Genomic DNA, 57671 nt, shown 5'->3' with positions numbered 1-57671 from the left:
CGATGCGCCAGGAGCAGACGGCCACCGCCGACGCCTCCACGGGGGACTACCTCTACTGGTCGTTCCCCGCGGACTCCGGCGAGCGCCCCACCGTCCGGGCGAAGGTGAGCCTTCCGGAGAGCGCCACCCGGCACGGCGCGTCGACCTGGCAGGTCGACGTCTACGACGGGCTCCGCCGCCGGCAGGCCTGCATGTACGGCCACCAGACCAGGAAGGCGGCACCGGACGCGGGCACCGTCGAGCTGTCCTGCGTCCTGCGTACGGTCCGCGCCTGGTCCGAGCCGTGGGCGTCCGACCCGCTGCCCGGCACCTACTACGTGCGTCTGACGGTGGTCGGCCTGGCCGAGGAGGACCTCGGTCTTCCCGTACACGTCGAGACCGAGGTCGCCTCCGACGGCCAGGGCGGCGCCCATGACGTGGGCGGCTCCCTCGCCGAACCCCTGGTGCCGGGCATCTCCGTCACCTCCGCACAGGGCGGCGTCCCGGCCGCCGGCGAGCCGGAGGACGGCTGGTCCTCCGGATGGTGGACCGACCGCTGGCTGTGGACCGTCGGCGGAGGTGTACTCGCGGCGCTGGCCGCGGTGTTCGGTCACGGGCTCACCCGCGGCGGCGGACGTCCTTCGCGGGTCCCGCCGGGGGTCTGATCGCGCAGCGCCGGATCCGAGGGCCGCAGGCGACACCGCCTGCGGCCCTCGGGCACACCAGGATCCCGCTCGAACCCATGGCCGACTGCCGTTAGGCTCTGCAACTCACGTACTGCGCACGGCAGATGACGGGAGACCCTCATGTCCACGGAAACCGGTGCGGCCCTCGACGCCCAGCCGCGCGGCCACCGGATCGTCCAGGGGCCGAGGGGCCTCCCTCTGCTCGGGAGCCTGCCTCAGTTCGGCAAGGACCCCCTGGCCTTCTTCGAGCGGCTGCGCGGATACGGGGACATGGTCCGCTGGCGCTTCGGCCGCAACGACTGCGTCTTCGTCGCCGATCCCGGGTGCGTCGGGGAACTGCTCACCGAGACGGAACGCACCTTCGACCAGCCGCTGCTGGGCATCGCCTTCCGTACGGTCATGGGCAACGGCGTCGTCGTCGCGCGCGGCACCGACTGGCGGCGCAAGCGGTCGCTGGTCCAGCCCTCGGTGCGGCCCAAGCAGGTGAAGTCGTACGCCTCCACGATGGCGGCGTGCGCGGTGGAGCTGGCCGACACCTGGTCGGGCGGTGAACGCGTCGACATCAAGCGGGAGATGGCGGCGCTGACGCAGAGGATCGCGGTCCGCACCATCTTCGGGGTGGACACCCCGGCCGACGCTGAGTCGATGGGCCGCGCGATGGACATCGCCCAGCAGGAGATCGGCAAGGAGTTCAGCGGCCTCGGCGCCGTCCTGCCCGACTGGGTGCCCACACCCGGGCGGGCCAGGATCAGGAAGGCCGCGGCGGTGATCGACGCCGAGGTGGCCCGCGTGGTGGCCCGGCACCGCGACGGGGACGGGGAGCGACCCGACCTGCTCAGCCGGCTGCTGACCGCGGTGGACGAGACCGGGGCCCACCTCTCCGACCAGGAGATCCGCGACGAGACCGTCACGCTCTACATCGGCGGCCACGAGACGACCAGTTCCACGCTGGTGTGGGCCTGGTACCTCCTCTCCCGCACTCCGCACGCCCTGGCGGCGCTCACCGAGGAGCTGGACCGGGTCCTCGGCGACCGGGAGCCGGGGATCGACGACTACGCCCGGCTGCCGTACGCCCAGGCGGTGGTGAAGGAGACGCTCCGGCTGTATCCGACGATCTGGCTGGTCACCGGGATCGCCAAGGAGGGGGCCCGGATCGGCGGCGTGCCGATGCCGGAAGGCACGCGGGTGTGGAGCAGCCAGTGGGCCACGCACCGGGACGAACGGTGGTTCCCGGAGCCCGAGGCGTTCCGCCCGGAGCGCTGGGACGCGAAGGCCGGGGACGACATCCCGGAGTACGCCTGGTTCCCGTTCGGCGGCGGGCCCCGGGTCTGCCTCGGTACGCGCTTCGCGATGGTGGAGTCGGTGCTGATCCTCGCCGTCCTGGCGCGCCGGTTCCGGCTGGAGGTGGACCCGGGCCCCGTCGCTCCCGTGCCGACGCTGACCCTGCAGCCCGACCGGGAGGTCATGGCGACCGTACGGGCGCGCTGAACGCGCCGACGGGTGAAGCCGGCCGGGAACACTTGACCTCAGGTTTACTTGAGGTCCTAGCGTGCCACGCATACCGACCGACTTTCCCGGAGGCACCGCATGGACATGGAAGTCACCGCGTGGCATTCACTGCACAGCACCGTGAACGCGCAGCAGGACCGCAGACCCCTCTCCCGCGCCACGCTGCGCCGCATCGGACGTTTCGCCCGGCCGCACCGGGACAGGATTCTCCGCTTCCTGCTCCTCAGCGTGGTCACCGCTCTGCTGGCGGTGGCCACACCGGTGCTCGCCGGACGGGTCGTCGACGCGATCGTGCGGGGCGAGGAGGGCGGGACGGTCACCCGGCTCGCCCTGCTGATCGCCCTGATCGCCGTCGCCGAGGCGGGGCTCGGGCTTCTCACCCGGTGGCTCTCGGCCACCCTCGGCGAGGGGCTGATCCTCGATCTGCGTACCGCCGTCTTCGACCATGTGCAGCGCATGCCCGTCGCCTTCTTCACCCGCACCAGGACCGGTGCGCTGGTCAGCCGGCTCAACAACGACGTGATCGGCGCCCAGCGGGCGTTCAGCAACACGCTCTCCGGCGTCGTCTCCAATCTCGTCACCCTGCTGCTGACCCTGGCCGTGATGCTCACGATCTCCTGGCAGATCACCCTGCTCGCCCTGGTACTGCTGCCGGTGTTCGTCGTCCCCGCCCGCCGGATGGGTTCGCGCATGGCCGGTCTCCAGCGGGAGGCCGCCGGCCACAACGCCACCATGGGAACCCAGATGACCGAGCGCTTCTCGGCGCCGGGCGCGACCCTCATCAAGCTCTTCGGACGGCCTGCCGAGGAGTCCGCCGAATTCGCCGCCCGCGCGGGCCGGGTGCGTGACATCGGCATCCGCACGGCGATGCTCCAGTCCACCTTCATCACGGCGCTCACCCTGGTCTCGGCGCTGGCCCTCGCACTGGTCTACGGGCTCGGCGGCTACTACGCGCTGCGCGGCAGCCTGGAGCCCGGGGCGATCGTCGCGCTGGCCCTGCTCCTCACCCGGCTCTACGCCCCCCTCACGGCACTGGCAGGGGCCCGGGTCGAGGTGATGAGCGCCCTGGTCAGCTTCGAGCGGGTCTTCGAGATCCTCGACCTGAAGCCGTTGATCACCGAGAAGCCCGACGCCCGCCGGGTGCCGGACGGGCCGGTCTCCGTGGAGTTCGACGGGGTCTCCTTCGGCTACCCCACCGCCGACAAGGTCTCCCTCGCCTCGCTCGAAGAGGTCGCCACGCTGGACTCCGGGGGCGGCGCACAGGTGCTGCACGACGTCTCCTTCACAGCCGGTCCGGGCCGGATGGTCGCACTCGTGGGCTCCTCCGGAGCCGGGAAGTCGACGATCGCGCAGCTCCTCCCCCGGCTTTACGACGCCGACGCGGGCGCCGTGCGGCTGAACGGGGTGGACGTACGCGATCTGACGGCCGACTCGATCCGGGAGACGCTCGGCATGGTCACCCAGGACGGGCACCTCTTCCACGAGTCGGTGCGCGCCAATCTGCTGCTCGCCCGGCCGGAGGCCACCGAGGAGGAGATCTGGGACGCATTGCGGCGCTCCCGCCTGGACGGCCTGGTGGCGTCGCTGCCCGAGGGACTGGACACCGTCGTCGGCGAGCGTGGCTACCGCCTCTCCGGAGGCGAACGCCAGCGGCTCACCATCGCCAGGCTGCTGCTGGCCCGTCAGCGGGTGGTGATCCTCGACGAGGCGACCGCCCACCTGGACTCCACCTCGGAGGCGGCCGTCCAGGAGGCACTGGCCGAGGCGCTGGAGGGCCGTACGGCCGTGGTCATCGCGCACCGGCTGTCGACGGTGCGGGCAGCGGATCTGATCCTGGTCGTCGAGGAAGGCCGGGTCGTCGAACGCGGCACGCACGAGGAACTGCTGGCCGCCGGCGGGCGGTACGAGGAGCTGCACCGCACGCAGTTCGAACGGCCGGGGGCCACGGAGGACCACGCCGTGCGCTGACGGGAGTCCGGACACGGACCCGCCGGTCGCCCCCCTGCGTTGCGTGCTCGCGGCGCCCGCTCGTAACGTTGCCGGTGTCCGTCGAGCCGACCGACCAGGCCGGTGGCCTGCGCGGTCGGCGTCGACAGGCCCGGCCGCCCGGGGACCGGCCGGACCTGAAACGTCTCCCCCACCGCTGAGAACCGGGTAAGAATGAGTCAGTCACACCCCGCCAAGGGCGCATGGCACCGGCCGATGGTCGCCCGCCACACCGGTGAGGAACACCGCACGGCCACCACGCTCGAGCTGTTCTTCGACCTGTGCTTCGTCGCCGCTGTAGCCCAGGCCTCGCTGGCCTTCGAGCACGAACTCGCCGAAGGCCACTTCGGCGACGGGGTCCTCGGCTACGCCATGGTGTTCTTCGCCATCTGGTGGGCGTGGATGAACTTCACCTGGTTCGCCTCCGCCTACGACACCGACGACGTCCCGTACCGGCTGCTGACACTCGTTCAGATCACCGGTGCGCTCATCCTGGCGGCCGGTGCGGCCGACGCCCTCCAGAACAACGACTTCGCCGTCATCACATGGGGCTACGTGGTCATGCGGCTGGCCATGGTCACCCAGTGGCTGCGGGCCGCCCGCTCGGACACCGAACGGCGGCGGTCCTGTGTGCGCTACGCGGTCGGCATCCTGATCGTGCAGGTCGGCTGGGTCGGCCGCCTGGCGCTGCCGGAGGACTGGGGTCTGCCGTCGTTCGCCGTCCTGGTCCTGGCCGAGATCGCCGTCCCCGTGTGGGCCGAGAAGGCGGCCATGACCACCTGGCACCCTCATCACATCGCCGAGCGGTACGGTCTGTTCACCCTCATCGTGCTCGGCGAGACCATCACCGCGGCCACCCTCGCCGTCCGGACCGCCCTCGACGACGAGGCGGCGCTCGGTGACATCGCGACCCTGGTCGTCGGCGGCGTCGTGACCGTGTTCGCCCTGTGGTGGCTCTACTTCTCCCAGAACGCCCCCCGGAAGCTCACCGGCCTCCGGTCCGCGATCCTCTGGGGTTACGGCCACTACGCCGTCTTCGCCTCGGCCGCCGCGGTCGGCGCCGGTCTCGCGGTCAACGTCGCCCACGCCACCGGCCACGGCCACCTCTCCGACCACGCCGCCGCGGCCACCTTCACCATCCCCGTGGCCGTCTTCGTGACCCTGGTGTGGCTGCTGCACCACCGCGCGGACGAACTCCGCAGCCGTAACGACCTCATCCACCCGGTGGCCGTCCTCGCCGTACTGGCCATGACGTTCACCCCGCTCCCGGTGCTCACCACCGGTCTCCTGGCCGCCGCGCTGGTCGCCGCGACGCTGATGGTGGCGGCGCGTGCGCGCGGCGGGGCGGGTCTCGCGAGCGAGGGATCCTAGGAAGAGCACGGCCCGCACGCGGGCCGAGGTTCCCCGACGCCTGTCAGCCGCCGCGGCAGGTGCCGCGGCGGCTGACGGGGGCGGAAGGTGTCCCGGCTCAGATCACTCTTCCAGCCACTTCTTCCAGGTGGCCGGGTGCTTCTCGATCCAGCGGGCTGCCGCCTCGTCGGGGGTCAGGCGTTCGGAGGCGATCAGTTCGGAGACCTCGTTCTGGTCCTTCTCCGACCACGTGAACTTCTTCAGGAAGGCGGCGGCGTCCCCGCCACGCTTCGAGAAGTCCGCGTTGAGGTACTTCTGGAGCGGTGTCGTCGGGTAGGCGCAGTCGATGTCCGCGGGGTCCTTGGCCGCGCAGGCGTCGGAGTACTCCGGGAGCTCGACCTCGACCATCGGCACCTCGTTGAACAGCCACTGCGGCTGGTACCAGTAGCTGAGGAAGGGCTTCTTCTCCTTGGCGAACTGCTGCATCTGCGTGATCTGCGCGGCCTCGGAGCCGGCGAAGACGACCTTGTAGTCCAGGCCGAGGTTCTTCACCAGCGCCTTGTCGTTGGTGACGTAGGACGGTGAACCGTCCATCAGCTGGCCCTTGTCGCCGCTCTCCGCGGTGCGCAGCTCGTCGGCGTACTTGTCGAGGTTCTTCCAGTCCGTGACGTCAGGGTGCTCGTCCGCCCAGTACTTGGGGACGTACCAGCCGATGTGGCCCGTGACTCCGAGGTCTCCCCCGGAGACGATGGTCTTCTTGTCCTTGACGTACAGCTGTTCCTGGTCGGGGTGGCCCCAGTCCTCCAGGATGGCGTCCACCCGGCCCTGGCTGAGGGCGTCCCAGGCGGGGACCTCGTCGGTCTGGACGAGGTCGACGCGGTAGCCGAGTTCGTCCTCCAGGATCTTCTGCGCGACGGCGACGTTGGCCTGCGCGCCGACCCAGGACTGGACGGAGAGGGTCACCGTCTTGATGTCGGCGGGGGCCGCGAACGGTGAGGCCTGCTTGGTCATGTCGGCCGCTCCGCAGCCGGTGACGGCCAGCAGCGCGCCGGCGGAGGCGACGATCGCGGATGTACGGAGGCGGGCGCGGGTACGGGTGCGAGCCATGTCAGCTCTCCTTCCGCTGGCGGCGGGCGGTGGGCTGGGTGACGCGGTCCAGCATCAGCCCCAGGCAGACGATGGCGGCGCCCGCGACGAGGCCGGTGGCCAGGTCGCCCTGGGCGAGGCCGAACACGACCTCGTAGCCGAGTGCTCCGGAGCCGACGAGACCGCCGATGATGACGACCGCGAGGACCAGGACGACGCCCTGGTTGACGGCCAGCAGCAGGGCGGGCCTGGCCAGCGGGATCTGGACCTGGCGCAGTTGCTGGCCGCTGGTGGCGCCGAGCGAGCGGGCGCACTCCATCGCGGCGGGGTCGACGCCCCGCAGTCCCTGGGTGGTGATGCGGACGACGGCGGGGAGCGCGTAGACGACGGCCGCCGCGGCGGCGGGGGCGCGGCCGACGCCGAAGAGGGCGACGACCGGGATGAGGTAGACGAACTGCGGCATCGTCTGGAAGACGTCCAGGACGGGTCGCAGCAGCGTTTCGAGGCGCCTGCTGCGCGCGGCGCCGACGGCGATGCCGAAGCCCAGGACCAGGGTGACGGCGACGGCGGCGATGACCTGGCTGAGGGTGTCCATCGACAGGTCCCACACGCCGAGGACCCCGATGGCGGCCATGGCCAGCACGGCGGTGAGTGCGGTCCGCCAGGTGCCGATGGTCCAGGCGAGGGCGGCGACGATCAGCAGTACGCCCCACCAGGGCAGGCCCTGCAGTCCGCTGCGGAGCGGGTTGAGGATCCAGTTGGTGAAGTGCGCGGCCCAGTCGGCGGTGCCGCCGATGACGGGGATGCCGGTGTAGAGGTGGTCGACCATCCAGTCCTTGGCCGTGTTGACCGGTTCCGCGATGGCGACGATGCCGCCTTCGGGCCAGATGCGGCCACCCGTGAAGCGGCCCACGACGGCTACGGCGGCGGCGGCGAGGGCGGCGAGCCCCCAGCCGCGTGCCCCGCGCAGCGCCTGTGGACCGGTGGGTTCCGTACCGATCTTCCGGCCGGCCGCCTCGGTCGTGCGGTCCAGCACGACGGCCAGCAGCACGATGGGGATGCCCGCCGCGAGCGCGGCGCCGACGTCGACGGAGGAGAGCGCCTGGTAGACGCGGTCGCCGAGGCCGCCGGCTCCGATCACGGAAGCGATGACGGCCATGGACAGCGCCATCATGATGGTCTGGTTGAGGCCGAGGAGCAGTTCCTTGCGGGCCAGCGGCAGGCGCGCGCTGAGCAGGCGCTGCCTGCCGGTCGCGCCGAGCGAGGCGACGGCCTCCATGACGCCCGCGTCGGCGCCGCGCAGTCCGAGTGCGGTGAGCCGGGCCATCGGCGGAGCCGCGTAGACGACGGTCGCGAGGACCGCGCCGGGCACGCCGATGCCGAAGACCAGCACGACGGGCAGCAGATAGGCGAAGGCGGGCAGCACCTGCATGGTGTCCAGGACGGGGCGCAGGACACGGAACGTACGGTCCGAGAGGCCGGCGGCGAGTCCCAGGAGGAGCCCCAGCACCACGGAGGTCAGGACCGCGACGGTCATCAGGGCGAGGGTCTGCATGGTCGGCACCCACATGCCGAGCAGCCCGCAGACGAGGAAGGAGGCGCCGGCGGTCAGCGCGAGGCGCCATCCCGCCGTACGCCAGGCGACGAGCGCGGCGACGGCGGTGACGCCGGCCCAGCCGAGTGCGAGCAGTGCCAGGTAGACCCCGCGCACCGACAGGACGACGGCGTTGCTGATGTGGCCGAAGAAGTAGAGGAACAGCGGGTGGCTGTCACGGTTGCCGATGATCCAGTCGTTGACCTCGCCGAGCGGACCGCTCAGGTCGACGGTCAGGGCGCCGGGCCAGAGTCCGCCGCCCCAGCGGGCGTGCGCGAAGGGTACGGCGACGGCGGCGATCACCAGCAGCAGGAGGATCTTGCCGAGGGCGGGCCTGGCGCGCAGGGCGGCGAGGGGGCCGCTCCCCGGGGGTCCGGACGCGGTACGGGTGGTGGCTTGGGCGGTGGCCATCAGACAGCCACCTCGCGGGGCTCCGAACCCGCGACCACGTCGAGCAGGCACGCGTGGTCGACGACTCCGAGCAGCCTGCCGCCCTCCATGACGCGGGCTACCGGGTCGCCGGAGCGGGCGACGGCCTCGATGGCTTCGGAGACGGTGGCGCCCGGCCGGACGGCGGGACCGGTGTCGCCCTCGCCGGCGGTCGGCGGGCGCATGGCGGTGCTGACGGTGAGGACCTGTTCGCGCGGGACGTCCCGGACGAATTCGCGTACGTAGTCGTCGGCGGGCGAGCCGACGATCTCCTCGGGGGTACCGAGCTGGACGATGCCGCCGTCGCGCATCAGCGCGATGCGGGTACCCAGGCGGAGCGCCTCGCTGAGGTCGTGCGTGATGAAGACCATCGTGCGGCCCTCCTCGCGGTGCAGCCGGACGACCTCGTCCTGCATCTCGCGCCGGATCAGCGGGTCGAGCGCGCTGAACGGTTCGTCGAAGAGGAGGACGGACGGGTCGACGGCGAGTGCGCGGGCGAGGCCGACGCGCTGCTGCTGACCGCCGGAGAGCTGGGCGGGGCGGCGGTCCTCGAGGCCCGCGAGGCCGACCTTCTCGACCAGTCCGGCGGCCTTGGCCCGGCGTTCGGCCTTGCCGAGGCCCTGGATCTCCAGCCCGTAGGCGACGTTGTCGAGGACGGTGCGGTGCGGGAGCAGTCCGAAGTGCTGGAAGACCATCGCGGCGCGGTGGCGGCGCAGTTCGCGCAGCCGGGTGGTGTCCATGGCCAGGACGTCCTCGCCGTCGATGGCGAGGGAACCGCTGGTGGGCTCGATGAGCCTGGTCAGACAGCGTACGAGGGTGGACTTGCCGGAGCCCGACAGGCCCATGACGACGAAGACCTCGCCCTTCCGGACGTCGAAGGAGACGTCGCGCACGGCGGCGGTGCAGCCGGTGCGCTCGCGCAGTTCGGCGGGGGGCAGAGCGGCGTACTCACTGCCGGGGATGCGGTCGGCCTTGGGACCGAAGACCTTCCAGAGGTCCTTGACGCTGAACACAGGGGTACTGGCTTCGGTCATCGGACATCGCCTCCGGTGGTCGGGGTCGCTCGGATCAGCTCGGCGCACTTCTCGCCCACCATCAGCACGCCGATCATGGGGTTCACCGCGGGCATGGCGGGGAAGACGGACGCGTCGGCGATCCGGATGCCCTCCAGGCCCTGGATCCGCAACTGGGGGTCGACGACGGCCGCCGGGTCGCCCTCGGCGCCGATCCGGCAGGTGCCGGCCGGGTGGTAGACGGTGTGCGCGACCTTGCGGGCGTATTCGCTGATGTCCTCGTCGGACGTGACCTCCGGACCCGGGCACACCTCGCGCTTGAGCCAGTGGGCCAGCGGTTCGGTCTTCGCTATCTCGCGGGCGAGCTTGATGCCGTCGACCAGGGTGCGGCCGTCGTAGTCGTCCTCGTCGGTGAAGTAGCGGAAGTCCAGGGCCGGTTTGACCTCGGGGTCGGCGCTGGTGAGGTAGAGGCGGCCGCGGCTGCGCGGCTTGGGGATGTTCGGGGTCATCGACACACCGTGCTCGGGCCTCTCGTAGCCGAGGCGCTCCGGGTTGTCGGTGAAGGGGATCTGGTAGAAGTGGAACATCAGGTCGGGGCCCCGGGACCCGGGGTCGCGCCGCACGAACAGGCCCGCGTCGGAGTCCATGGCGGAGTTCTCCGGGATGGGCCCGTCGGTCTCCCAGACGATGACCGACTCGGGGTGGTCGAGCAGGTTCTCGCCGACTCCCGGTGCGTCGTGGAGGACGGGGATACCGAGCGCGGTGAGGTCCTTCGCCGGGCCGATCCCGGAGTGCATCAGCAGCCGGGGCGTGTCCACCGCGCCCGCGCAGACGATGACTTCACGGGCGGCGCGCAGCAGCCTCTCCTCGCCGTCCTTGGTGCGTACGTGCACTCCGGTGGCCCGGTTGCCGTCGAACTCCAGGCGGTACGCCCATGTCTCCAGCAGGATCGAGAGGTTGGGGCGGTCACCGGCCTCGATGTGCGGGTGGAGGTAGGCGACGGATGCGGAGGAACGCTTGTTGTTCTCCGGGTGGTAGGCCAGGTCGAAGAAGCCGGCGCCCTCGTGGAAGGGCTTCTTGTTGAAGCTGTCCACGCGCGGGACACCGGCCGCCGCCTGAGCGGCGTCGACGAAGTCGCGGGCGATGGCGTTCCGGTCCTTCTCGTCGACGGGCACGATGTTGTTGCGCAGCCGGGCGAAGTAGGGGTCCATCGCGGCGGCGTCCCAGCCGTCGGCACCGGCCTCGGCCCACTCGTCCCAGTCTCCGGGCAGCGGCTTGAAGCTGATCAGCGTGTTGTGCGAGGAGCAGCCGCCGAGGACGCGGGCGCGGCTGTGCCGTATGTGGGAGTTGCCGCGGGGCTGTTCGGTGGTGGGGTAGTCGTAGTCGAGGTCGCCGCCGAGAAGGCCGAGCCAGCGGCGGAGGGTGAGGACGTCCTCGCGGTCGATGTCGGTGGGGCCGCCCTCGATGACGGTGACCGTGACGTCGGGGTCCTCGGTGAGGCGGGAGGCTATGACCGAGCCGGCGGTGCCGCCTCCGACGATCACGTAGTCGACAGGTTCGGGGCGTGCGGTGCTGGGGGACGGGGGCATCGGTTGCTCCTTCTGCAAGGTGCTGGCGTGTGCGTGGTGCTGCGAACAGCGGGGCGGGGAGAGGACCGGCCTGTTCAGCCGGCGAACCAGCGCTGCGGACGCGGGTTGAGGTTCTGGTAGATGTGCTTGGACTCGCGGTACTCGGCGAGGCCCGTGGGGCCGAGCTCCCGGCCTGTGCCGGACTTGCCGAAGCCGCCCCACTCGGCCTGCGGGAGGTAGGGGTGGTAGTCGTTGATCCAGACGGTGCCGTGGCGCAGCCGGCCGGCGACGCGCCGGGCGCGGCCCGCGTCGGTGGTCCACACGGCGCCCGCGAGGCCGTAGTCGGTGTCGTTGGCCAGAGTGACGGCCTCTTCCTCGGTGCGGAAGGTCTCGACGGTGAGGATCGGGCCGAAGGTCTCCTCGCGGACCACCTTCATCTCTCGGTGGCAGCCGTCCAGGACGGTCGGCCGGTAGAAGTAGCCGCTCGCGGGCCGGATGTCGGAGGGTTCGGGGCGCGCTCCGCCGGAGCGGACGACCGCGCCCTCCTCGCGGGCTGACGCCACGTACGCCTCGGTCTTGGCGAGTTGCTGCGCGGAGACCAGGGGGCCGCACTCGACGCCGTCGACGGTGCCCCGGCCGAGCCGGATCGCGTCGGCGCGGCGGGCGAGTTCGGTGACGAAGCGGTCGCGGACTGATTCCTCGATGATGAGGCGGGCTCCGGCTGAGCAGACCTGGCCGCTGTGGAAGAACGCGGCGTTGAGCGCCTGGTCGACGGTGGTGTCGAAGCCTTCGTCGGTGGCGCAGGCGTCGGCGAACACGACGTTGGGGTTCTTGCCGCCGAGCTCCAGGGCTACCTTCTTGACCGTGGGCGCGGCGGCCTGGGCGACCTTCGTACCGCTGGCGAGCCCTCCGGTGAAGGAGACCAGGTCGACGTCCGGGTGTTCGGAGAGCCGGGCGCCGACGGGGTCGCCCGCGCCGGTGACGAGGTTGGCGGTGCCGTCGGGCAGTCCGGCCTCGGCGAGCAGGCGGATCAGGTGGACGGTGGAGAGCGGGGTGACCTCGCTGGGCTTGAGCACGAAGGTGTTGCCGGCGGCGAGGGCCGGGGCGATCTTCCAGCTGGCCTGGAGCAGCGGGTAGTTCCACGGTGCGATCAGCGCGCAGACGCCGACCGGTTCGTGCACGACGACGCTGTGGACGTCGGGGTCACCGGCGTCGACGACCCGGCCGCCGCTCTCGTTCATGACGAGGTCGGCGAAGTAGCGGAAGGCGTTGGTGACGTCGTCGACGTCGACGCGGCCCTCCTCCAGGGTCTTGCCGGTGTCGCGGCTCTCGGTGATCGCGATCTCCTCGCGGTCCCGCTGGAGGAGCCCGGCGACCCGGCGCAGCAGCTCGGCGCGCTCGGCGACGGGCCGGTGGGGCCAGGGGCCGTCGTCGAAGGCGCGGCGGGCGGCGGCCACGGCGGCGTCGGTGTCCTCGGCGCCGGCCTCGGAGACGAGAGCCAGGACGGTGGCGTCCGCGGGGTCGAGGATCTCGCGCGTCGCGCCGGATCGGGCGGCCCGCCAGGTGCCGTCGATGTGGAGGGTCTCCAGGGCGGCCGTGGGGCGGTCCGACGAGGTGGGAGCCGACATGTAGCGATCTGCCTTCCGTGCCTGATTGCTCCGCACCGGTCCGGCCGAGCACTTGTGCGCCGGTGGACCGGGGTGCGGCACCAGCAGCCTGGGACCCTCCCCGGTCCGGCGAGATGTATGCCGAGATATTCACTCTGAGTGATGCGACTCACTTGCGGCGTCCGTCGGCCGGTGACAGGGCGGTGACGGGAGGACGGCCGCCCGGGCCGGTCCCTGCCGGAGGGACAACCCGAAGGTCGCAGACTGCGCACACCGTCACACGGACCGTGATCGCGACGAGCCCCGGTCGGCGGCGTCGGTCGATTACCGGCCGGCTACACCGGGTCGGACCGCTCCCCCGCCCCGTCGGCGGCCCCGGCCGCCTCCGACAGGGCCGCGGTGGCCGGGGTCAGCAGGCGCGCGAGGAAGGACCGGGTACGGGCGTGACGGGGCGCGCCGATCACCCGCTCCGGGGTCCCCTCCTCCACGATGACCCCGCCGTCCATGAAGACGACGCGGTCCGCGACCTCCTTGGCGAAACTCATCTCATGGGTGACGACGAGCATCGTCATCCCCTCGTCGGCGAGTGAGCGCATGACGGCCAGGACGTCTCCCACCAGTTCCGGGTCGAGAGCGGAGGTGGGCTCGTCGAAGAGCATCAGTTCCGGATCCATGGCCAGAGCCCGCGCGATGGCCACCCGCTGCTGCTGACCGCCGGACAACTGCGCCGGATAGGCGGACTCCTTGTCGGTCAGGCCCACCCGGGCCAGCCGTTCGCGAGCGATCCTCGCGGCCTCCGCCTTGTCGCGCCCGAGTACCCGCCGCTGGGGGAGCGTCAGGTTCTCCAGTGCCGTGAGGTGCGGGAACAGGTTGAACGACTGGAAGACCATGCCGATCCGCCGGCGCACCTTGTCGATGTCCACATCCGGGTCGGTGACTTCCGCGCCGGCCACCGTGACCGTCCCCGACGTGGGCTCCTCCAACAGGTTCACGCACCGCAGCAGCGTGGACTTGCCCGAACCGGACGGGCCGATGACACACACCACCTCGCCCCGGGCGACCGAGAAGTCGATGCCCGCGAGTACTTCCAGCGTGCCGAACGACTTGCGCAGACCCCGCACGTCGATCGCCGGCCCGCTCACCGCTGCCGCGCCGTCTGCCGTCGATACCGCCTTCACCGCGGTCACCTCGCCTTCGCCGTACGCGCTTCGAGCCGCCGGACCAGGTGGCCGAGCGGCAGAGTGATGATCAGGTAGCACAGGCCGGCGATGAGGATCGGCGTCAGGCTGCGGTTCTGGTTCAGGGCGTCCCGGCCGAACTTGGCCAGTTCGTACTGGGAGAGAGACAGGCCCAGCAAGTACACCAGGGACGAGTCCTTCGTCAGCAGGATCAGTTCATTGGTGAGCGGCGGCAGAACGATGCGCAGAGCCTGCGGGATGATGATGGACACCATGGCCCGGGTCTGCGACATCCCCAGCGATCGCGCCGCCTCCATCTGCCCCTTGGGTACCGCCTGGATTCCCGCCCGTATCGTCTCCGCCATGTAGGCCGCACCGACCAGGCCGAGCGCCAGCATGACGGTCACGTACTGGTTGAGCGCCACCTGGAAGGCGAGCGGTACGCCGAATCCGAGCGCGATGAAGACCAGCAGGGCGGGAACTCCGCGGAAGAACTCGATGTACGCGATGGCCAGCCAGCGGTACGGCGGGACGCGCGACAGCCTCATCAGGGCGAGCAGAAGCCCCGCGGCCAGTCCGAACCCGAAGCCGAGCAGGGTGTAGACCACGGTGTTGAGCAGGGCGGTGGTGATGATGTCGGGGAACTGCGCCTTGGCGACATCGACATCGAAGAACGCCCGTCGGATCTCACCCCAGTCGGCGGCCAGGGCGACGACGAGCAGCACGGCGGCGAGGACAGCGTATTGAGCACCCCGGATGGTGCGGGCGCGCTGCCTGCGGGATATGGACATCGGTGGTGGTTTCCTCACTTCTTGGGGGCGGCGGGGAACCACTTCTTGTAGATCCGGTCGTAGCTGCCGTCGGATTTGGCGCCGGCGATCACCGCGTCGATCTCCTCGCGCAGGGCGTCGTTCCCGGTGCGCACCCCGATGCCGTACTCCTCCCCCGTGTCGAACTCGGCGGTGACCTGGGTGTCCGGGTTCTTCCGCACGTATTCGAAGAGCACGCCGTTGTCGTTCACCGCGGCATCGACCTGTCCGGTCTTCACGGCCGTGAGCAGCAGGGCCAGGTCCTCGAACTGCACGGTCGTCACGCCCTGGGCGTTCTTCTGCGCGTACGTCTCTCCCGTGGTGCCCTGCTGGACGCCGAGCTTCTTTCCCTTGAGGCTCGCCAGCGAGGTGAAGGGGGACCCCTTCTTGGCGATCAGAGCCTGGGTGGCGTCGAAATAGCCGACGGAGAAGTCCAGGTTCTTCGCGCGCACCGGGGTGATCGTCATGCCCGCCGCGGCCAGATCGCACTTGCGGGCGTTGAGGTCCTCGCCGCTCTGGATGCCTTCGAAGGGCGTGTCCACGATCTCCTGGGTGACCTCGAGCTTCTTGGCCACCAGATCCACGAGGTCCACGTCGAAGCCGACGACGGCGTCGCCCTTGCGGATCTGGAAGGGTTCGTACGGCAGGTGTGTGCAGGTGGTGAGCTTGCCGGACTGCACCAGTTCCACTTCCGTTCCGTCGGACGCGGAGGGCTTGGTGCTGGTGCAGCCTGTGAGCACGGCGACGGCGGTGAGGGTGGCGGTGACCACAACAGGCAGTGCGGAGCGAGCGGACACGACGTCTCCAGAGTTCGGCCGGTCAACGACCCCACTTCTTCAGTGAGTTGCATCGATCTTGCCATCGGACGGGCCGGATTTCGCCTGTTGGGCTCGGGTTTCCGTGGCCTGCCGGCGCACCGGAGGCCCGGTGCGTCCGCACCGGGCCTCTGGTGGCACTGCCTATCCCCGCCGGGGGGTGGTCAGGCGACGGACACCGTCCCCGTCCCCTCCCCCGTCGCCCCGGACTCCTCGACGACCACGCGGTACGGGCGCTCCGTTCCCTCCGCCGTGACCCGCACACCGGTGCCGTCCCGTACGACCCGGAACGACGCCGCCGTGGCGCCGGACAGGTCCGGCACGGTGACCGTGCTCCCGCCGGTTCCGGAGCCGAAGACCCGCAGGGTCAGGCCTTCGAGCCAGTCCCCGTCCGGGCGCTGGTCGTCGGCGCCCCACGGGAGTACGGCGCCGTCCCTCACCAGCAGGGGCAGGCTGTCGAAGCCGTGCGTCTCGTGCCGCCACCCGGGGCCGGTCACCCGCTCACCGGTGAGCAGCGAGGTCCAGGTGCCCTCGGGGACGTAGTACTCGACCTCGCCGTCCTCCGTGAAGACCGGGGCGACCAGCAGGTCCGGGCCGAGCATGTACTGCCGGTCCAGGGTGCGGGAGGCGGGGTCGCCGGGGAACTCCGCCAGCATCGGCCGCATCATCGGGACACCCGTACGGTGCGCCTCCGCGGCTGCTTGGTAGAGGTAGGGCATGAGCCGGTGCTTGAGCAGGGTGAACTTCCGTGTCACGTCGACGGCTTCCTCGCCGAACGCCCACGGCACCCGGTAGGAGACATTGCCGTGGAGCCGGCTGTGCGAGGACAGCAGGCCGAAGGCGAGCCAGCGCTTGAAGACCGCCGGGTCGGGGGTCCCCTCGAAGCCGCCGATGTCGTGGCTCCAGAAGCCGAATCCGGACAGCGACAGGGAGAGACCGCCCCGCAAAGACTCCGCCATCGCCGTGAACGAGGCGAAGCAGTCGCCACCCCAGTGCACCGGGAACTGCTGCCCGCCCGCCGTCGCCGACCGGGCGAAGAGCACCGCCTCCCCCGTTCCGCGCTCCTCCTCCAGGAGTTCGAACACGGTGCGGTTGTAGATCTGCGCGTAGTAGTTGTGCATCCGCTCCGGGTCGGAGCCGTCGTGCCAGACGACGTCCGTGGGGACGCGCTCGCCGAAGTCCGTCTTGAAGCAGTCGACACCCTGGTCGAGCAGCAGACGCAGTTTGTCGTTGTACCAGGCGCGGGCGGCCGGGTTGGTGAAGTCGACCAGTGCCATGCCGGGCTGCCACAGGTCCCACTGCCAGATGTCGCCGTCGGCCCGCCGCACCAGATAGCCCTGTTCGGCGCCCTCCGCGAACAGGGCCGACTTCTGGGCGATGTAGGGGTTGATCCACATGCTGACGCGTAGCCCGCGCTCCTTCAGGCGGGCCAGCATCCCCTCCGGGTCGGGGAAGACCTCGGGGTCCCAGAGGAAGTCCGACCACTGGTACTCGCGCATCCAGAAGCAGTCGAAGTGGAAGACGCTCAGTGGGATTCCGCGCTCGGCCATGCCGTCGACGAAGGAGGTGACGGTCTCCTCGTCGTAGGACGTGCAGAAGGACGTGGTCAGCCAGAGGCCGAACGACCATGCCGGTGGCAGCGCGGGTCTGCCCGTCAGGGCCGTGTAGCGGGACAGGACGTCCTTCGGGGTGGGGCCGGCGACGACGTAGTACTCCAGCGACTGGTCCTCGACGCTGAACTGCACCTGCCCGACGGACTCCGAGCCGATCTCGAACGAGACCTTCCCGGGGTGATTGACGAAGACGCCGTAGCCACGGGAGGAGAGGTAGAACGGGATGTTCTTGTAAGCGAGTTCACTGCTGGTGCCGCCGTCCGCCTGCCAGATGTCGACGGTCTGGCCGTTCTTGACGTACGGGGTGAAGCGCTCGCCGAGGCCGTAGACGTTCTCGCCTACCTCCAGGGCGAGTTGGGCGATCATGTGGTGGATGCCGTCCGGTGTGGTCGCGAAGGCGGTCCCCTTGGGGTCCACTCCGGTGAGGCGTCGCCCGTCGCCGTCGAGGAAGGTGATCCCCCAGGGTCCGTCACCGTCCATGCGCAACGTCAGCGGACCGCTGGTGAGTTCGGTGACCGCGCCGTCCCGGTGGGTGCGTGCGGCGGACGCCGTGGTGTCGTCGGTCAGGAGGGCGAAGTCCGGTCCGCGCCGGGCCTTGCCGGCGTGATGGGTGGCGCGTACGCCGATGACACCCTCCGCCGGCGAGAAGCATTCGACCGTGATCAGCGGAGTGTTGAGCGTGTCTCCGCGTGCGGCGACCCGCTTGACGGACGCGTACGCGGTGAACCGGTCGGGTTCGACCCGTAGATCACGGATCTCGGTGGCGTACGAGGCGCGGACGCCCTCACGCATCAGCCAGAAGCCGTCGGTGAACCTCATGCGGTCTCCTCGGCGTGGATGACGTCGATGCGGGCGAGACGCACGGGCCCGGTGAGGTCGATACACAGCTCGCGCACCACCCCACGGAGGTCGGCCTCGACCTCGATGGCCCGGTAGTCGTAGGGGCCGCCGGTGTCCGGGAACTGGAGCGCGATGCCGAGCCCGCCCCCGGACACGTCGACGCGTCCTTCCCCCGAGACCAGGAGCCTCAGTCCGCTCACGCCCTCACCGAAGTCGCACGCCCGGTAGATGAGCCGCCCCGCCTCGCTGCCGGAGGCGGGCACGACGGCGTCGCCCTCCGTCTTCGCGCGGTCGACGATCTCCGTGCCGCGCTGCCAGTCGTAGTCCGCGGCCTCCAGACCGCGCGCCGCCACCGGGCGGGGGCCCTGCGCCTCACCGTCCACAGTCAACGTGGCGGTGAGCCGGATGTCGGCGCTCGACGCGCCCGCGAGGATCTCGTACGCGCCTGGCTCGACGGTCCACCGGCCGTGCGCCACGCTCCAGTTGCCCAGCTCCTCCAAGGGCACGTCGAAGTCGACCCGTTCCCCCGCGCCCGGCGCGAGGTGCAGCCTGCGGTGACCGACCAGCTTGCGCAGGGGCAGGTCCGTCCCCCCCGGCCCGGACGCGCGGACATAGACCTGGGCCACCTCGTCGGCTGCGCGTCCACCGTCGTTGGTGACGGTCAGCGACACGCGCAGCCGCTCACCGTCGGCTTCCGCCCGGAGCGCGGAGTAGGTGAAGCCGGCGTAGCCGAGGCCGTGTCCGAAGGGGTAGAGCGGGGTGCCGTCGAAGTAGAGGTACGTCTGGCGGGAGCCGATGATGTCGTAGTCGAGCAGTCCGGGCAGGTCGTCGTCGCTCGCGTACCAGGTCTGCGGGAGCCGTCCTGCCGGGGACACGTCGCCGGCGAGGACGCGGGCGAGCGCGGTGCCCGCGGCCTGGCCACCGTGCGCAGTCCAGAGCAGGGCCGGAAGCTCCTCGGCCGCGTCGCCGACCGCGTACGGGTAGGCGGAGGCCAGCACGAGGACCGTACGCGGATTGGCGGCGTGCGCGGCACGCCACAGCCGGTCCTGCTGGGCGGGCAGGGCGAGCGTCGTGCGGTCCTCGGTCTCGCGGCCGTTGATGTGGGGGTCGTTGCCCGCGACGACGATGACGGTGTCGGCCGCCGCGGCGGCCCGTGCCACGGCGTCGGCGCCGTGCTCGACGGTCTCCCGCTCGAAGACCGTGGCGGCGTCCCGCGAAATCTTCTCGCCGGACTCGGCAACCTTCGCTCCGCCGGCGGCGACAGACACGTACCCACCGGTCCCGATGTGCAGAAGGCGGTGCCCGCCGTCGTGCCCCTCCACCGCTTCCAGGCGGAACGTCTCCTGGACGACCCAGCCGCCCGGCTCGTCCGCGGACGCCCTGACGTACCCGTCGTCGGCGACGGAGAGGTACAGCCCTTCGTCGGTGCGCAGGGTGAGAACGCCGTCGCCCCAGTCGACGAGGGCCAGTTCGGTCGCCTCCTCGCCGCAGGTCAGCGGGGGCAGGTCGGTACGTCCGGCGAGGAGGGCCGGGTCGAGGGCGCCTTCGGAACCCCGCGCTTCCCCTTCCGCCGAGCCTTCGGCCGCGGGCACCTGGAGCCAGCCCTCGGAGCACTTCAGCCGGATCCGGTCCACGCCCTCGGCGAAGAGGACGTTCTCGGCGCCGTACCGCTCGCGGATCCCGTCGAGCGGCGACGAGCGGTGCATGAGCGTGCCGCTGTACCAGTCCAGCTTGCACGCGTCCGCGAGCAGCCCGACCACCGCGACGGTCCGGCCCTGCTCCGGCTCCAGGGGCAGCAGGCCGTCGTTCTTGAGCAGGACGACGGCCTGTTCCGCGGCTTCCAGGGCGAGCGCCCGGTGCTCCTCGGTGTCCAGGGCGTCCACCTTCGCGTACGGATCGAGCTCCGGGTCGAACTCGCCGAGCGCGAAGCGCATGGTGAGCAGCCGGCGGACCGCCGTGTCGATGTCGCTCTCGTCGATAAGGCCCTTGGCGAGCGCGCCGCGGATGCGGCCGGTCATGACGGTGGAGTCCGTGCCGTGGTCGGTGAAGCTGTCGACGCCCGCCTTCAGGGAGGCCGCGGTGGCCTCCTCGTGGGTGTCGAAGTAGTGCTCGGAGTCGACCAGGTTGGAGGGCGCGCCCGCGTCCGAGCAGACGACGAGCGGCTGCTCGGTCCAGCGTCGCAGGTGCTGACCGAGGAGCGGCGAGACGTGGTTGGGGCGGCCGTTGACGAGGTTGTAGGCCGGCATGACCCCGGCCACGGCCCCGGCGCGCACGGCGTCGCGGAAGGCGCGCAGGTCGTACTCGTGCAGGACGCGCGGGCGGACCGAGGAGGAGGCCGTGTCGCGGTCGGTCTCGTTGTTGTGCGCGAGCCAGTGCTTGAGCACGGGGGCGGTACGCCAGTAGCGGGGGTCGTCACCGCGCAGCCCCCGGGTGTAGGCGACGGCGATGGCGGAGGTCAGTGCCGGGTCCTCGGAGTACCCCTCCTCGCCGCGGCCCCACAGCGGGTGGCGCAGCAGATTGACCGTCGGCGCCCAGACGTTGAGTCCGACGCGGTCGTCCTGGGCGCGCTTGGTACGCACCTCGTCGCCGACGGCTTCGCCGATCCGGCGGACCAGGTCGTCGTTCCAGGTGGCGCCGAGACCGACGGCCTGCGGGAAGACGGTGGCGGGCCCCATCCAGGCGACCCCGTGCAGGGCCTCCTGCCCGGTACGGAACGGGCCGAGGCCCAGCCGCTCCACCGCGGGGGCGAACTGGTGCAGCATCGCGATCCGCTCGTCGAGCGTGAGCCGTCCGAGCAGGTCGTCGGTGCGGCGGGAGAAGGACAGCTGCGGGTCGCGGAAGGGAAACGGATGGTCCGTCACGTGCGGGTCCCCTTGGAGAGGTGGGAGGTTTTCGGTCTCTGCGGGCGTCGATGGGTCCTTCGACGCGAGGAGAAGATCTTTCGAAGCGCTTCGATGCTCTGCGGCCGACCCCGCAGGTGTCAAGGGTGTCGCCGCAATGAAGAGCTCCTCCGGGCACACCGGAGCCGCGCGTCGCCGGGAAACGGTTCGGAAACACGTCGGAGGAATATCGAAACGAACTCTTGTGCGGCCGTGACCCTTCACTTAATCTCGCTGCAACATCGAAGCGCTTCGACGAGGCAGTCCGTTGACCGCTTCAGCTCAGCCGGTGCAATGCCACCGGCTCGGCCGGTAACGCCCCCTACCTCAGACACAGGGCCGAGCGGCAACCGCCGCCGCGGGCCGTCCTGTTGCACCACGAAGGGTTGACCCCATGACGCCGAACTCCCCCTCCGCTCCCAGCCGGAGACGATTCCTCGCCTCCTCCGTGGTTGTCGCGGCAGCCGTGGGCGGCGGGATGCCGCTCCTCGCCGCCTGCGGCGGCGGTTCCGGCGGTTCGAAGAACGAGGGCACCACCACGGGCAAGAAGCTGAAGGACCTGCTTCCCGCCTATGTGCCGTCGAAGGCGGTCACCCCGGACATCCCCGGCAAGAACGGCTCCGCGGTCGGATTCACCACCGCGCTCCCGGCCGACCAGCTGGCGGTGTCGGTGCCGAAGAAGCTCGGCAAGGGCAGCGAGCTCACGATCATGGCACCGCTGTGGGGCACCTCGCCGGGTGAGGGCAATCCGTACTGGACGGCCATGGACGAGGCCGTCGGCGTCAAGGTCAAGTGGCAGAACCAGGACGGCAACGTCTACGGGCAGAAGCTCGGCGCCGTGCTCGCCTCCAGCAGCATCCCCGACGCCGTCGTCGTCCCCGGCTGGGAGCTGGGCGGCAAGATACCGAGCGCCATCGCCAACAAGTTCGCCGACCTCGGCCCGTATCTCTCGGGTGACAAGGTCAAGGCCTACCCGAACCTCGCCGCCATCCCGACCGGCGCCTGGCAGCGCGGGGTCTTCGCCGAGAAGCTCCGCGGCCTGCCCATGCCGGCCGAGGCGACCCCGAACATCACCCCCTTCTACCGCGCGGACATCTTCGAGGAGAAGGGCTACGAGGTCCCGACCACCACGCAGGAGTTCTACGACCTCTGCAAGGAGATCAACGCCCCGAAGAGCAAGGTGTGGGCGTGCAGTGACATGACATGGTCGGCGTTCGTCTTCTTCGGGGTGCTGCCGGAGAAGCCGTACTACTGGAAGCTCGTCGACGGCAAGCTGGTCAACCGCTACGAGACCGACGAGTACCTCGAGGCGCTGGAATGGTCGCGCTCGCTGTACTCGGCGGGCTTCGTGCACCCCGACGCCAAGGCCGAGACGGGGGACATGCGTACGACCTTCTCGTCGGGCAACGCCCTCATGTACAACGCGGACATCTCCGACTGGTACGCCGCCACCGCGATCCAGCGGCTGGACAAGCCGGACTTCCGCATGGGGGCGATGGACTTCTTCGCCCACGACGGCGGCGACCCGGTCATCTACGAGGCCGCACCCTCCAACATCTGGTGCTTCGTCAACAAGGACGCGGACAAGAAGACGATCGAGGACATCCTCGCCCTCGCCAACTTCACCTCCGCTCCCTACGGCACCAAGGAGCAGCGCCTGAAGGCGTACGGCCTGGAGGGCACCCACCACACCCTCAAGGACGGCGTCCTCACCAAGACGGAGAAGGGCAACAACCAGGTCTTCGCCACCTACGAGTACGTCGCCACCTCGGCCCCGTTCCGGGCCTACCCGGACCACCCCGACGTGGTGAAGGGCGTCATCGAGTGGCAGCAGCGTCAGGGCGCACACCTGAAGAAGCCGCTCTTCCACGGCATGCAGATCCAGGAGCCGACCCGCTACACCGAGCTCAACGCGCAGTTCGAGGACGTCGAGAAGGACATCGTGCGCGGCCGCAAGAAGGTCAGCGACATGCAGCAGCAGGTCTCGGACTGGAAGTCCAAGGGCGGCGACAAGCTTCGCGACTGGTACAAGAAGCTGCTCGACGAGACCGGCGAGTCGGCTTCCTGACATGTCACTGAGCACAGAGGACCGGCGCGCGCAGGAGTCACGGACGCCGCCGGTCAAGACAAGGGCGGCCGCCGACGGGCCCGTCGCCACGAAGGTGCCCCTGCGGCACCGGCTGCGCAGGGACCGCACACTGCTGCTGATGACCCTGCCGGCGATGCTGCTGCTGGCGGTCTTCGCCTATGTCCCGCTCGCGGGCAACGTCGTCGCCTTCCAGGACTACGACCCGTACGTCGCGGACAACGCGTTCCAGGCGATCGCGCAGAGCCCCTGGGTCGGGTTCGAGTGGTTCCAGCAGATGGTGAACGACCGGCTGTTCTGGTCGGCGCTGCGGAACACGCTGGCGATCTTCCTCCTGCAGCTGACCCTGTTCTTCCCGGTGCCGATCCTGCTCGCGCTGTTCATCAACAGCTTCGTGCGGCCCCGGGTCCGGGCGGTGGCCCAGGCCATCCTCTATCTGCCGCACTTCTTCTCCTGGGTCCTGGTCGTGACCGTGTTCCAGCAGATGTTCGGCGGCGCCGGACTGATCGCACAGACGCTGCGGGAGAACGGTCACGAGGGCTTCGACCTGATGACCGACCCCGGTCTGTTCAAGTTCCTGATCACCTTCGAGATGATCTGGAAGGACGCCGGCTGGGGTGTCATCGTCTTCCTCGCCGCCCTGGCGGCGGTCAGCCCCGACCTCTACGAGGCGAGCGCCATGGACGGCGCGAACCGCTGGCGCCGGATGTGGCACATCACCCTGCCCGCGCTGCGCCCCGTCGTGGCCCTGCTGCTGGTGCTCCAGGTCGGCAACGCGCTGACCGTCGGCTTCGAGCAGATCCTGCTCCAGCGCACGGCGGTGGGACCGGGCGCCTCGGAGGTGCTCGACACCTACGTCTGGAACGTCGGTATCACCAACGGCGGATTCAGCTACGCGGCGGCCGTCGGGATCGTCAAGGGAATCTTCGGTCTGCTGCTGGTCCTCGGGGCCAACAAGGTCGCCCATCTCATGGGTGAGCAGGGGGTGTACAAGAAGTGAGCAGCCTGCTCTCCGGACTGACCGGCTTGGCCGGTGTGAAGCCGGGCACACGCGGCCGGCTGCGCCCGGTGTGGGAGGAGGAGCCGTCGAGGACGGGTCTCGCCTCCAAGGGCGTGGTCCTGGTCCTCATCTGTCTGGCGGTCCTCTTCCCGCTCTGGGTCGTGGTCGTCACCAGTCTGTCCTCGGTGAGGACCATCACCGAGGCCGGCGGTCTCGTGGTGATCCCGCGCGGCATCACCTTCGTCGCCTATCAGGAGCTCCTCGGCGGCGGCCAGGTCACCCGGGCCACCCTGATCAGCCTCTGTGTGACCGTGGTCGGGACGCTCTTCAGCATGACGGTGTCCGTCATGTGCGCGTACGGCCTCTCGCGTACCGGGTCCGTGCTGCACCGGCCGCTGCTGGTGTTCATGCTCGCCACGATGTTCTTCGGCGCGGGTCTCATCCCCACCTACCTGGTGGTCCAGGGGCTCGGCCTCACCGACTCCTATCTGGCGCTGATCCTGCCCAGCGCGCTGAACGTCTTCAACATCCTCGTGCTGCGCGCCTTCTTCATGAGCACGGCCCAGGAGCTCATCGAGAGCGCCCGGATCGACGGGGCCGGTGACGTACGCATCCTGTGGCAGATCGTCATGCCGCTGTCCCGCGCGGTCATCGCCGTGATCACGCTGTTCTACGCGGTCGGCTACTGGAGCGCCTGGTTCAACGCCTCGATCTACATCAGCGACCCGCAGATGCTGCCGCTGCAGAACGTGATGAACCAACTGGTCCTCAAGCAGGAGCGTCCCACCGGTCTCGCGCAGGTCATCAACACCGGCCAGCTGTCACCGCTCGCCATCCAGATGGCGGTCATGGTGCTGGCGCTGATCCCGGTCGCCTTCCTGTCGCCCTTCGTCCAGAAGCACTTCAAGGAAGGCATGCTCACCGGCGCCGTCAAGGGCTGACGTCCGTCCCCGTCCATCCATGTCACTCCCCACCGGAGGGTCTTCGTCATGCGCGCTTCGTCCGTCCCGCAGTCAGAGTCCGCACCACACCCCCGGCGCCGGACCGTCCTGGCCGGTGCCGCGGTCGCCGCTGCCGCTGCCACCGTGCTGCCGGCGGCGGGCGCCGCCGAGGCCGCCCGGCGGCCGGCGAGGACCCAGCCGCACCGCTGGCGCACCGCGGCGATCGGCGGGACCGGCTTCGTCACGGGCGTCCTCTTCCATCCGGCCGTGCGCGGTCTCGCCTACGCCCGCACCGACATCGGCGGCGCCTACCGGTGGGACGGCCGGAAGTCCCGGTGGACCGCGCTCACCGACCACATCGGCTGGGACGACTGGAACCTGATGGGCGTCGAGGCGATGGCCGTCGACCCGGCGCACCCCGACCGGCTGTACCTGGCCCTCGGGACATACACCCAGGCGTACGCCTCCCCGGGCGCCGTGCTCAGGTCCGACGACCGGGGAGCGACCTGGGCGCGTACGGATCTCACCGTGCGGCTGGGGGCCAACGAGGACGGCCGGGGCTGCGGCGAGCGGCTGCTCGTCGATCCCCGGGACAGCGGAACCCTCTGGCTCGGCACGCGCCACGACGGGCTGCTGCGCTCCACTGACCGTGGCGCCACCTGGGCCGCCGACGCCTCCTTCCCCGCCGCCCCGTCGGCGGGCGGCCAGGGCGTCACCCTGCTGGTGGCGGCCGGCCGGACCGTGTACGCGGGCTGGGGCGACGGCGGCAGCGCCCTCTACCGGACGAACAGTTCCGGCGGCTGGGAAGCCGTCCCCGGACAGCCGTCCGCCGGAGCGTCGACGAAGGTGCCTGTGCGCGCGGCGTACGACGCGGGCAGCCGTGCGCTGTACGTGACCTACGCGGACGGACCGGGCCCGAACAACCAGTCCGACGGCTCGGTGCACCGCCTGGACACCGTGCGGGGGACCTGGACCGAGGTGACCCCGGTCGCTCCCGGCGACGGTGACGCGTTCGGGTACGGCGGGGTGGCGGTGGACGCGTCCCGTACCGGCACCGTCGTGGTCTCCACGAACAACCGCTGGGGCCCCGTGGACACCCTGTTCCGTTCCACGGACGGCGGGGCGAGCTGGACCTCGCTCAAGGACACGGCGGTCCTGGACGTCTCCGAGACGCCGTATCTGAAGTGGGGCGGGGAGCCCAAGTTCGGCTGGTGGATCCAGGCCGTGGCCGTCGACCCGTACGACTCGCGGCACATCGTGTACGGCACCGGGGCCACGATCTACGGCACACGCGACCTGGTGCACTGGGCTCCCGAGATCCGCGGCCTGGAGGAGGCGTCGGTACGCCAGCTCGTCGCGCCGCCCTCGGGGGCCCGGCTGCTCAGCGGCCTGGGTGACATCGGGGTCATGTACCACGACTCCCTGACGGCCTCCCCCTCGCGCGGCATGGCGTCGAACCCGGTCTTCGGCACGGCGACCGGGCTGGCCCTGGCCACGCTGAAGCCGTCGTACGTCGTGCGGACGGGCTGGCCCTCGGGCTCCGACTCGGCCGGGGCGTACTCCCACGACGGCGGTGCGAGCTGGCAGCCGTTCGCCTCCCAGCCGGCGATCGCCCCGTCGGCCCCCGGCCCGGTGGCGGTCTCCGCCGACGGGGCGACGCTGCTGTGGTCGTTCGTCCACTGGGACGGCACGAAGTACGCCGCGCACCGCTCCACGGACGGCGGCGCGACCTGGGCCGAGGTGACCACGTTCCCCAAGGGCGGCGCCCCGGTCGCCGACCCGCTCGACCCGGCCCGCTTCTACGTCTACGACACGGACACGGGCACCGTCTTCCTGTCCACCGACAAGGGAGCCACCTTCACCGAGGGCGCGACGGGCCTTCCCTCCGGAGATGTGCAGTTCCGCATCGCCGCGGCGCCGGGGCGCTCCGGTGACCTGTGGCTGTCCGCCAAGGAGAGCGGCCTGCTGCGCTCCACGGACGGCGGTCGCACGTTCGCCGCGGTGGCGGGCTGCCAGGCCTCGTACGCCCTCGGATTCGGGAAGGCCGCCCCGGGGAAGGGGCGCGCCGGCTGTCCGGCGGTCTTCCAGACGGGGCGGGTCTCCGCGACGTACGACGGCGTGGCGGTGCTGCGCTCGGACGACGCGGGCGCGACCTGGATCCGCATCAACGACGACGACCACCGCTGGGGGTGGACCGGTGAGGTCATCACCGGCGACCCGCGCGTCCACGGCCGTGTCTATCTGGGCACGAACGGCCGCGGCATCCAGTACGCAGACCCCCGGTAGAGACCCCGGAACACCAGTAGAGGAACGAGACGTCCATGCCATCCCTGCACGACGCCACCCGTGGCCGCGTCCTCTTCGGAGGCGACTACAACCCCGAACAGTGGCCCGAGGAGGTGTGGGCCGAAGACGTACGGCTGATGAGGGAGGCCGGGGTCAACTCGGTCACCGTCGGCGTCTTCTCCTGGGCGACGATGGAACCGCGCCCGGGGGCCCGTGAGTTCGGCTGGCTCGACCGGCTGCTGGACCTGCTGCACACCAACGGCGTCGGCGTCGTGCTCGCCACCCCGACGTCCTCACCGCCGCCGTGGATGGGAGCGCTCCACCCCGAGACACTGCCGCGCACCGAGGACGGCGCGGTCGTCAACTACGGCTCACGGCAGCACTTCTGTCCGAGCTCACCGGTGTACCGGAGGTATGCGGCCGCCCTCACCGAGGACCTCGCGGCGCGGTACGCCGACCATCCGGCGCTCACCGTCTGGCACATCAACAACGAGTACTGCACGCACTGCTGGTGCGACGAGACGGGCGCGCACTTCCGCCGCTGGCTGGCCTCCCGGTACACCACCCTGGAGGCACTCAACGAGGTTTGGGGCACGGCCTTCTGGAGTCAGCGCTACGACTCCTGGACCGAGATCCTGCCGCCGCGCCGGGCGCAGTACATGCGCAATCCCGCGCAGGAGCTGGACTTCAAGCGGTTCACCTCCGACGCCCTGATGGAGTGCTACACCGCCGAGCGGGACATCGTCGCACGGCACACCCCGCACATCCCGGTGACGACCAACTTCATGCCGCTGTGGTCGGGCCAGGACGCCTGGGCCTGGGCGGAGCAGGAGGACATCGTCTCCGTCGACGTCTACCCGGATCCGACGGACCCGCGGGGCGGACAGTACAACGCCATGCTCGCCGACATGACGCGTTCGCAGGCCGGCGGGCCGTGGATGGTGATGGAGCAGGCGGCCGGGCCGGTCAACTGGCGCCCCGTCAACCATCCGAAACCGGCCGGCCTCAACCGGCTCTGGTCGATGCAGTCGGTGGCCAGGGGGGCGGACGCCCTCTGCTACTTCCAGTGGCGGCAGTCCCGGCAGGGCGCCGAGAAGTTCCACTCCGGGATGCTGAGTCATGCCGGTGAGGACGGCCGCACCTTCCGGGAGATCAAGCGCATCGGCGCCGAACTCGCCCTGATCGGCGGGGAGGTGAGCGGAACCGACGTCCCGGCCGAGGTCGCCGTGCTGCACGACTGGGACGCCTGGTGGTCCAGCACCCAGGAAGGGCGGCCGTCCTCCCTCGTCTCGTACACGGAGCTGGTGCAGGCGTGGCACCGAGGCCTGTGGGAGGGCGGGATCAGCACGGAGTTCGCCCGGCCCGACGCCGACCTGAGCGCGTACCGCATGGTGCTCGTCCCACAGCTGCAGCTCCTGTCCGACGCGGCGACCGACAACCTCGTCGCCTATGTGCGGGGTGGCGGCACCCTGGTGTGCGGGTTCTTCACCGGCGTCGCGGACGTGGACGACCGGATCCGGCCGGGCGGCATGGACAGCAGGCTGCGTGAGCTGTTCGGCCTCCGCACGGTGCACGAGTGGTGGCCTCTGGACGAGGGCGCGACGGTGGAGTGCGACGGCTTCCGGGGCACCGTGTGGTCGGAGGAGCTGGAAGCCGACGGCAGCGCGGAGACGGTGGCCGCGTATCGCGGCGGGGAGCTGGACGGACTTCCGGCCGTGCTCCGCAAGGGCACCGCGTGGTACGTCTCCACGCTGCCCGAGCCCGGGGCGCTGCGCGGTCTGCTCGGCCGGGTGGCGGCCGGAGCCGGAGTACACCCCGTGCTGGAAGGGCTCCCGGCCGGTGTCGAGGCGGTGCGCCGCGGCAAGCTGCTCTTCCTCCTGAACCACGGCCGCTCCCCGGCCGGGGTGGAGCTTCCGGGCCGCCACGTCGATCTGCTCACGGGCGCCGAGTCCGACGGCGTCGTCGAGCTGGAGCGCTACGGCGTAGCGGTGCTCGGAGACGTGTCCGCATGATCGACGGCACGTGGGAGCCCTGGCCCGCCACCCGCTGGGAGGACGCGTTCCTCAGCGGCAACGGGCGTCACGGGGCGATGGTGTACGGCGACCCCGCGGACGACCGGGTGATCGTGAACCACCACAGCCTCGTGCGGCCCAACGGCAGCGAAGACCTGCGGCCGCCGGAGCTCGCGGACGGGCTGGGCCGCCTCCAGGACGCACTTCTGGCCGGGGACACGACCGCGTCCGAGGACTTCGGCGCGGGCCGGCCGCTGGTGTGGGTGCAGCCGTTCCACCCGGCGTTCCGGTCGTGTGTGCGGCGGGCCCGCGGGCTGCACGAGGCGGTCGCCGGATACAGGCGTGAGGTCGACTTCACCACGGGTGAGGTGACCGCGTCGTACGAGGCGTGGCGCAGCAGCGTGTTCGTGTCGCGGGCCGACGACGTGATCGTGCAGCACGTCACCGACCCCGGGCTGACCGCCGACCTCGTCCTGGACCACTCGCTGCCGGGCGCCCCGGCGCATCTGGCGGTCGGCCGTTCCACCGTGCTGACCCCCGGGGGCGCGCGCCTGGCCCTGCGGGTGGGCTATCCGGGCAGCGAGCTCGGGTACACGGGCGTCACGGTGGCGCGCGTGGACGGCGGCCGGGTGTCGGTGGCCGGCGAGGGGATCCGGATCGAGGGGGCACAGAGCCTGACCCTGACGACCCGGGTCGTCAGGGGGCCCGGACGCCCGGACCTCGGGGAGCTGTGGGCCGCGCTGCCCAGCGAGGACTACGCCACGCTCCTGGACCGCCACCGGCCGCTGCACCGGACCGCGTACGGCCGGGCCTCCCTCGTGCTGCGGGACGCGGCGCCGGAGCGGGGGCTGTCCGGAAGCGAGCTGCTGCGCGCCCCGGAGTCCCCGGCGCTGCTGGAACGGCTCTTCGCGGCGGGCCGCTACCACCTCCTCTCCTCCTCAGGGGTGCTGCCGCCCCGGCTGACCGGTCTGTGGACCGGCGACTGGGACACCGCCTGGTCCGGAGCCTTCACCACGAACGCCAACCTCAACCTGCAGCTCGCCTCCGCGGCGGCAGCCGCCCTCCCGGAGGTCACCGAGGCCCACGCCACCTTCGTCCAGGGGCAGTTGGCGGACTGGCGGGACAACGCCCGGGCGCTCTTCGGCGCCCGGGGTATCGTCGCGCCCTCCCACACGGACGGGACCTCGGGCCACACCCGGCATTTCCAGCGCGCCTATCCGCTGCATCTGTGGACGGCCGGTGCGGACTGGCTCCTGCAGCCGCTGCTGGAGCACGCCGAGGTGACGACAGGCGCCCCGGACGCCGCACTGACCGGTGCTCTCGTCGAAGTGGCGTTGTTCTACGAGGACTTCCTGAGCCGCGAGGACCCGGACGGGAATCTGGCCGTCGTGCCCTCGTACTCCCCGGAGAACCGGCCGGCCAACGCGAGCTGGGGCACGGTCAACGCCACCATGGACATCGCGGCCGCCCGACACGCCCTGACGACGGCCGCCGAGCACGCCCCCGGTCATCCGTCTGCCGGACTCTGGCGTTCGCTCGCGGCGAGGCTCCCGGCGTACCTGGTGAACGAGGACGGGGCCCTCGCGGAGTGGGCGTGGCCGGGTCTGCGCGAGACGTACGACCACCGCCACCTGAGCCACCTCTACCCGGTGTGGCCGCTGGACGCGATCAATCCGTACGACACCCCGGAGACGGCCTCTGCCGCACACCGCGCCCTTGAGCTGCGCGGTTCGGAGAACGACTCCGCCCACGGCCATCTGCACCACGCACTGATCGCGGCCCGGCTGCGGGACCCGTCCCGGGTCTCGGCCGCCCTGGACGCGGTGCTGGGCGGCGACTTCTTCCACGACTCGCTGATGAGCGCGCACTACCCGTCCCGGAACGTCTACAACGCGGACGCGGCCCATACCCTGCCCGCCGCCGTGATCGAGTCGCTCGTCCAGTCGGCACCCGGCCGCCTGGTGCTGCTGCCGGCCCTCCCCGCGGCGTACCCGGCCGGTGAACTCCGGTGTGTGCGCACGCGGTTCGGCGCACATCTTGACCTGCGGTGGTCGGAGCACGGCGCCACCGCCCGGCTGCGCCCCACCCGCGACGCCCGCGTCGATCTGCGTACGGGCGACGGCTTCGCCCTCACCGAGACCTCCGCCGGGAACCCGCCGGCTCCGCTGGAGCTGACGGCCGGCGTGGACCACGTCCTCACCCTGGGGGCGCGGTAGCAGTCCTCCATCCCCACATGGAAGGAACACCCCATGGCACGATCCACCCTGACCAGGAGGCTCCTGGCGCCGACGGCGGCCGTGGCCGCGCTGATCGGCTTCGCGGCGGCTCCGGCGCACGCCGCGATCTGGACCTCGTCGGAGCAGTGGGGCAACTACACCACGTCCGACGGCTACATCCTCTACAACAACATCTGGGGCTCCGGAGCGGGCACCCAGACCATCTGGGCCAACTCGTCGAGCAACTGGGGCGTGACGGCGGACCACCCGGACACCGGTGGCATCAAGTCGTACCCGAACGCCAAAAAGATCGTGAACAAGCCGCTCTCGTCGCTCTCGTCGCTGACCAGCGGCTACAACGTGACCGTGCCGTCGTCCGGCGCGTACAACACGTCGTACGACATCTGGGACACGGACTACGACTACGAGGTCATGCTCTGGGTCAACCACAACGGTGCCGTAGGCCCGCTCGGCACCTCCCAGGGGACCGTCAGCCTCGGCGGTCACACCTGGGCGGTCTACAAGGGCGACAACGGCGCCAACGAGGTCTTCTCGTTCCTGCGGACCTCGGACTCGTCCGCGGGCACCGTGGACATCCTGCCGATCCTGAAGTGGATCAAGGACACGAAGGGCTGGTGGGGCGACGAGACCATCGGTGACGTCCAGTTCGGCTACGAGATCACGTCGTCGTCCGGCGGGCTGGACTTCGTGACCAACGGGTTCGGCGTCTCGTCGAGCTGATTGCGGCCGTGGCGGGCCGGGGGCCTCCCCCGGCCCGTTCCCGCGCCGGAGTCACCGGCGCTGCGGGACGTCCTTGACGTACACGAGGCCGTCGCTCGCCGCGAGGTGGGCGGGGTCGAGCGGGGCGTAGCCGAACCAGGGGGATTCGCGGCGCGCCGGCGATGTGCCGACGAGGGCGCGGGCCAGCCGCGAGGGGGCGACGAGGCAGCGCTCCTCGGGGAGCCCGTACAGCATCCCTTCGACGGTGTCCGGGGGCGGGGTGCCCACCCCCTGGTGCCGGATCGTGCCGAGCGCCGTGGCCACGAAGGCGTACTCCTCGCCGAGCCGGGCGCTCGCCAGCGCGCCGGCGCTCCACCACTCGACCGGCCCCTGCCACATCCGCATCGAGCTCTTCTCCCGCTGGAGATGGGAGTTGTGGGCGTGGACGAACGCCGGGCCGCGGGCGGCTACGGCGAGGAGGTTGTCGGCCATCATCTGATCCCGCAGCGCGCACAGCCGGGTCATGCGGGCCGGTGAGGTGTCGGCCATCCAGTGGTGGTAGCGCAGCAGGCCGGTGGCGGTCCGGCCGTAGAGGCGCGCCCGGTCCAGGCCGTCGCGCGGGGTCGCCGTGAGCAGGTGCGGCGTCTGCGTGTCGAGCAGGGCCACCAGGTCGTCGGCGAGCAGTCGCAGCCGGCCGGCGTCGGCGGACTGCCCCACGGACCGTGCCGGGTCCGTCATCGCGGCAGGATCGGTCCAGCGGCCGTCGGCCCCGAGCAGACGGTCGAGCGACTCCACGGTGCACGGGAGCAGTTCCGGGGCCACGTGGTCGGCGAGGTATCCGTGGAGCGCGGTGAGGGCCCGGCGTGGGCTCGCGGCGGCGGTGATCTCCAGCGGGCCGTCGAACCCTGCGAAGCGGAGCTGCTCGGAAGCGGGCCGGCCGTCGTTGTGGGCACGCATCCAGCGCACCAGTTCGCGGTTGGCGGCGGAGGCGCCCCAGCCGTGGCTGATCCCGTCCTCCACGACCTCGTCGAGCGTGCCGGTGCCCGAGGTGACGTAGTCGTCGACGAGCAGACCCGCCATGCAGTCGCTCTCGATCGCGATCGTCCGGTAGCCCTCCTGCTCGGCGAGCTGCCGGAAGAGCTCGTTCCGGAGGTCGAGCAAGGTCTCCTCCCCGTGGGTGGGCTCGCCCAGGGCGAGGAGCCGGGGCCGGACGGGGAGCAGCCTCATCACGGCGGCGGCGTCGACGGCATGAACGGTGTCCTTGATGTCAGTGGTGGCCATGCCCTCAACGGTATCTTTGAACCTCCGGTTGAGACTTTGACGCGCTAACGTCGGCGTCATGGGCAAAAACCTTCAAACAGGCGTGTGGCTCAGGCCGGTCGATCTGGCGCGGGGGCACGGTCTGTCCACGCAGGCGGTGAGGAACTACGAGGAGGCCGGCATCCTTCCGGCAGCCGACCGCACACCTCACGGCTACCGCACCTACACGCCGTTGCACGCGGGGGCCCTGCGTGCGTTCCTCGCCCTGGTGCCGGCCCACGGCCACCGCACGGCGACGTCGATCATGCGGGCGGTGAACGAGGGCGCGGCCGAGGAGGCGTTCCGCCTCATCGACGAGAGCCACGCCCAGCTCCTCGACGACCGGCGGACGCTCCGGGCCGTGGAGACCGCCCTCCGCGACCTGGAGCCCGTCGCCGGGCCCGGGCCGACCGTGGTGTCCGGGGCCGACGGGACGTTCATCGGTCCGTTGGCGGGGAAGCTCGGCATCCGGCCCGCAACGCTCCGCAAGTGGGAGAGCGCCGGGCTGGTACACCCGCGCCGCGACCAGCGGACCGGGTACCGCGTGTACGACGAGGCCGCCGTGCGGGACGCCGGAATGACCCACCAGCTCAGGCGCGGCGGCTACCTGCTGGAGCAGATCGCCCCACTGATCGCCCAGGTGCGGGCGGCCGGAGGCGCGGAGCCGCTGGAGGCCGCGCTGCGCGACTGGCACGGGCGGCTGTCCGCGAGGGGACGGGCGATGCTGGCGGGGGCGGCGGAGCTGGACGCCTACCTCAGCGAACGCGGATGAGACGGGGCGCCCGCCTCTCCCTCAGGTGGAACGCAGGGTGTCAGCGCGCGTCGGGGCCGCCTGCCAGCCAGCGGGCGGACCGTGGCCAGTCGTCGGACGGCGTTCCCGCCACAAGCGCCGCGAACCGCTCGGGGCGGGCCAGCAGCCGGCGGTCGCGCGGGTGCAGTGCCGTGTGCGCCAGCAGCCAGCCGGAGAGCGCGTGCGGATCGAGCGGGCCGGGGCCACTCAGCTGCGCGGTGTACGCCGCACGGGCCGCTCCGGGGTCTCCCGCGACGAGCAGCTCGTCGGCCGACGGTGACGGGCCGGCCTCCCACTCCGGTAGCCGGTAGAGGCGTGCACGGCCGTCCTGCCAGTGACCACGGCCCGGATCCGCCGCGACCACCGCCGGACCACCGGGCCCGGGGGCAGCACCCGAGCGCAGCGCCTTGAGGAGTGTCCCCCGGTCGTCCTCACCGCACCGCAGGTTGCGCAGCCGCCACTCCACCCGGTGGCTGACGGCGGAGGCCCGCGCCCTGGCCACGGTCGCGGAATCCAGGGGTTCCCTCAGCCAGCCGTCGACGGTTTCGGACAGCCGGGTGACGAGCCGCAGACCCGGTGCGGTGAGCCGGGCCTGTGTCGCCAGGGTGCGCAGGACCATGCGGGTCTGGAGCCGGCGCATGGCGAAGAGGTATGGCGCCCGCCCGTCCGGGTCCGCCATGGCGTCCCCGATCCGTGCCCGCCAGAATCCGGTGACGCCGGCGAAGGCGTACGCACCGTGGAGGAGGCCGGGCAGATGGCGGGGATCGGCACGCCAGGGCGCGTAGTGGCGCTCGGCCCGGTCGTCGTCGAGGAGCGGGAAGAGGTGGAGCAGGGCGGCGAGTTTACTGTGCTGGAATTCGTGGACGAGGGTCTCCGCGAGGGCGAGGCCGTCCGACGGCCGGGCGATCACCATGGACGCGAAGGCGTCACCGGTGGAGGCGCTGAGCCCTTCGGCCGGCACGGGGAGCCCCGCGTCGCCGTCCTTGGCGGTCCAGGGCACGATGCGGCTGATCTCCTCGGGGCGCAGCCCGCCGGGGCCGCCCGTACCGCCCCGGCCCAGTATGTCGACGGCATCCGCGAACAGCCGCTGCCAGGAACGGAGTTCATCCGGTTCGAGCCGGCAGGGGGCTATCGGCTCGTCCAGGTCGCGGTAGGGGTCGAGATCGTCCAGCTGGACGGTGCGCGTCCCCGGACCGGTGTCCAGCCGGTGCACCGGAAGCCAGTGCGGAGATTCCGGCTCGGTGAGCGGGCGTACGACGATGTCCGGCCCGTGCCCGGTGCGCACGGTGAGGGATCCGCCGGCCACCGCGACCCGCACCGGGTGAAAGTCGTCCTCGTCCGGACCGGGCAGCCGGACCGTACCCAGGCCGGGCAGTCCTACGGTCCGGCCCCGCGCGGGCAGGAGGAGTTCGGCGTCCGTGCCGGCGTGGACGGCCGCAGCCGCGGCCACCGCGGCGATCTGCCCGGCGTCGGCCCACAGGGGCGGCCCGGAGGCCGTGCCGTGCAGCCGGCGGAGCGTGTGGGCGAGCCAGCTGCCGACCTGGGGGGTCAGCAGGAGCGTCTCGACCGGCTCGGGGGCACGGTCTGCGGCGGCTTCCAGCGCGGGCCAGACCGTCCGCGCGTCGAGCGGACCGAGAATGCGGGGGTCCGCGTCGAAGAGGTCGAAGAGCTCACGCAGGAGCAGGAGCCGGCGCGTACGCTCGCCCCGGACCAGGAACGCGACGGCCTCGGGCGAGCCGCCGCCCGCGGCGATCTCGTCGAACAGCGGTCCCGGCATGCGGATCGGGGCGTACACGTCGCTCCCTGTCGTGGACGGTTTCATCGCGGTGGCCCGGTGGCCTTCTACTCGGCCCGGCCGGGTTCACCAGTTCCCATCGCGTTGGTGCGCGCGCGCCGGATCTCGGCGAGCAGCCGTGCCGCCCCGCTCGGGGCGGGCAGACGTCTCAGGTCGGCGACGCCTACGGAGGTCAGGTCCATCAGGTCGGACTCGATGTGATCGGGTGTGTCTTCGGCGGGCACCGGCTGGTACAAGGCGCGCTCCCCCTTCGCGAGCGGTGGCACAGGATGCCACCGTTTACTCCATCATGACGAATGGGACCCCTTCCCGAAACCCGTGTGATCACGCCAGCGGATCACATTCCTGGCCCGGACTCCGCCATGAAGTCCCGCACCGAAGCCTTGAGTTCGGCGGACCGGTCGGCGTCGTCGTCGAGCAGTCTCACAGCGTCGTACAGCGCGCACAGGCCGTCGGGACGCTTTCTGAGGGTGCGTACGATGCCGATCACGTCCGTGCGCGGCACCAGGTGCCTGGGCATGCGGGCGACGGCGGCGGCGGGCAGTTCGTTGACCAGGGTCTGCCGCTCGTCACGGTCGCTCATCAGCGGATACGCCATCAGCGCCTCGATGAGCCGGCCCAGCGGCGTCATGCCGGGAGAGGGCGGGTCCGACTGCTCGATGTGCGCGTGTCCTGGCCTCTCCAGCCGGAAGTCGATGGTCTGCCGGGCGGGGCCGGCTGTCCTGAGAGCGTCCATCCGGGCCTTCACCGCCTCGAAGAGGGCCGGGGCGTCCGGCACCGGTTCGTCGGGGAGAGCGCTCAGAACGATGTCCGAGAACACGCCGAGCCGGCGGTCCGGATCGTTGGCCGCCCGCTGCCCACGGCCTGCGGCGAACATCAGGACCTGCTCGTGCGCGGCGATCCGCCCTCCGGCCGGAAGACGCTCCGTGGGCGGAGGCTGCGGGAAGCGGTGCAACTCGTCGAAGGTGCGGCACGCGTCGACCATCCACATCTGCACGCCCAGGCCGGGGGTCACGTCGCTTCTGAGCCGGGCGAGTGCCGACTCGACATGGATGTTGCGCCGGTCGCTCAGGGTCGCGTCGGCGGTGTAGAGCCGGGTGTTGTCGTCCGTGTCCAGCACCCCGTGGCCGCCCCACCACACCCACAGCGCTTCGTCCCCGCGCTCCGGAAGGTCCGTGATGAAGGCGCGTCTCAGCGACTCATGGTCGGCCGGGCGGAAGGGAACCTCGGGCACGCTCCCCGGCAGCGGCGCGAGATGGAGCTGCACATGGCTGTCGCGCACCCCGCGCGCCAGCAGCCAGTCACGGAAGCGGAGGGCGTCCCGGGCAGGTCCCGGCAGGTCCCAGGCCGGCCCGGCCGCGTACTTCTCGATGCCGACGACGAGGGCGAACACGCGGTCCGCCGGGATGGGGCGGCGGGTCATGACAGCCGTTCCCCGATCGCTCCGTAGACGGCGGGATCGGTCCAGTAGGCGCTGTGCGCCACGGGAAAGGGCTGCCGGCTGTCGGTGGCGACGTCCTGGGCCCGGCCGGGGAAGAGCGGTTCGGCGGCGTACCCGAGGAGGTCGCGGCGATCGTAGATGTTCAGCCACGGCGGAACGTGGCCGGGCAGCGGATCCGGGTGGGCGAGCATGGGCAGTGCACCCGTCTCGTACAGGAAGGAGCCCTGCGAGCCGACGGTTATCAGGAGTTCGACGCCCGGCAGCGGGCCGGATATGAGCGTGTCGAGCGAGATGATGCCGCCGAGACTGTGCCCGAGCAGGACGACGGGCGGCTCCAGTGTGCCGACGAGGTCCCGCAGCCCCCTGCGCATGTCCTCACCCCTGGCGAGGTATCTGAGGATGTCCCCGGCGGCCGGGTGCGCGGCGTCCGTGAGCGCGCGACGGCGCCGCACGGCGTAACGGGAACCGAGGCGTACGAGCGGCCTTCCCGCCATCCGGAGCAGGGGGCCTCGGCCGGTGCCCGCCGGTGAGGCACCCAGGCGTTCCGCCAGGGCGGCGACGGCCGCGTCCCTGCCGTCACCTCCGGTCTGGACGGGGCTGTCCGCCGCGATCTCCGCACCGACGGCCGTGGCGGTCAAGGCCCTGGCCAGCACCGAGGCCAGGCTTTCCGGGTCCAGGGCTTCGGCGGCGGGGCCGAGAAGGGGACTGCGCGCGAGCTCGGCCGCCGCTTCCCGAAGCCACGGGGCGAGTGCTTCCGCTCCGGGTTCGCCCCCGGCCGCGATGTCCAGGAGGAGTGCCCTCGGGCGTTCGTCCGGGAAAGCGGCTCCGGGCGGCGTCGCGCGTCCGGACCCCGCGGCGGCCGCCGCCGCCAGCTCGGCCGTCGGATCGTCGTACAGCCGGGCCCACTCCTCCACGTCATCGCGCCCGTCGGGGTCCGCGGTGCTCCTGCCGGTTCCCGCACCCGGTGCGGCCGGGATGCTGGCACCGTCCGCGGCGAGCCTGGCCCCGTACGGCCCGCCCCAGTCGTACGCGACGAGGCGCACGTCCGGAGCTGTCGCGGCCAGCCCTGAGGTGATCTTCGCGACCAGTCCGCCGAGGTGTGGTTCGCGCACACCTGTGCCGTGAGTGAAGACCACCGTGGTCATGTGTCCGTCCCCCGTCGCCTCTTCGGTGCGGCCCCGTCCGCCGCCGTGGGGCGGCGGACGGGGCCGGCGGTCCAGCCGGTACGCGCCGGCGTCACATCGGCAGCGGCGTGAGGTCGCATTCGATGCGCTGGTGGAGCCTGGCCGCGGTGTGCCAGGGGTGGTTCGCCCCGAGCAGTCGCGAAAGGCCCTGTACGGCCACGTGGTTGAGCCGGTCGGCCTCCGCCGACTCACCGAGTCCGCGCCGGTCGAGCGCGAGATTGGCCGTGCAGACGAGCGTCAGCGGGTGCTCGGCACCGGCGGTGTCGGTGAGCTTGGGGAGCAGGTCCGAGTCGACGGCCATCGCCTGCGCGAAGTCCAGCCGCGCGTAATGGTCGTTGGCCCGGCACATCCCCGCGGTCAGCGTACTGACGTGCTTCGCCCCGAGTGCGTTCTCCAGGTTCTCGAGCGCCTCGGTGTCCAGCCCTTCCGCCCGGTCCGTGTCGCCCTGGGCCCGCAGAGTCGCCGCGAGATTCACCTTGGCGAACTGGGTGAAGGGGTGGTGGTCGCCGAGCACCTTGCGGTAGGCGGTGAGCGTCTGCTCCCCGAGCTCCCGGGAGCCGCCGAGGTCACCGTTCAGCCGGCGCTCCACCATGGCGTGGTTCGCCGCGCAGAGCGCATCGGTGTTGTTCAGCCCGTAACGGCTGGTGAAGCGCTCGAGGGTCTGTTCGGCGAGAGCGGACGCTCCCTCGACCACACCCGCCCTGCGCCGGCACACCGCGAGGTTCAGCGCCGCCCGGATGGTCGCCGCGTTCGTCTCACCGAAATGGGCGACGTAGGGCAGGTAGTTGGACTCCTGGAGTGCGCGGGCGCCCAGGTAGTCACCTGCCTCACGCAGGTCGATGGCCAGTCCGTTCAGCGTGTTGAGGGTGAGCCCGTTCACCGGCCCGTACAGCAGTTCCCTCTGGCGCGCGGTCTCCTCGTCGATCTCCCGCGCGAGGGCGAAGTTGCCGTTCAGCCGCAGCGTCACACCGTAGTCGTGCGCGGCGCTCAGCGTCGTGGGGTCCTCGGGCCCGAAGAGGTCGCTTGCCCGGGTGAACGCCTCCGCGGCCAGTTCACGCGCCTGGCCGAACTCACCCCGGTGCCGCAGTGCCCCCGCCATCTGCCACATGGAGTCGACGAGTTCCTCGTCCGGGATGTCCGCGCCCCGGGAGATCGCCAGCGCGCGCTCGTTGTGCACGACGCCCTCCGCGGGGCGCCCGAGCAGCCGCAGGTAGAAGCCGAGGAGCTTGGTGATCCTGATGACGTGCAGGTCCTCGTCACCTGACTGGTCACGCCATGCGGCCCACGCCAGCCGGGCCTGGGCGGCGCCCGATTCGTGCGCACCCCAGTAGTAGAGGAAGAAGACGATGTCGTAGACGAGGTCGCGGACCCACCCGTCGGAGCTCTCCACCGCACCGGACGCGATCACATGCGGGAGGATGGCCTGGTAGGCGGGCCACTGGTCCGGGGACGCGGGCGCGCCCGGCTTGGCCGTCGTCAGCAGGAGGTGGGCCGCCCGCGTCATCCGCGCGCGTTCCTCGGGATCCATCCTGGCCACGATCACGTTCTGCATGAGCCGGTGCATCTGCAGGGTGGCGGTCTTGTGGTCGAGCCTCACCAGCGACAGCTTGCTGAGGTCCCGCGTGGCACGCGCGAGGAGCAGCGGGTCGCGCAGGACCGGATCGAGCTCGGGTGTGACCTCGATGTTGCGTCCGCCCCTGAAGAGGTTGAGCGGGATGGGCTCAGGCGCCATGCAGGCGCAGATCTCCAGGAGTTGACGTGCGGCCGGGTTGTCCTGCGAGAGGCGCCCGAGGGAAATGTCCCAGACCGCCGCGACCGGCAGCGGGTAGTCGGGGGACGGGGCGAGCTCGAGGATCTCGGGCCGGCGTTCGTCGAGCAGGGTGAGGTATTCGTTCACCGGCATCCCCGTGGCGGCGTGCCATGCACCTGCCTGTTCCACGGCGAGGGGCAGGTCGCCCAGGGCGGCGGCGAGTCGGTCCGCGTCGCCGGAGGCGAGGCCGCGGGCGCGGCGCTGCAGGAGTGCGATGCTCTCCTCCCGGTCGAAGACATCGACGCTCAGGGGGGTGGCGACCCGTTCCCACTCGCGGTTGCGGGAGGTGACGATGATCTTCCCGGGCCCGCCGTTGGGGAAGTAGGAGCGCACCGCTTCGATGTCCTCGGCGTTGTCGAAGACCAGCAGCCAGTTGTCGAACGGCTTGCCCGTGCGGAGCGCCTCACGCACGGCGGGCACCGCGGCGTTGGCCTGCGGTCCCACCTCCAGCCCGAGGCTGCGGGCCAGGTCGGCGAGAGCACCCAGAAGCAGGTTCTCCTGCTCCGCGGGAATCCACCAGATCACGTTGAACTCGCCGCTGTGGCGGTACACGTACTCGACGGCGATCTGTGACTTGCCGACACCGCCCATGCCGTGCAGTGCGTGCGGGAGGACCGCCGCGGTCTCGTCCTCCCGCAACTGCTGTTCCACCGCCGCCAGAAGACTTTCCCGCCCGGTGAAGTTCGGGTTCTTCGGTGGCACGTTGCCCATGATCTTCGGCTGGCCGGTGCGGACGAACCGGAGCTCGGATGCGGGGGCAGGCGTGCGCTCGTCGACCCGATCCTGCTCGGTGTCTACGGGTGGTGTCGTCGGCGACACAGATCCTCCTGGTGGAACCGTCGGAAGCGACGGGGAAGCGGGGCCGTTCTCATTCACATCAGATGCCTCTTTATCATCAATTGTCGGCCCTGCCGCGACGGCCACACCGTTCTGCAGCACGTCGTTGAGCCGCGCCACCCTCCGCCGGTACGGCATCCCTCCGAGAGCGCGGAGTACGGCCAGCTCGATGCGCAGCCACGCCGGTCCGCCCCCGCCGTCCGGGAGCGCCGCCCGGGCCGGGTCACGCAGTGCGGCGCGTAGCCGGATGCCCTGCGCCCGGCTGGCCCGCGCCTCGGCCAGCAGGCCCACGGCACGGGCGAGTTGGGTGCGGTTGCCGGTGGCCAGCAATGCCTCGCGGATGCCGTCGGCGAAGTCGGGCCCGTCCTCGCCGTCCCGCTCCCAGTCGATGAGGCCACCCATCATCACCTCGGCCAGGTGCTCGGGGCGGGACGCGGGAAAGGCGCGGGCACGCAGCTCCTCGATCACGTCGAAACGCAAGGGGGCCACGGCCAGCAGGACCGCGAGATGGCGTGCGAGGGGGCTGGCGAGCGAGAAGAACCTGCGCACCGCGTCCGCCGCCGCGCGGGGCCCGTCGATTCGGGAGGCCCGCAGTCCCGGAGCGGACACCCCCTTGGCCATCGCCCCGGCCAGGATCACGGGCAGCGTCCGCCGCACGCCGCGTTCGCCGGTGACGAGATCAGCCCAGGCACGGAACGAGCCGGGGCGCAGACTGAGCACCGGTACGGCCACGGAACCGTCACCCGTATCGGGCAGTGCGCGCGCGTGCTCGGGTACTCCGTGCGGTGGGTGGCAGATGAAGTGGCGGTTGAGCGCCCCGAACCCCGCGGCGTCCAGCCGTGCCCGGAACGGGTAGACGGAGGAGCGGTGGCGCAGGTACTGCGGCAGCAGATGGACGAGTGCCGTCGGACCGGCCGCGGAGAGCCGCCCCAGCAGCTCGTCGGCGCCGCTCCCGGCCCATCCCGGCGCCAGTCCGTCGGTCACGACGAGGAACAGCCGTGTCCCCCTGCCGTCCAGGAGTTCGGCGGGGTCGGCCCGCCGGTTGCCGGGCCAGCGCAGCTCGGGCGGGGCGGCGTCGGGCAGCGAGACGTCGACCGTACGGACGTCCCGGAAGGCGCCGCTGCGCACCGCCTCGTCGGCAAGCTGACGTACGTCGCTGTCCCAGACGGGCATCGTGGGCGCCCTGTCCACGAGCAGCATCAGGTCGAAGGCGCGTTCCTGGACCGGATCGAGGTAGGGGATCCACAGTCCGTCGATCACACCGTTCTCGGCGGTGCGGGCCTCGTCGAGCCTGCTTTCGTGACGTGACGGCACACGCCGGCCCAGGCCGCGCAGGGCCTTGGCCAGAGGCAGCGGCAGAACGCGCCGCGCGGGGCGTGCCGGGTCGGGCAGGGCGGTGTCGGGCCGGCCATGCCGCATGGGGAGGGCGTCGAGGAGTTCCACGTCCTGTGGATCGGCGTCCAGGTGACTCGCGGCGGGCACCGTCTCCTGCGCGCCGTCCTCGAACGCGGGAGCCTCGGCGTCGGGAAGGGCGTTCTCCGTGCGGTCGGGTAACGGCGCGTCCGCCTGTCCGCTCCCCTCCCCCGCTCCGCGGCCCGCCCGGTGCCAGGCCGCCGCGAGCCAGACGGCGTCGGCGAGGTCCTGCCAGCTCGCCTCGCCGTCGGTTTCGTGGAGGCCGCCGCTCATCGTGCCGGGCGACGTGTCCGGGGCGCGTTCCCGCGGCGAGCCGTTCATCAGCGGCCCTTCGAGAGGTCGCGGAGAAGCATCTCGATGAGCTTACGCCCGTCGCTGTCGTCCCGGAATCCATGGGCCGTGGTGAGTTGGACGGCGTTCAGCAGCTGATCGACGGACTGGGTACCTCCGCCTTCCACCCGCCTGACGAAGTCGTCCACCAGGCCCTCGACGCCTTCCGGACGCCGGCCCAGGTGACTGACGACGATGGACACGAGGTGTTCGCGGCTGGGCGGGCGCATCTCCAGCGGCAGGCACCGGCGTCGGAAGGCGGCGGGGAACTCGCGTTCACCGTTGCTCGTGATCACGACGACGGGAAACTCCGCGCACTCGACCCGGCCCGCCTCGACGACGGCCCTGGCCTCGGGATCGTCCGTGAAGACGGACACCTCGGCCACACCCGCCCGAACCAGTTCCGGAATCTCGTAGCTGCCGTTCTCCAGGACGTGGAGCAGGTCGTTGGGCAGGTCGATGTCGCTCTTGTCCAACTCGTCGACGAGCAGCACCCTGGGGCGGCCGAAGGCGAGCAGAGCCGTCCCCAGCGGGCCGAGGGTCACGAAGTCCCCGAGGTCGGGTGCGCCGCCCGTTCCGCTCTCCGCCTCCGGGGTGGACCCGGCACGCCATGCGGCGATGGCCTGGGCGCGCCCGATGGCGTCGTACTCGTACAGCCCGCCGCGCAGGGTGGTGCGGCTGACGATGCTCCACGGCAGCACTCTGCCGAGGCCCATCTCCTGCGCGATCAGATACGCCAGGGTGGACTTGCCGACCCCGGGCGGCCCGGTGATCAGCAGGGGGCGGCGCAGGAGGAGTGCGGCGTTGACCGCGTTGATCTCCTCCTCGCGCAACTGCGGGCCTTCCTGCACGGTGCCGAGCCGGCGCAGCGCGGACTGCGCGTCGTCGGGAGGGTTCTGCTGCAGCGGGCTCCCGGCGAACACCCGCCAGGGCGGAGGCTGCGGGAGCTGGGGCGGGTCGCCTGCCGGAGGCTGCCCCGTTGCGTGGAACACCCTCCATGAGGGTGGCGTGACGGACTGCGCTGCCGAGGCCTGCTCGGTCATGCTGTCAACTCCTCGCAGTCGACCAGGCGGTACGGGTCGTCCCAGAAGAACGCCATGTACTTACCCACGGAAAGGCTGTCACGCCCCAAGTCCTCAGCCTCCTGGCGGATCTGACTTACTTTCGACGGTATTTGCGCCGGCGGATGAGCGAGCAGAAGGGTCAGTACCTGGCCGGACAGATCCGGGCTGTCCGGCCGGCGGTCCCAGGCCGCCAGGCCGATCCCCTGCTCGATGGCGATGCTGAGCGCGTCCACACCGTGGCCGGGCAGGGCGGGAACGTCGAGTATGACCGCGGTCAGCCCGGGGTCCTTCACAAGCCTGGCACGCCAGCGTTCCAGTCGGTCGTCCTGTTGCCCGTGCCATCGATGGGCCTCCGCCACGCCGGCCTTCTTCAGCTGCGTCCACCGGGCCCGCCACCGGCCGTGCTCCCGCGTGTCACGGGCCCTCATGCGCTCGAGGCTCCGCAGGTGCACATGGTAGTCAAGGCCGATCGGTGCCGCGACACGAGACCTCGTACCCAGTCGGATGCCTGCCATGTCGTGATTCAGGAATTCGAGAGGGAGGACGAATTCGATCTGAACGGGAGGGTCACCTTCGCCCTCCGAGGCATCAGCCCAGCGTGACGCCCCCTGGATGACCGCCCGTTCGACCGCACCGGCCAGCGCGTCGAAGTTCGTGCGCTCGATGTCTCCCGCCACGGGTTCCCAGTAGCCCGGCGCGGCGTTGACCCAATGACGTACGTAGACATCAGCCGAACTGTCGTCGGCCGGCTCCACCATCACGACGAGACAACGTGAGACATACGGGTCGGCCGGCGGCCGGGCAGCGATCGCGCGCCTCCGCTCCTCCAGTGCCCGTACGACGTCCGGTCCGGCTTCCTGGGCCCACGCGTCCGACCAGCCCCTGAGCTCCTCGCACTGCACCGGCTGAGCCAGGGACGCGGTGGCCTCGACGAGCACCAGCGCCGGGGGCAGACCATCGACCTGCGTGTTCACCGTGCACAGGTGGTCGAAGAGCTCGACAGGCGTCCGGCCGTACGGCACGTCAGCCCCGAGCTCGTGATGCAGAACCGTGTGCAGCCGGGCCTCGTCGACGTGGCACACCTCTCCGAGCAGCCGATGGGCCTCCCGCACCACACCGGGGGTGAAGTCGCCCTCGTCCGGCTTGGCCGCGTCGACGGTCCGCGTCAGCTCGGCCAGACTCTCTGGACCACCGAGAGCGCGCACGGCGGACCTCAGCGCTTCGAGGCCCTTCTCGTGCGGCAGCAGGACCCGGAGGAAGGACAGCATGTCGGCCCGCGGGTTCTGGCGTCGGTAGACGATCTCCGCCCCGACCTGATCCGCGGCGAAGCCGATGAACTGTCCGCACTGGTCGCGGTCGGTCACGAAGTCCTGATCGCACAGGAAGTCGACCAGCGCGACGATGAGCTGGGCCCAGGCGTTGCCCGGGTCATCCGCTGCGGACAGCGTGTTCACCACCACCGACCACCCCCGTCGAGCCGGTAACGCCTTCATGACAGATCGCGAAGTTACCATGTGAGATCTTCAGCAACCAGCGGCACTTCAAGCCCTGTTGACCACCTGTGACACATGCCCGCGGAACCGGGCCGAGCCACCGCGGAACGCGTGACGACACGTCACCCGGACGAGTGAGAGCGGTGGCGTGCCGGTCACACCGGCGCGGGCCCCGAGCTCGCGCGCACCGTCAGAACCGGCTCCAGAAGCTCCACTTCGTCCGTACCCCGGCCCGCGAGCTTCGCGACCACCTGTTCCACCGCCCGGCGTCCCATCTCCTGGGCCGGGATGGCCACGGACGTGAGTCGCACCGACGCCTGCGTGGCGACCTGTTCCGGGCAGATCGCCACGACGGACACGTCTTCCGGCACGGCCCGCCCCTGCTGCTGGAGCAGGTTGAGCAGCGGCTCGACCGCGGCCTCGTTCTGGACGATGAAGCCGGTCGTCCCCGGCCGCTCGTCGAAGATCCGGCCCAGGGTGCCGGCCATCGCGGCGTAACCGCCCTCGCAGGGGCGGTGCAGGATCCGCATCCCGGTCTCCTGCGCCTTGGCCCGTATGCCGTCCACGGTGCGTTCGGCGAAACCGGTGTGCCGCTCGTAGACGGCGGCCGCTTCGCCGATCACCGCCACCTCGCGGTGGCCGAGGCCGGCGAGGTGGTCCACGCAGAGCGCCCCGGTGGCCTCGAAGTCGAGGTCCACACAGGTCAGCCCGGAGGTGTCCGCGGGCAGGCCGATGAGGACGGCGGTCCGGCCCGAGTCACGGAGCAGCGGCAGCCGTTCGTCGTGCAGTTCGACGTCCATCAGGATCATCGCGTCGGCCAGCGAACTGCCCGCGATCCGCCGGACGGCCGCCGGGCCCTCCTCCCCGGTGAGCAGGAGGACGTCGTAACCGTGCGTACGGGCGCTGGTGGCGACGGCGATGGCGATCTCCATCATCACCGGCACATACATGTCCGTACGCAGGGGCACCATCAGCGCGACGATGTTGGACCTGCTGCTGGCGAGGGCGCGCGCACCCGCGTTGGGGTGGTACCCCAGCTGCTGGATACTCTGTTCCACCCGTTCCCGGGTGGAGGCCGAGATCGAGCGCTTGCCGCTGAGGACGTAGCTCACCGTGCTCGCGGAGACTCCGGCGTGCTGGGCGACCTCGGCAAGCGTGACCATTCGGCTTCTCCCCTACAGACGGCGACCGGAGGGGAGAGCGGGTGAAGCGCTTCGACAGCGCCGCACTGTGCTCCCCTTCACACTCTGACATGCACAGACACCGTGGAGCCTAGACTCGCTCACAGGGACTGTCCAGAGTAGGAGTCGAAGCGCTTCGACCGCGTGGGCGGCAGCGGTTCGCCGCCCCACCGTGGCTCAGTACGCCGGAGGTGTCCAGCCTGCCGGTCAGTCGGCGGTCTCCGGCTCCGCGGCCTGGGAGTCGGTGAGCCGCAACCGGTCGCCGCTCGCCGAGGCGGTGGGCGGTGCGTCGTCGGCCGGCTGCCGGGGTCAGTAGGCGACGGGCCACCCGCTGCTCCAGTTCAGAAGGTTGACGCCGAGCTTCGGCGTGCCGTTGTCCTGGCCGTCGTAGTAGTGGTAGACGAGCAGGTCACCGTCGGAGTCCGCCATGACCGACTGACCGCCGGGGCCGATGTGGCGCCCGTGCGACTCCATGACGGGAGTGCCGCCGTTGCTGAGCATGCTGACGCCGTTCTTGTCCTTGTACGGGCCGGTCACGCTGGTGGCCCGGCCCACCTTGATCTTGTACGTGGAGCTGGTGCCTGCGCAGCAGGTGTCGTACGAGGCGAAGAGGTAGTAGTAGCCGTTGCGCTTGACGACGGTGGGCGCCTCGACGGCCTTGGTGCCGGTGGGCCGGGAGGCGAGCGACCGGCGGGCGGTGTCCCCGGCGTACTGCTTGCCCGTCGACGGGTCGATCCGGATCATCTTGATCCCGGTCCACCAGGAGCCGAAGGACAGCCACCACCTGCCGTCGTCGTCGACGAAGAGGTTGGGGTCGATGGCGTTGTAGTCGCTCGACGAGTTCGAGGTGTAGACGATCCCGTAGTCGCTCCAGCTGCCGGCCTGGCCGGTGGTGGAGGCGGCGAGTCCGATGGCGGAGGTGTTGGAGCCGAAGGACGAGACGGCGTAGTACATCAGGTACTTGCCGCCCTGGTACGAGATGTCCGGGGCCCAGGGGTCGGATGCCGAGGAGTAGTTCTTCCACCAGCCCGGCTTGGTGGTGAAGGCGTTCCCGGAGCGGCCGAAGGCGGTGCGGTCGGTCGAGGTGCGGAGCTGGAGGCCCTCACCGGTCGAGTAGAGCAGGTACTGGCCGGACGAGCTGCGGATCATGCTGGGGTCGTGGACGACGATGTCACCGTTGACGGCGCCCGGGTCGGGATAGGCGGAGGCGCTGCCCGGCACGAGGGCGAGCAGGAGCGCGGCTGGGAGCACTGCGAGGCTTCTCGTCAGAGTGCGGCTCACGGGGAGACTCCTTCGGGGGTCGTGGTGGGTGTGCATCCCGCAGTCGCCGCCCGCACCGCATCGGTTGCCGCGCCTCGCCCCCTTTCTTCGGTGAACCGGACGGCGTCCGGTTCACCGAACGGCTGTACGCCGCGGGAGTCACACGGCCGGACACACACCCGGACGGGCGGGTGTCCGGCCCGGGGCTCTCCCCCGCCGGCCGTGAGCCGTCAGCCGTGGAGCAGGACGGGAAAGGCCTCCATGTCGTTCTGCGTCATGACGGGCAGCTTGCGGATCTCGTCGTCGGCGATCGCGAGCTTCAGCTCCGGGAACCGCCCGAACAGCGCGGGCAGCGCGATGCCGGCCTCGACCCGGGACAGCGCGGCACCGGGGCAGATGTGGGGCCCGTGGCCGAAGGTCATGTGCCGGATCGGCGTCGGCCGGGTGATGTCGAAGGCGTCGGCGTCGGCGCCGTGGTGGGCGACGTCCCGGCCGATGGCCCGGTAGGAGATCACCACGCCCTCTCCCTCGGCTATCACCTGGTCGCCGACCCGGATGTCCTCGGTGGCGAACCGCATCAGCAGGTGGGTGGTGGGCGTGTCCCAGCGCAGGGTCTCCTCGACGACCGTGTCCCACGGGATCTCCCCGTCCAGCACCTTGCGGAGCTGGTCCGGGTGGGCGAGCAGCGCGCGTACGGCGTTGAGGATGAGCCCGATCGTGGTCTCGTGCCCGGCGGCCACCATCGCCTTGAGGTTGCCGACGACCTCCTCCTCGGTGAGCGGCTCCCCGCCCTCGTCGGCGAGGATCAGCGCGCTCGTGAGGTCGTCCGTGGGGTGGGCGCTCTTCTGCCGCACCAGTTCGGCGTAGAAGACATCGAGCTCGGCGATCAGCGCCAGTCGGTCCTCCTGCGGGGTGAGCATCGAGAAGAAGGCCTTGTACTGCCGGGTCAGCATGGGGTGCAGCGCCTCGTCGACCCCCATCAGCAGACCGACGACCTTCATCGGGAGCGGCTGGGCGTACACGGCCTTGAGGTCGACGACCCCGTCCTCGCCCTGCGCGGCGAGCGCGTCCAGCAGCTCCTCGGTGAACTTCTCGATGGCGGGGCGGATCGCCTCCAGCCGGCGCGGGGTGAGTGCCTGGGAGGTCTTCGTCCGCAGCCGGCGGTGCGCCGCACCGTCCACGGTGAACATGGAACGTCCGGCGTCGATCATGCCGATCAGCGGCCAGGCATGCGTCACCTCCCCGCTCCGCCAGAGCCGCCAGGCGTCCAGGTCCTTCACCAGGCGGTTGTCGACGAGGAGTTGGCGCGCTTCGGCGTGCCGGGTGACGGTCCATGCGGGGACGCCGAGGAGCTCGATGCGCGCGAGCGGGGCGGAAGCCCGCAGCGTCTCCGTCTCACCGTCGAGGTCCTGGACCATGGGGTCGATCACCACGGTCGCGTGCGGGCAGTTCACAGCGGGTCTCCTGTCGTGTGTACGGGAGCGAACCGGACGGGCAGCGCGTTCATGCCCCGCAGGAAGGCGGACGGCCGCCTGACGAGCTCCCGGGCGGGCACGGCGAGTTCGAGGTCGGGCAGCCGGTCGAGGAGGACCTCGATCGCGGTACGGGCGATGGTCTCCGCGATCTCCTGCGCCGGAAAGGGGCAGCGGTACTCCCCGTGGCTGAACGCCAGGTGCGCCCCGTTGGCCGCGTGGTGCCCCGCGCCCCGGGAGAACGCCTCCTGGCGTATCAGCGGGTCGGTGTTGGCCGCCCCCAGGCCGAGCAGGAGCAAGTCCCCGGCCCGGATGGACCGGCCGCCGAGCCGGGTGTCGCGTGCGGCCCAGCGGCCGGCGAGGATCTGGGTCGGGCTCTCCTCCCAGAGGACTTCGTTCATCGCGTCCGCGACACTGCGCCGTCCGCCGGCGAGGGACTCGGCGAACTGGTCCTCGGTGAGCATCAGCCTCAGGGAGTTGCTGATCCAGTCGGCGGTGGTGAGGTGCCCGGCTGCGGTGACGGCCATCAGGTCGAGGGCGTACTCCTCGTCCGTGAAGGGCGCCGGGTCGGCGAGCATCCGCGAGGTGATGTCGTCGCCGGGCAGGGCCCGCTTGGCCTCCACCAGCCGCCGCATGTGCTCTCCGAAGCGGCCGTACGCCTCCTGGGCTCCGGGTCCTCCGTCGGCGAGGTCCTTCAGGACCCGGGCGATGTCCGTCCCCTCGTCGTCGGGGAAGCCGACGAGGCGGGCGAGGACGAGAACCGGGAGCGGCTCGGCGAAGTCGGCGACGAGGTCGGCGGTGCCGCGGGCGCTGATGCCGTCGACGAGGCGGTCGGCCAACTGCTCGCAGTGGCCCCTGATCTCGAACGGGTCCGCGGCCTCCAGCGCGGGAACGACCATCTCGGAGTGGCGCCGGTGCTCGGCGCCCGCGGTGAAGTAGATGGAGGGCATGGGTCGTCCGACCATCGGGAGCAGGGGCCAGTCCTCGGGTATGTGCTCCCACTGGTTCCACAGCCCGACGTCCCTCGGGAAGAGTTCCCCGTCGCTGGTGACCTGGTGGAGCTCGCGGTATCCGACGACGAGCCAGGCCGGAAACCCGCCGGGGAGCTCGACCGGCACGACGGGCCCGTAGGAGTGGCGCATGGTCCGGTACAGGGCCTGCGGCTCGGTGTGGAACTCGGGCCCGCTGAGCGGCACGGGGGCGTCGGCGGGGCGGGCGGGGCAGCCGGGAGCGGACGCGGCGGATAAGGAGGGGGTCGTCATCGTACGGACTCCTGGGAGACGGCTTCGCGCGTTGCGGCCATACGATCAACGCGGCACCACTATAAGGAGGTTGGGTGAAGCTTTGGGGAGCGATCGCGGGGCCCGCTGCCGGTCCGGCTCACGGGCACGCCCGCTCCGCGAACGAATAGGCTCGTTCCGTGAGCAGAGACAGCGATGACGAGCCCGCCCTCATACGCTCGGAGTGGGGGACGACCCGGTACGTGTACAACCCGGCCGGTCCGGTCGGTCTCGCCCTCATCCTCGGCTCGCTGCTGTTCGCCGGCGGGATGGCGTACACCCTTCACGACAGCGGTACGTGGAGCGAGGGCGAGCTTCAGGACGCCGTGCACTCCGCCGTCCGGACCCTGGAGGGCAGGGAGCAGACGGTCGGTTCGTGGCAGGGCGGCTACAAGGAGCTGATCCGGGACGCGGTCCGGGAAAGCGGCGAGGGCCCCTCCTACGGAGGAGTGAGCGTCTCGCCGGCGTACGACCGCTACGACCGGGACGCGCCCGCTGAGGTCGACCGGTTCGAGGTCACCGTCGAGGACGTCGGCACGGTCTACTGCCTGAGCGTGTCGCCCCACGAGCCGGACTCCGTCCTGGCGAGCGTCGAGGTGGCTCTACGCATCACCGTCGACGAGGACCACTGCTGACCACCCGCTGCCGGCGGAGCGTCTTGCGCCCCTCTCGCAGGAGGCCACAGGGCCGGCCGTGGCATCACGCGTACGCCGGCAGGCGCGCCCGGCCGGTCAGACCGCGAGGAACGCCCGCGCCGCCGCCGCCCCGGCCTCGGCGTCCTGGTCCGTGGACGGGACCACAGCGGCCACCAGGCCGGCGTCGACCTCCCCGTCGGCGGCGATCAGCGCGTCGATCGCCTCGTACGGCGGCCGGCCCTCTTCGGCGTCAGGCATGCGCCGGCCGGTGGCGACGATCTTCCCCCGGGTCAGGGCTGCGGCCAGCACGGGCAGCCCCACGCTCCTGAACCCGTCGTCGAGTTCGTACGGGGCGCGGTACCAGGCGCTGCCGTCGTATCCGTACACGAAGCCGAGGAAGAGCTCCGCGTCCCGGGCCCGGCGGACGGGCGGCTCCCACCACTCGGGCGCACCGGCCAGCAGATCGGTCTCCTTCTCCTCGAAGAAGTCGGACGCCTCGGCGTAGAAGGTCTGGGAGTCGTTCCGGTCCTGGCCGAGCAACACCGCACGGCCCTCGTCGAGGTGGTGCAGGTCGGCCCAGCTGCCGTGCCCGTCGTCATAGTGCCACAGCGGCCAGAGCGCCCTGCACCGCTCGCCGTGTCCCGAGGCGGCCTGTACGGCGGCGAGAGCCGCCCAGCGCCCCCGCAACGCCATCGGCTCGGGAAGGTCGAGCTGCACCAGGGCCATGATCGGACTCCTTCGCGCGTAGTCGCGGCCCGGTCGGTCACCGTGCCTCCTGCGGGATTCCGTACCGGCGGGGACGGCTCCCGTCCCGCCGGACCGCTGGCCGCAGGCCCGTCTCGTCGCACGTGTGCCCCCGCCGGGCATCGGTACGCTGCCTGATCATGCGTATACCAGCACGCGGACCGGCCGCCGGCGCCACCGCTCTCGTCACCGTCCTTCTCGCAGCGATCACTGGCTGCTCCTCCTCCGGCCCCTCCGACGACGACGGCTCCGAGCTGCTCACAGCACTCGGAAGCCTCGCCGGCGACATCGGCACGAAGGAGGTGACCTTCCTCGACACCTCCCGCGTGAGGGAGTTGAGCAAGGACGACGCCAAGCGGTTCACCCACGTCTCGCAGCCGGCCGGCCCCCTGCTCAATCCGTACCAGCCCGGCCTTCTGGGGCAGCAGTTCGAGGTCAGCCGGATCGACACCGCGATAGACACCAGCGAGGCCGGGCACTGGTCGGGGTCGTTCGACGCGTCGGCGATCACCGAGTCGCTGAAGTCCAACGGCTATACGCGGAGCGAGAAGGACGGCCGTGAGGTCTGGGCACACCCCGGCGACACGGGAGCGGCACTCGATGTCTCGGAGGACGAGATCTCCTACTCGACCCGGGACTCCGACCCCATGGCCGCGGTCGACCCCGAGGAGGGGTCCTCCCTGGCGGACGACAAGGAGTTCCGCCGGGCCGCCGAGTGCCTGGGCGATGTCTACCGCGCGGACTTCAACCCGCTCAGCTCCTCCAACCCGGTGCGCCTGGCCGCTCTGGGCCAGCAGGCGACCTCCGCGGCCGAGAACACCGAGGTCCTGTGCTTCGTCGTCAAGGACGACGCGGCGGCCGACAGGCTGGAGTCCGAGCTGCGGGCGGTAGTCAGCGCCGAGTCGCCGAAGTTCGACGGCACGAAGGTGACCGTGGAGAAGGGCGCCCGGCCGCTGGTGCGAGCCGTCGTCCCCGACAGCGCCACCCAGCGGCCGGGGCGTCTGATCGTCTCGGACGTCGAACTGTGGATGACCGCCGCGCAGTAGTGGCGGGCACACGCCGGTCCAGCGAAGGTGGGGGTGTGCGGCGCTGCCCACCCCCGCGCAGGCGGAGTGCGCGTCAGACGCACTTGCCGTTCAGCCAGGGCGCGGGAGCACGGGGGGCTCGGCGGCGGCCAGGAGGAGCGCAGATGGCTGCGCGCCGGCCGGCGGTGGAGCTCGTGCTCGCGTCGGCCCGTCGGCACAGGCCCGGACGCGGGAGAACCCACGCCCTGAACAGCCCCCCGGCAAGGCCGCGGCTGCGCTACAGTGAAAACGAGACGATACGTCTCGGCTTACCTGAACGCCGTCCATGGCAGGAGGAGCACCATGAACCACCACCACTTCATCGACGCGGCCCCCGGTGTGCGTCTCTGGGCGGAGGAGCGAGGCCCCGCCGACGCCCCTCCGCTCCTGTTGGTCATGGGTGCGCAGACGTCCGGCCTCGGCTGGCCGGAGGACCTGGTGGAGGCACTCGCCGCGCACCACCGGGTGATCCGCTACGACCACCGGGACACAGGCCGGTCCACCTGGGCCTTCGACCAGCAGCCGTACGCCGTCACCGACCTCGCCGAAGACGCGGTCACGGTGCTGGACGGCCTGGGCGTCGACCGGGCCCACGTCGTGGGCATGTCCCTCGGCGGGATGCTCACGCAGCTGCTCGTCGCCGACCACCCGGACCGCCTGCTCAGCGCGACCCTGATCGGAACGTCCGCGCTCAGCACCAGCCCGTACGTGCGGCCGGACGGAACGCACGTCCCGCCGGAGGAGCTCCCAGGCATCGCACCCCACGTCCTGGAGATCTGGTCCCGGCCGGCCGAGGAACGCGGCCCGGAGGGCGAGCTCGACGCCCGCGTCGCGCACTGGCGGGCCCTGGCGGGCGACCAGCTCCCGTTCGACGCGGACAGCGCCCGCGAGCTGGAGCGCAGAATCATCGAGCACACGGGCCACCACGCCGCCGGCACCGCGCACGGCCGTGCGGACACCTCCGGCATGCTGCGCACCGAGGCACTGGCGAAGACCGACGTTCCTACGCTCGTGATCTCGGCGCCGGCGGAACCGGTCTTCCCTCCCCCGCACCCGCAGCATCTCGCCCAGGTGATCCGGGGGGCGCGCACGGTCGAGATCCCGGGCATGGGCCACGCTCTGCCCCAGCAGGTCCTCGGCCCGCTCGCCACCGCGATCCTGGAGCACACCGGGGCAGCGACGGACCGGCGCTAGGGCCGTTGCGAGGTTGCGGACGAATCCGCGCCGGAAAGGGGCGTGATGCCTGTCGCCCACCTCCCGGCGACCGGGGGCCCGGCCGATAACGGGGCCGTACACCCGGGCGGTGGTCGATGCCGAGCTGTCGGCGGCGCACGCTGCGCCGTAAACGCGTCGACAGCACCCCCGGGACCCGGCAGAGTGGCCGTCCGTGACGAGCAGTGAGCTGTGGACCCGTGCGACCGCCGACCGCTACGACGCCGAGGAGGCCGAGAGGTCCTCGGCCGCCTTCCTCGGACCCGCTCTCGACTTCCTCGCCGACCTCGCCGGCGACGGACGGGCGCTGGAGTTCGCCATCGGGACCGGCCGGGTGGGCGTCCCGCTGCGAGAGCGCGGCGTGCCGGTCGTGGGCATCGAGCTGTCCGAGCACATGGCAGCGGTGTTGCGACGCAAAGTCGACGAGGACACGCTCCCGGTGGTCATCGGGGACATGGCCACCACCGTCGTTCCCGGCGGGTTCGCCCTGGTCTATCTCGTCTACAACACCATCTCGAACCTGCTCACGCAGGACGAGCAGGTCGAGTGCTTCCGCAACGCCGCACGTCATCTGGAGCCCGGCGGCCGATTCGTCATCGAACTCGTCGTGCCGCCGCTGCGGTTCCTGCCGCCCGGCCAGGTCGCGGTGCCGTTCGACGTCTCCGAGCAGCACCTCGGCTTCGACACCTTCGACCTCGTCGAGCAGATCCTCGTGTCTCATCACTTCACCCGCGACGGCGACGACGGCCGCTACCGCCGAGGCGCCTCCCGGCAGCGCTACGCCTGGCCGGCAGAGCTCGACCTGATGGCACGGATCGCCGGGCTCGAGAGGGAACGCCGTGTCGCGGACTGGGGCGGGACGCCGTTCACCGAAAATTCCGCGCAGCACATCTCCGTGTGGCGCAAGCCGGCCTGAGGCCGGCCACGGTGGCTCCGATGCGCCCACGGCGGATGATCTACTGCATGGAGTGACCATGCGCCCGGCAGGTCCGTCCGAGGGCTCCCGGCGCCGAGCGAGTGAGGCCGCGATGAGTGAACCGACGAAGCCGGAGATCGACCTTCCGGAGGGTGACGCCCCCACCGAGCTGACCATCCGCGACCTCGTCGTCGGTGACGGGCCCGAGGCGAAGCCGGGCAGGGTCGTCCAGGTTCATTACGTCGGGGTCACCTTCGCGTCCGGGAAGGAATTCGATGCCTCCTGGGACCGGGACCGGACGTTCAAGTTCGCCGTGGGCGGGGGCAAGGTCATCAAGGGCTGGGACCGGGGGGTCAGGGGGATGAAGGTCGGCGGCCGACGCGAGATCATCGTTCCCCCGCGCCTCGGTTACGGGAACCAGTCGCCCTCGCCGTTGATCCCGGCGGGCTCGACACTCGTCTTCGTGGTGGACCTGCTCTCCGTCGCGGTCTGAGGCATCGCTCAGGCGGACCACCACATCAGCCTCGGTGGCCGTCCAGCTCGGCCGCGAGGTCCGGATCGCGCATGCCGGGGAAGGCGTATCCCTCGGCCTCGTCCCACGGGACGTCGAGGTCATCCATGTGCACGCGCCACTCCGATCCGGACAGCGCACGGCGCAACTCGGTGACCGAGCCCAGCACGTGGTCGAGCACGGGCAGCAGCTTGCCGGGATCCGACGGCATCTTGGTGGACCCGGCGACCACCTCGTCGGGCCGGCTGTCGTCGCGGTCGTAGAGGTACAGGCTTTCCTGGTCCTCGTACGGGAAGGACGCCATGTGGGCGGCGACGACGCGCTCGACAGCCACCGTTTCGGCATCCGTCAGCGGCGTGGCCCGGCTCGCGCGGTAGTAGAGGGAGACGCTCATGGCCCGAGCGTACCGACGGGGTGTGACAGCGCCGTCCGGCACGGACCGCCCCGTGGTGCCTGTGGTGGGATGGTGCCGTGAGCCGCACCGTGGAAGAGACCAACCGCCGTATGCTCCGGGCGCGGGACGCGATGGACCGTGCGTACGCCCAGCCGCTGGACGTGCCGGCACTGGCGCGGATCGCGCACGTCTCCCCTGCCCACTTCGCCCGTACGTTCCGCGCCACCTTCGGTGAGACGCCGCACCGCTATCTGCAGCGGCGCCGTGTCGAGCGTGCGATGTTCCTGCTGCGGGAGAGCGACCGCAGTGTCACGGACATCTGTTACGAGGTCGGCTTCGGCAGCACCGGCACGTTCAGCCGCACGTTCCGCGACATCGTCGGCCGCTCGCCCAGGACGTACCGCAAGGAGGCTGCGGCCGTGGACGTGCCGACGTGCTTCACGAAGGCGTGGACGAGGCCGAGCGCCTGAACCGCCTCCCGGGCCGCCCCTCCCACAGCTGAGCAGCTTTGGATAAGTTTTCGCCGGTCCCCCTGACTAGCGTGATGCACATGTTCAACGCGATCACACACTCACAGATCTACGTCCTCGACCAGGACGAGGCCCTCGACTTCTACGTCGGCAAGCTGGGCATGGAGGTCAACGCCGACGTCGACATGGGATTCATGCGCTGGCTCACCGTCAGCGTCCCCGGTCACCCCGACCGCCAGGTGCTGCTGGAGAAGCCGGGCCCTCCCGCGATGTCCGAGGAGACGGCCGAACAGATCCGCGACCTGCTGACGAAGGGCGCGCTGGGCAGTGCGCTCATCCTCACCACGGACGACTGCCGCAAGACGTACGAGACGCTGTTGGCCCAGGGCGTGGAGTTCACCGACGAGCCGACGGAGCGCCCGTACGGCATCGACTGCGGCCTGCGGGATCCCTTCGGCAACCACCTCCGCTTCACCCAGCTGAAGGGCTGAGAATCAGAACCGGGAGCGGCGGCAGGGCGGGGGCACCCGGACGGGTCGCCGCCGCTCTGCCCCTCCCCTTCCGCCCCGCACCCGCTCCCCCGTCCGTTTCCCCTGGCACCACTGCACGGCTGGGCATGGTGTTCCACTCGGGCAAGGTCACGCTCACGGGAGCCGGAGCGGAGACGCTGGCCAAGCGCGCATGTCCTGCGTTAGACACCGCGGCCATGCCAACAGTTCAATCGGCCGTGGATTGCTCGCGCCCATACAAATGGCATGCCGAATGACCTGGCTCAACCCCTGAAGAAGTAGGCACATGTCCGACCTGACTCGATTGACTCACACATTGGTCGAATCGACGCACGAGGAAAGCACCTCGAAGACCCCTGATGCAG

General features: G+C 71.1%; 44 protein-coding genes (2 of these 44 cut by a window edge). 20 read left to right on the top strand and 24 right to left on the bottom strand.

Annotation, left to right across the window (positions count from 1 at the left end; translation table 11 throughout):
* The 4 genes from ACZ32T_RS13890 to ACZ32T_RS13875 all read left to right on the top strand — a co-directional run.
* A protein-coding gene (locus ACZ32T_RS13890; protein ID WP_467366971.1) for a hypothetical protein crosses the window boundary here: on the top strand, positions 1 to 644 show its 3' portion. 181 nt of this gene lie to the left of the window's left edge; 644 of the gene's 825 nt are visible here — the last part of the coding sequence; its start codon lies beyond the left edge, outside the window; the stop codon is at positions 642 to 644.
* 141 nt (positions 645 to 785) lie between these two features.
* Positions 786 to 2153 carry a cytochrome P450 gene (locus ACZ32T_RS13885; RefSeq protein WP_467366969.1) on the top strand — a complete coding sequence of 456 codons (1368 nt, stop codon included), beginning with the start codon at positions 786 to 788 and terminating at the stop codon, positions 2151 to 2153.
* Positions 2154 to 2252: 99 nt separating this feature from the next.
* A complete protein-coding gene (locus tag ACZ32T_RS13880) occupies positions 2253 to 4142 on the top strand; it encodes an ABC transporter ATP-binding protein (RefSeq protein ID WP_467270086.1) in 1890 nt (629 codons plus the stop codon).
* Between the two features lie 192 nt (positions 4143 to 4334).
* A complete protein-coding gene (locus ACZ32T_RS13875) occupies positions 4335 to 5531 on the top strand; it encodes a low temperature requirement protein A (RefSeq protein WP_467270084.1) in 1197 nt (398 codons plus the stop codon).
* A 102-nt stretch (positions 5532 to 5633) separates the two neighbouring features.
* Here the strand turns inward: ACZ32T_RS13875 and ACZ32T_RS13870 are convergent, their stop codons facing one another.
* From ACZ32T_RS13870 to ACZ32T_RS13825, 10 genes are all read right to left on the bottom strand, one after another.
* A complete protein-coding gene (locus tag ACZ32T_RS13870) occupies positions 5634 to 6617 on the bottom strand; it encodes an ABC transporter substrate-binding protein (RefSeq protein WP_467270082.1) in 984 nt (327 codons plus the stop codon).
* A gap of 1 nt (position 6618) precedes the next feature.
* A complete protein-coding gene (locus tag ACZ32T_RS13865) occupies positions 6619 to 8601 on the bottom strand; it encodes an ABC transporter permease (RefSeq protein WP_467366967.1) in 1983 nt (660 codons plus the stop codon).
* Positions 8601 to 9653, bottom strand: a complete 1053-nt coding sequence (locus ACZ32T_RS13860; protein WP_467366965.1) for a quaternary amine ABC transporter ATP-binding protein — start codon at positions 9651 to 9653, stop codon at positions 8601 to 8603. Before ACZ32T_RS13860 ends, ACZ32T_RS13865 begins: the two co-directional genes overlap by 1 nt.
* Positions 9650 to 11221, bottom strand: a complete 1572-nt coding sequence (locus tag ACZ32T_RS13855) for a GMC family oxidoreductase (protein WP_467366963.1) — start codon at positions 11219 to 11221, stop codon at positions 9650 to 9652. The genes ACZ32T_RS13860 and ACZ32T_RS13855 overlap by 4 nt, the downstream gene beginning before the upstream one ends.
* Positions 11222 to 11295: 74 nt before the next feature.
* Positions 11296 to 12828 carry an aldehyde dehydrogenase family protein gene (locus ACZ32T_RS13850; protein WP_467366961.1) on the bottom strand — a complete coding sequence of 511 codons (1533 nt, stop codon included), beginning with the start codon at positions 12826 to 12828 and terminating at the stop codon, positions 11296 to 11298.
* 314 nt (positions 12829 to 13142) lie between these two features.
* Positions 13143 to 13985, bottom strand: a complete 843-nt coding sequence (locus tag ACZ32T_RS13845; RefSeq protein WP_467366959.1) for an amino acid ABC transporter ATP-binding protein — start codon at positions 13983 to 13985, stop codon at positions 13143 to 13145.
* 5 nt (positions 13986 to 13990) lie between these two features.
* Positions 13991 to 14776 (bottom strand): amino acid ABC transporter permease, encoded by a 786-nt coding sequence (locus tag ACZ32T_RS13840; RefSeq protein ID WP_467270070.1) that lies wholly within the window; start codon positions 14774 to 14776, stop codon positions 13991 to 13993.
* Between the two features lie 14 nt (positions 14777 to 14790).
* Positions 14791 to 15591, bottom strand: coding sequence for an ABC transporter substrate-binding protein (locus ACZ32T_RS13835; protein WP_467270068.1), 801 nt, complete (start codon positions 15589 to 15591; stop codon positions 14791 to 14793).
* Between the two features lie 182 nt (positions 15592 to 15773).
* Positions 15774 to 18041: an alpha-xylosidase gene (yicI, locus tag ACZ32T_RS13830; protein WP_467366957.1), complete on the bottom strand. Its 2268-nt coding sequence runs from the start codon at positions 18039 to 18041 to the stop codon at positions 15774 to 15776.
* Positions 18038 to 20923 (bottom strand): glycoside hydrolase family 3 C-terminal domain-containing protein, encoded by a 2886-nt coding sequence (locus ACZ32T_RS13825; protein ID WP_467366955.1) that lies wholly within the window; start codon positions 20921 to 20923, stop codon positions 18038 to 18040. Before ACZ32T_RS13825 ends, yicI begins: the two co-directional genes overlap by 4 nt.
* Before the next feature lie 412 nt (positions 20924 to 21335).
* Here ACZ32T_RS13825 and ACZ32T_RS13820 point away from each other — a divergent pair, with 412 nt between their 5' ends.
* The 7 genes from ACZ32T_RS13820 to ACZ32T_RS13790 are packed head-to-tail and all read left to right on the top strand — an operon-like array spanning position 21336 to position 32223.
* Positions 21336 to 23009, top strand: a complete 1674-nt coding sequence (locus tag ACZ32T_RS13820; protein ID WP_467366953.1) for an extracellular solute-binding protein — start codon at positions 21336 to 21338, stop codon at positions 23007 to 23009.
* A 1-nt stretch (position 23010) separates the two neighbouring features.
* Complete coding sequence (locus ACZ32T_RS13815; RefSeq protein ID WP_356713197.1) at positions 23011 to 24027, top strand: ABC transporter permease; 1017 nt, start codon at positions 23011 to 23013, stop codon at positions 24025 to 24027.
* A gap of 5 nt (positions 24028 to 24032) precedes the next feature.
* On the top strand, positions 24033 to 24968 hold the full coding sequence (locus tag ACZ32T_RS13810) for a carbohydrate ABC transporter permease (protein WP_467270099.1): 936 nt from the start codon (positions 24033 to 24035) through the stop codon (positions 24966 to 24968).
* Positions 24969 to 25016: 48 nt separating this feature from the next.
* Positions 25017 to 27254: a 1,4-beta-glucanase gene (locus tag ACZ32T_RS13805; RefSeq protein ID WP_467366951.1), complete on the top strand. Its 2238-nt coding sequence runs from the start codon at positions 25017 to 25019 to the stop codon at positions 27252 to 27254.
* Between the two features lie 35 nt (positions 27255 to 27289).
* On the top strand, positions 27290 to 29266 hold the full coding sequence (locus ACZ32T_RS13800) for a beta-galactosidase (RefSeq protein ID WP_467366949.1): 1977 nt from the start codon (positions 27290 to 27292) through the stop codon (positions 29264 to 29266).
* Positions 29263 to 31482 (top strand): glycosyl hydrolase family 95 catalytic domain-containing protein, encoded by a 2220-nt coding sequence (locus ACZ32T_RS13795; protein ID WP_467366948.1) that lies wholly within the window; start codon positions 29263 to 29265, stop codon positions 31480 to 31482. The genes ACZ32T_RS13800 and ACZ32T_RS13795 overlap by 4 nt, the downstream gene beginning before the upstream one ends.
* Before the next feature lie 33 nt (positions 31483 to 31515).
* Positions 31516 to 32223: a GH12 family glycosyl hydrolase domain-containing protein gene (locus ACZ32T_RS13790; protein ID WP_467270054.1), complete on the top strand. Its 708-nt coding sequence runs from the start codon at positions 31516 to 31518 to the stop codon at positions 32221 to 32223.
* A gap of 51 nt (positions 32224 to 32274) precedes the next feature.
* Here the strand turns inward: ACZ32T_RS13790 and ACZ32T_RS13785 are convergent, their stop codons facing one another.
* Positions 32275 to 33483 carry an erythromycin esterase family protein gene (locus tag ACZ32T_RS13785; protein WP_467366947.1) on the bottom strand — a complete coding sequence of 403 codons (1209 nt, stop codon included), beginning with the start codon at positions 33481 to 33483 and terminating at the stop codon, positions 32275 to 32277.
* 58 nt (positions 33484 to 33541) lie between these two features.
* Here ACZ32T_RS13785 and ACZ32T_RS13780 point away from each other — a divergent pair, with 58 nt between their 5' ends.
* On the top strand, positions 33542 to 34273 hold the full coding sequence (locus tag ACZ32T_RS13780; RefSeq protein ID WP_467366945.1) for a TioE family transcriptional regulator: 732 nt from the start codon (positions 33542 to 33544) through the stop codon (positions 34271 to 34273).
* 40 nt (positions 34274 to 34313) lie between these two features.
* Here the strand turns inward: ACZ32T_RS13780 and ACZ32T_RS13775 are convergent, their stop codons facing one another.
* The 11 genes from ACZ32T_RS13775 to ACZ32T_RS13725 all read right to left on the bottom strand — a co-directional run bounded on the left by ACZ32T_RS13775 (position 34314) and on the right by ACZ32T_RS13725 (position 50833).
* Entirely contained in the window at positions 34314 to 36086 is a 1773-nt protein-coding gene (locus ACZ32T_RS13775; RefSeq protein ID WP_467366943.1) for an HEXXH motif domain-containing protein, read from the bottom strand.
* A gap of 47 nt (positions 36087 to 36133) precedes the next feature.
* Positions 36134 to 36322: an aldo/keto reductase gene (locus ACZ32T_RS13770; RefSeq protein ID WP_467270047.1), complete on the bottom strand. Its 189-nt coding sequence runs from the start codon at positions 36320 to 36322 to the stop codon at positions 36134 to 36136.
* 101 nt (positions 36323 to 36423) lie between these two features.
* Positions 36424 to 37509: an effector-associated domain 2-containing protein gene (locus ACZ32T_RS13765; protein ID WP_467366941.1), complete on the bottom strand. Its 1086-nt coding sequence runs from the start codon at positions 37507 to 37509 to the stop codon at positions 36424 to 36426.
* Positions 37506 to 38672 (bottom strand): hypothetical protein, encoded by a 1167-nt coding sequence (locus ACZ32T_RS13760; RefSeq protein ID WP_467366939.1) that lies wholly within the window; start codon positions 38670 to 38672, stop codon positions 37506 to 37508. The genes ACZ32T_RS13765 and ACZ32T_RS13760 overlap by 4 nt, the downstream gene beginning before the upstream one ends.
* Before the next feature lie 91 nt (positions 38673 to 38763).
* A complete protein-coding gene (fxsT, locus tag ACZ32T_RS13755; protein WP_467366937.1) occupies positions 38764 to 43092 on the bottom strand; it encodes an FxSxx-COOH system tetratricopeptide repeat protein in 4329 nt (1442 codons plus the stop codon).
* Entirely contained in the window at positions 43092 to 44144 is a 1053-nt protein-coding gene (locus ACZ32T_RS13750) for an AAA family ATPase (protein ID WP_467366934.1), read from the bottom strand. Before ACZ32T_RS13750 ends, fxsT begins: the two co-directional genes overlap by 1 nt.
* The gene (locus ACZ32T_RS13745) at positions 44141 to 45625 is read right to left on the bottom strand and encodes a VMAP-C domain-containing protein (RefSeq protein WP_467366932.1); all 1485 of its coding nucleotides are present in this window, start codon (positions 45623 to 45625) and stop codon (positions 44141 to 44143) included. Before ACZ32T_RS13745 ends, ACZ32T_RS13750 begins: the two co-directional genes overlap by 4 nt.
* 188 nt (positions 45626 to 45813) lie before the next feature.
* On the bottom strand, positions 45814 to 46821 hold the full coding sequence (locus ACZ32T_RS13740) for a LacI family DNA-binding transcriptional regulator (protein ID WP_467270035.1): 1008 nt from the start codon (positions 46819 to 46821) through the stop codon (positions 45814 to 45816).
* 327 nt (positions 46822 to 47148) lie between these two features.
* On the bottom strand, positions 47149 to 48156 hold the full coding sequence (locus tag ACZ32T_RS13735) for an arabinan endo-1,5-alpha-L-arabinosidase (protein WP_467366930.1): 1008 nt from the start codon (positions 48154 to 48156) through the stop codon (positions 47149 to 47151).
* Between the two features lie 173 nt (positions 48157 to 48329).
* Positions 48330 to 49553 (bottom strand): cytochrome P450 family protein, encoded by a 1224-nt coding sequence (locus tag ACZ32T_RS13730; RefSeq protein ID WP_467270031.1) that lies wholly within the window; start codon positions 49551 to 49553, stop codon positions 48330 to 48332.
* Positions 49550 to 50833 (bottom strand): cytochrome P450, encoded by a 1284-nt coding sequence (locus ACZ32T_RS13725; protein ID WP_467366928.1) that lies wholly within the window; start codon positions 50831 to 50833, stop codon positions 49550 to 49552. Before ACZ32T_RS13725 ends, ACZ32T_RS13730 begins: the two co-directional genes overlap by 4 nt.
* Positions 50834 to 50991: 158 nt before the next feature.
* Here ACZ32T_RS13725 and ACZ32T_RS13720 point away from each other — a divergent pair, with 158 nt between their 5' ends.
* Positions 50992 to 51486: a hypothetical protein gene (locus ACZ32T_RS13720; RefSeq protein ID WP_467366926.1), complete on the top strand. Its 495-nt coding sequence runs from the start codon at positions 50992 to 50994 to the stop codon at positions 51484 to 51486.
* Between the two features lie 96 nt (positions 51487 to 51582).
* On the opposite strand, the gene ACZ32T_RS13715 is transcribed toward ACZ32T_RS13720, so the two are convergent.
* Positions 51583 to 52212 (bottom strand): proteophosphoglycan 5, encoded by a 630-nt coding sequence (locus ACZ32T_RS13715; RefSeq protein WP_467270025.1) that lies wholly within the window; start codon positions 52210 to 52212, stop codon positions 51583 to 51585.
* Between the two features lie 158 nt (positions 52213 to 52370).
* On the opposite strand from ACZ32T_RS13715, the gene ACZ32T_RS13710 reads away from it, so the two are divergent.
* The 4 genes from ACZ32T_RS13710 to ACZ32T_RS13695 all read left to right on the top strand — a co-directional run bounded on the left by ACZ32T_RS13710 (position 52371) and on the right by ACZ32T_RS13695 (position 55915).
* Positions 52371 to 53276: a hypothetical protein gene (locus ACZ32T_RS13710; protein ID WP_467366924.1), complete on the top strand. Its 906-nt coding sequence runs from the start codon at positions 52371 to 52373 to the stop codon at positions 53274 to 53276.
* Between the two features lie 321 nt (positions 53277 to 53597).
* Positions 53598 to 54488, top strand: coding sequence for an alpha/beta fold hydrolase (locus ACZ32T_RS13705; RefSeq protein ID WP_467270021.1), 891 nt, complete (start codon positions 53598 to 53600; stop codon positions 54486 to 54488).
* Positions 54489 to 54681: 193 nt separating this feature from the next.
* Positions 54682 to 55422 carry a class I SAM-dependent DNA methyltransferase gene (locus ACZ32T_RS13700; protein ID WP_467270019.1) on the top strand — a complete coding sequence of 247 codons (741 nt, stop codon included), beginning with the start codon at positions 54682 to 54684 and terminating at the stop codon, positions 55420 to 55422.
* Between the two features lie 112 nt (positions 55423 to 55534).
* Positions 55535 to 55915 carry an FKBP-type peptidyl-prolyl cis-trans isomerase gene (locus ACZ32T_RS13695; RefSeq protein WP_467270017.1) on the top strand — a complete coding sequence of 127 codons (381 nt, stop codon included), beginning with the start codon at positions 55535 to 55537 and terminating at the stop codon, positions 55913 to 55915.
* Between the two features lie 25 nt (positions 55916 to 55940).
* Here ACZ32T_RS13695 and ACZ32T_RS13690 read toward each other — a convergent pair whose 3' ends face one another.
* On the bottom strand, positions 55941 to 56327 hold the full coding sequence (locus ACZ32T_RS13690; protein ID WP_467270015.1) for a hypothetical protein: 387 nt from the start codon (positions 56325 to 56327) through the stop codon (positions 55941 to 55943).
* A gap of 110 nt (positions 56328 to 56437) precedes the next feature.
* Between ACZ32T_RS13690 and ACZ32T_RS13685 the strand changes: the two genes are divergently transcribed.
* From ACZ32T_RS13685 to ACZ32T_RS13675, 3 genes are all read left to right on the top strand, one after another.
* The gene (locus ACZ32T_RS13685) at positions 56438 to 56797 is read left to right on the top strand and encodes a helix-turn-helix domain-containing protein (RefSeq protein ID WP_467270097.1); all 360 of its coding nucleotides are present in this window, start codon (positions 56438 to 56440) and stop codon (positions 56795 to 56797) included.
* An 80-nt stretch (positions 56798 to 56877) separates the two neighbouring features.
* Positions 56878 to 57288, top strand: a complete 411-nt coding sequence (locus tag ACZ32T_RS13680; RefSeq protein ID WP_467270014.1) for a VOC family protein — start codon at positions 56878 to 56880, stop codon at positions 57286 to 57288.
* Positions 57289 to 57592: 304 nt separating this feature from the next.
* Positions 57593 to 57671, top strand: the beginning of a protein-coding gene (locus ACZ32T_RS13675; protein ID WP_467366922.1) for a hypothetical protein. The gene runs 254 nt beyond the window's last position; 79 of the gene's 333 nt are visible here — the first part of the coding sequence; it begins with the start codon at positions 57593 to 57595; the stop codon falls past the right edge of the window.

This window comes from Streptomyces sp. NPDC023573 (assembly GCF_055559735.1).
Note: the sequence above shows the minus strand (reverse complement) of the source record. Positions and strands in the feature narration are given on the sequence as shown.

Coding starts and splice junctions, on each gene's coding strand:
- ACZ32T_RS13710 (WP_467366924.1), top strand. CDS start 52,371: ATGCGTATACCAGCACGCGGACCGGCCGCCGGCGCCACCGCTCTCGTC.
- fxsT (WP_467366937.1), bottom strand. CDS start 43,092: ATGAACGGCTCGCCGCGGGAACGCGCCCCGGACACGTCGCCCGGCACG.
- ACZ32T_RS13685 (WP_467270097.1), top strand. CDS start 56,438: ATGCTCCGGGCGCGGGACGCGATGGACCGTGCGTACGCCCAGCCGCTG.
- ACZ32T_RS13815 (WP_356713197.1), top strand. CDS start 23,011: ATGTCACTGAGCACAGAGGACCGGCGCGCGCAGGAGTCACGGACGCCG.
- ACZ32T_RS13695 (WP_467270017.1), top strand. CDS start 55,535: ATGAGTGAACCGACGAAGCCGGAGATCGACCTTCCGGAGGGTGACGCC.
- ACZ32T_RS13840 (WP_467270070.1), bottom strand. CDS start 14,776: ATGTCCATATCCCGCAGGCAGCGCGCCCGCACCATCCGGGGTGCTCAA.
- ACZ32T_RS13735 (WP_467366930.1), bottom strand. CDS start 48,156: ATGCACACCCACCACGACCCCCGAAGGAGTCTCCCCGTGAGCCGCACT.
- ACZ32T_RS13780 (WP_467366945.1), top strand. CDS start 33,542: ATGGGCAAAAACCTTCAAACAGGCGTGTGGCTCAGGCCGGTCGATCTG.
- ACZ32T_RS13690 (WP_467270015.1), bottom strand. CDS start 56,327: ATGAGCGTCTCCCTCTACTACCGCGCGAGCCGGGCCACGCCGCTGACG.
- ACZ32T_RS13785 (WP_467366947.1), bottom strand. CDS start 33,483: ATGGCCACCACTGACATCAAGGACACCGTTCATGCCGTCGACGCCGCC.
- ACZ32T_RS13870 (WP_467270082.1), bottom strand. CDS start 6,617: ATGGCTCGCACCCGTACCCGCGCCCGCCTCCGTACATCCGCGATCGTC.
- ACZ32T_RS13885 (WP_467366969.1), top strand. CDS start 786: ATGTCCACGGAAACCGGTGCGGCCCTCGACGCCCAGCCGCGCGGCCAC.
- ACZ32T_RS13765 (WP_467366941.1), bottom strand. CDS start 37,509: ATGACCCGCCGCCCCATCCCGGCGGACCGCGTGTTCGCCCTCGTCGTC.
- ACZ32T_RS13740 (WP_467270035.1), bottom strand. CDS start 46,821: ATGGTCACGCTTGCCGAGGTCGCCCAGCACGCCGGAGTCTCCGCGAGC.
- ACZ32T_RS13850 (WP_467366961.1), bottom strand. CDS start 12,828: ATGTCGGCTCCCACCTCGTCGGACCGCCCCACGGCCGCCCTGGAGACC.
- ACZ32T_RS13855 (WP_467366963.1), bottom strand. CDS start 11,221: ATGCCCCCGTCCCCCAGCACCGCACGCCCCGAACCTGTCGACTACGTG.
- yicI (WP_467366957.1), bottom strand. CDS start 18,041: ATGAGGTTCACCGACGGCTTCTGGCTGATGCGTGAGGGCGTCCGCGCC.
- ACZ32T_RS13705 (WP_467270021.1), top strand. CDS start 53,598: ATGAACCACCACCACTTCATCGACGCGGCCCCCGGTGTGCGTCTCTGG.
- ACZ32T_RS13680 (WP_467270014.1), top strand. CDS start 56,878: ATGTTCAACGCGATCACACACTCACAGATCTACGTCCTCGACCAGGAC.
- ACZ32T_RS13820 (WP_467366953.1), top strand. CDS start 21,336: ATGACGCCGAACTCCCCCTCCGCTCCCAGCCGGAGACGATTCCTCGCC.
- ACZ32T_RS13865 (WP_467366967.1), bottom strand. CDS start 8,601: ATGGCCACCGCCCAAGCCACCACCCGTACCGCGTCCGGACCCCCGGGG.
- ACZ32T_RS13860 (WP_467366965.1), bottom strand. CDS start 9,653: ATGACCGAAGCCAGTACCCCTGTGTTCAGCGTCAAGGACCTCTGGAAG.
- ACZ32T_RS13715 (WP_467270025.1), bottom strand. CDS start 52,212: ATGGCCCTGGTGCAGCTCGACCTTCCCGAGCCGATGGCGTTGCGGGGG.
- ACZ32T_RS13880 (WP_467270086.1), top strand. CDS start 2,253: ATGGACATGGAAGTCACCGCGTGGCATTCACTGCACAGCACCGTGAAC.
- ACZ32T_RS13725 (WP_467366928.1), bottom strand. CDS start 50,833: ATGACGACCCCCTCCTTATCCGCCGCGTCCGCTCCCGGCTGCCCCGCC.
- ACZ32T_RS13760 (WP_467366939.1), bottom strand. CDS start 38,672: ATGACCACGGTGGTCTTCACTCACGGCACAGGTGTGCGCGAACCACAC.
- ACZ32T_RS13750 (WP_467366934.1), bottom strand. CDS start 44,144: ATGACCGAGCAGGCCTCGGCAGCGCAGTCCGTCACGCCACCCTCATGG.
- ACZ32T_RS13875 (WP_467270084.1), top strand. CDS start 4,335: ATGAGTCAGTCACACCCCGCCAAGGGCGCATGGCACCGGCCGATGGTC.
- ACZ32T_RS13790 (WP_467270054.1), top strand. CDS start 31,516: ATGGCACGATCCACCCTGACCAGGAGGCTCCTGGCGCCGACGGCGGCC.
- ACZ32T_RS13800 (WP_467366949.1), top strand. CDS start 27,290: ATGCCATCCCTGCACGACGCCACCCGTGGCCGCGTCCTCTTCGGAGGC.
- ACZ32T_RS13795 (WP_467366948.1), top strand. CDS start 29,263: ATGATCGACGGCACGTGGGAGCCCTGGCCCGCCACCCGCTGGGAGGAC.
- ACZ32T_RS13805 (WP_467366951.1), top strand. CDS start 25,017: ATGCGCGCTTCGTCCGTCCCGCAGTCAGAGTCCGCACCACACCCCCGG.